We start from the raw sequence: 55,484 nt of genomic DNA, 5'->3' as shown, positions 1-55,484 counted from the left end.
GAGCGCGTCCTGATGAAGGTCGGCGCCACGGCGACGGACGAGATCGAGGACTATTCGGCGCCACGCTTCCTCGCCAAGGCGACCGATCATGCCCATGCCGTCGCCAACATCCAGAAGGAGACCGGCCGCTATCTCCAGGCCGCGCAGCTCTTCCTCGACATCGCTCGCAGCAAGCCGGATGCGCCTGAGAAGAGCGACGAGCACTACGCTGCCATCGACATCCTGAACCGCGATATCCGGGCCTACACCTCCGGCATGTTCACGCCCGAGATGCCCTATGCCCGCGCCGACCTCGTCGCGAGCCTGATCGAGGAAGAGGATTTCACCGCCAGTCTCGGCGAGACCCTCTACCAGATCGCCCGCCGCATCGAGCGCCAGCCCTTCGGCGCGCCCGGCCGCGAGATCGTCGACAGCGTCGTCGACCAGGTCGCCGAGGCAATGCGCGCAATCCTGCCGGCCGGGCCGGATGCTCCGCTCGTTTCCGCCGAGGCCGAGCCGCGCATCGCCGCCCTGACGAGCGTCCGCGAGCGCTGCCTGCGCCTCGGCGCCGAACTGCCCTGGGTCGAGCGCGGCGCGATCCTGGCGCTGCTCGGCTCGGCGGAGCGCGCCTACTTCCTGATCGAGCGCATCGACGCCGAGCGCCGTTCGGTCTCGCGCGTCGTGCCGGTGACGGAGACCAGCCAGCAGAGCCAGGAGGTCGGCGGTTTCGGCGCGGCTGCCGTGCCGGCCTGAGCGATCCGCTCCTCATCTGACCGTGGACAGGCCGCCATCGTGCGGCCTGTTTGCTGTTCCAGCTGAAGTTTTGTCGCGATTGCGGGCGAAGGGAAGCGATCCGCAATGACGGTGCAATGCGCGAATTGTCGCCTGCTCGCCCCAAAAGGCGCGGCGATCGATGGATACGAGGACAGCTATCATGACGTCGAAGGCGATTTTCCTCCTGGCACCCGCTCTGGCGCTCCCGGCCGCCGCCTGGGCCGATGACGGCCTGACCTGGGGGGTCCGGCAGGATGGCGAGGGCATCGTCGTCGCCTATGAGATGCCGCAGACCGACGACCAGCGCCTGTTCTTCTCCTGCGATTTCGCCAGCAAGAGCCTGACCGTGCGGATCCCCTTCTTCAAGGAGGGCATGAAGGACAACGCCGTCACGACCGCCAAATTCTCGTCGAGCGGCGGGCAGGCGGATGTCGGCATGAAGCTGATCAGCGACGAGATGGGCAATCACTTCGAGGCGACGACGACGCTGTCGCCCGCACTCCAGGCGGTGCTGCGCAAGGGCAAGAGCCTCACCCTGCGCATCGAGGGCGAGACACAGAACTTCCCGCTCGCTGCCGGCCAGAAGGGCTTTGCCGTGCTGGCACAGCGCTGCGGCGGGTAAGTCAGTTCCAAGTAAGGCGCGGGATCCCCTCTCCTGAAGGAGAGGGTTCTCCGCGCCTCAGCTTCACGGCCCAGATGGGTTATCTGCTCGCTGCGGCGCGAAAGCCATGGCTCTTCGCGCCCCACGCGACCGCGAATGTCGCGATCAGCAACGCCGCCAGCACCCACGGGAACGGCGCGACGCCAAAGCCGCTCAGCAGCAATCCGCCGACGATGCCGCCGCCGGCAATGGCGAGATTCCACGTGGTCACCAGCATCGACTGGGCGACGTCGGCGGCTTTGCCCGCCGCCCTGGCGGAAGCGGTCTGGAACAGCGTCCCGGCCCCGCCGAAGGCCAGCCCCCAGACGGCGACCGCGCCATAGATCACCGCTGGCACCGTGCCTGCCAATCCGAGCGTCAGGGCGGAGAAGCCGAACAGCGCGACGCTCGCCAGGACCAGCTCGCGCAGCCATCGATCGATCAGGGCGCCGGTGATCCAGATGCCGAGCAAGGAGGCAAGGCCGAAGACCAGCAGCACGACATCGGTCCGATCCTTGAGGCCAGCCGGCTCAAGGAAGGGCGCGATATAGGTATAGAGCGTGTTGTGGGCGAGCACATAGGCGAAGACGACTAACAGGACCGGCCGGACGCCCGGCAGCGTGAAGACCGCCGTCAGCGCGAACTCCTGCCCTCGCTTCTGGCCGGGAAAATCGGGCACCTTGGCCAGAACCCAGAAGACCAGGAGCACCGTCAGCCCGCTCATCACGCCGAAGGTCCAGCGCCAGCCCAGCAGCGTGCCGAGGAAAGTCCCCGTCGGGATGCCGAGCGAAAGCGCCAGTGGCGCTCCGACCATGGCGATCGCGATCGCGCGGCCCTGCAGATGGTCCGGCACCATGCGGGCGGCATAGCCGGCCGCCAGCGCCCAGAGCAGCCCCGCGCTCATGCCGGCGACGAAACGGGCGACCAGCGTGACGGCATAGCTGTCGGAGATGGCCGTCACCGTGTTGACGACGGCAAAGCCGCCGATCGCGATCAGCAGCAGCGTGCGCCGCGGCCAGCTCTGCGTGGCGATCGTCAGGGGAATGGCGGAGACGAGCGAGCCGACCGCATAGGCGGTGACGAGCTGGCCGATCAGTGCCTCGGATCGACCGAGGCTCCCGGCCATTTGCGGGAGCAGGCCCGATGGCAGGATTTCGGTGAGGAGCGTGATGAAGGCCGCCATGGCGAGCGCCAGCAGGCCCCCTAATGGCAGTCTTGCCTCGCTCGTGCCGGCCGAGATCGTGTTCGTCGCTGATGTCATGGCGGTAGCGCCTTCGAAGATGGGGTGGCGCTTGAGGTAGCTGGTTCCCAATGAACGAAAAACAGGACACAACTCATGACACTTTGGACATTCCCGTCATGACTGGGTGACCGCCGCATGGATAGCCTGGGAGCACTCTTCGCCTTTGTGCATGCGGCCGAAGCGGATGGTTTCACCGAGGCCGGCCGCAAGCTCGGCATCTCCGCCTCGGCCGTCAGCAAGGCGGTGGCGCGGCTGGAGGATCGGCTCGGCGCCAGGCTGTTCCACCGCTCGACCCGCAGCGTCACGCTGACGCCGGAAGGCGCGATGTTCCTCGAGCGCTGCCGACGCATCCTCTGCGAATATGAAGCGGCCGAGCTGGAACTCTCTCGCAGCCGGGCGACGCCGCAAGGAAAGCTGCGCGTCAGCCTGCCCTCGATGAGCATGATCCCGATCGCGAAATTCGCCGCCTTCAAGCGGCGCCACCCCGAGATCGAACTCGAGCTCGATGCCACCGACCGGGTGGTCGACGTCATCGGCGAAGGCTTCGATGTCGTGCTCCGCACCGGCGAGCATGCCGATTCCCGATTGATGACCCGCACACTCGGCCATTTCAGCCAGGCGCTGGTCGGCTCACCCGACTATTTCCGCAGGATGGGCACGCCGGAGACGCCGGAAGACCTCGCCCGGCACAGCTGCCTCGTCTACCGCTACGCCAATACGGGCAAGCTCCACCAATGGCCCTTGTCCAGAGGCGGCGAGCTCGCGCAGGTCGAAATCCAGCCCAGCGTGGTGACGAACGCGCTCGAAGCGCAGATCGGCCTCGCCGAAAGCGGGCTCGGCATCGCCTGCGTTCCCGACCTGTCCGTCGCTGGGCACCTGCAGCGCGGCTCGCTCGTCCGCATCCTCGCTGGCTATGTCGAGGCGCGGACCAAGTTCAGCGTGATGTGGCCGGCGAGCCGCTACGCCTCGCCGAAGCTGCGCGCCTTCGTGGACTTCGCGGCCGAGGAATTCCTGGCCGCGTGATCCAGCTGCCTTGCCGGCAGCGGGCCAGCGATCACTCTGCCGCCTCCGCATAGGCGCTCGGCTCATAGTTCAGGATCGGCGCCAGCCAGCGCTCGACCTCTCTGATATCCATGCCCTTGCGGACCGAGTAATCCTCGACCTGGTCGCGCTCGACCTTGGCGACGCCGAAGTAATAGGCGTCAGGATGCGAGAGATAGAGGCCGGAGACCGATGAGCCCGGCCACATCGCATAGCTCTCGGTCAGCTTCACGCCGATGCGCGGCTCGGCCTGGAGCAGCTCGAACAGGGTCGCCTTCTCGGTATGGTCGGGCTGGGCCGGATAGCCCGGCGCCGGCCGGATGCCCTGGTATTCCTCGCGGATCAGGTCCTCGTTCGAGAACGCCTCGTCCGGCGCGTAGGCCCAGAACTCGGTGCGCACGAGCTGGTGCATCCGTTCAGCGAAGGCCTCGGCAAAGCGATCAGCCAGCGCCTTGACCATGATCGAGCGATAGTCGTCATTGTCGCGGGCGAACTTCTCCGAGATGCGCTCCTCCTCCGCCCCGGCCGTCACGACGAAGGCGCCGATATAGTCGGGCCGCTCGATGCCCTCGGGCGCGACGAAGTCGGAGATGCACATGTTCGGCTTGCCGTCGCGCTTGGAGAGCTGCTGGCGCAGGCCGTGGAAGGTCGCAAGCGTCTCCTGCCGGCTCTCGCCGGTATAGAGCCGGATATCGTCGCCGACGGCGTTGGCCGGCCAGAAGCCGATCACCGCCTTCGGATTGAACCAGCGCTCCTCGACGACGCGCTTCAGCATCGACTGCGCATCGTCCCAGAGCGCACGCGCCGCCTCGCCCTGCTTCTCGTCTTCGAGAATTGCCGGGAAACGGCCTTTCAGCTCCCAGGTCTGGAAGAACGGCGTCCAGTCGATCAGCGGCACGAGATCGGCGATGTCATAGGTCCGGAAGACGCGGGTGCCGAGGAAGGTCGGCTTCGGCGGCCGGTAGCCGGCCCAGTCCGGCTTGAAGGCGTTGGCGCGCGCCTTGGCCAGCGGCAGGCGCTGCTTGTCCGCCTCCGAGCGGCGATGGGCGGCGGCAACCTTCTCGTATTCGGCCTGGATGCCCTCGACATAGGCAGGCTTCTGCTCCTGCGAGAGCAGGCTGGAGACGACGCCGACGGCGCGCGAGGCGTCGGTGACGTAGACCGCCTGACCCTGGTTGTAGGCCGGGTGGATCTTCACCGCGGTATGGACGCGGCTGGTCGTCGCCCCGCCGATCAGCAGCGGGATGTCGAAGCCCTCGCGCTCCATCTCGGAAGCGACCGTGACCATCTCGTCGAGCGAGGGCGTGATCAGCCCGGAGAGGCCGATGATGTCGACCTTCTCCTTGCGCGCGGTATCGAGGATCTTCTGCGTCGGCACCATGACGCCGAGATCGATCACCTCGTAATTGTTGCACTGGAGCACGACGCCGACGATGTTCTTGCCGATGTCGTGGACATCGCCCTTCACCGTCGCCATCAGCACCTTGCCGGCAGCCTGGCGCTCGGCGCCGCCGTTGAGGCGCTTCTCCTCTTCCATGTAAGGCATGAGGTAGGCGACGGCCTGCTTCATCACGCGGGCGGACTTCACCACCTGCGGCAGGAACATCTTGCCGGCGCCGAACAGGTCGCCGACGACGTTCATCCCGGCCATCAGCGGGCCTTCGATGACGTGCAGCGGCTTCTCGGCCTGCGCCCTCGCCTCTTCCGTATCGCGGTCGATGAACTCGGTGATGCCGTTGACCAGCGCGTGCTTGAGGCGCTCGTGCACATCGGCTTCGCGCCAGGCGAGGTCCTTGCCCGAGACCGCCGTCGAGCCGTCGCCCTTGAAGCGCGGGGCGGCATCGAGCAGCCGCTCGGTCGCGTCCTTGCGACGGTTGAGGACGACGTCCTCACAGAGCTCGCGCAGTTCGGGATCGAGATCATCGTAGCTGCCGAGCTGGCCGGCATTCACGATGCCCATGTCCATCCCGACCTTGATGCAGTGGTACAGGAAGACCGAATGCATCGCCTCGCGGACCTTCTCGTTGCCGCGGAAGGAGAAGGACAGGTTCGAGACGCCGCCGGAGATATGCGCGTGCGGCAGCGTCTCGCGGATGGTGCGGGTCGCGTTGATGAAGTCGTTGCCGTAGTTGTCGTGCTCCTCGATGCCGGTCGCCACCGCGAAGATGTTCGGATCGAAGATGATGTCCTCGGGCGGGAAGCCCGCGACCTCGGTCAGCAGCTTGTAGGCGCGCGTGCAGATCTCGATCTTGCGCTCATAGGTGTCGGCCTGGCCTTTCTCGTCGAAGGCCATCACGACGACGGCCGCGCCGTATTGCCGGCAGATCCGGGCGTGCTCGAGGAAAGCTTCCTCGCCCTCCTTCATCGAGATCGAGTTGACGATCGGCTTGCCCTGGATCGTCTTCAGGCCGGCCTCGATGACATGGAACTTCGAGGAATCGACCATGATCGGCACCCGGGAGATGTCCGGTTCCGAGGCGATCAGGTTGCAGAACTCGGTCATCGCCTTCTCGGAGTCGAGCAGGCCCTCGTCCATGTTGATATCGATGACCTGGGCGCCATTGGCGACCTGGTCGCGCGCCACATCGAGCGCGGCGGCGTAATCGCCATTAGTGACCAGCTTGCGGAACTTGGCCGAGCCGGTGACGTTGGTGCGCTCGCCGACGTTCACGAAGGGAATCGTCTCGTCGAGCGTGAACGGCTCGAGGCCGGCAAGCCTGAGGTAAGGCTTCGGCTCCGGAATGGGGCGCGGCGCCTTGCCGGCGACGGCTTCGGAGATCGCACGGATATGGCCCGGCGTCGTGCCGCAGCAGCCGCCAACCATGTTGACGAAGCCGGCATCAGCGAACTCGGCCAGCATCTTGGCTGTCGCTTCCGGTCGCTCGTCATAGAGGCCGAACTCGTTGGGCAGGCCGGCATTGGGATAGGCGCAGACCAGCGTTCCGGCGACGCGCGACATGTCCTTGATATGGGCGCGCATCTCGCGGGCACCCAGCGCGCAGTTGAGGCCAACCGTCAGCGGATCGGCATGGCGCACCGCGTTCCAGAACGCCTCGACCGTCTGGCCAGAGAGCGTCCGGCCGGAGAGGTCGGTGATCGTGCCGGAGATCATCACCGGCAGTTTCGAGCCCTTCTCGCGGAAAACCTCCTGGATCGCGACGATCGCGGCCTTGGCGTTGAGGGTGTCGAAGATCGTCTCGATCAGCAGCAGCTCGGAGCCACCATCGATCAGCCCGCGCACCTGCTCGGCGTAGGCATCGCGCACCTGGTCGAAGGTGACGGCGCGGAAACCGGGATTGTTGACGTCGGGCGAGATCGAGAGCGTGCGGTTGGTCGGACCGATCGCGCCGGCGACGAAGCGGCGGCGGCCGTCTTCCTTGCGGGCGATCTCGGCCGCCTCCCGCGCGATCCGGGCGCAGGCGACGTTGAGTTCGTAGACGATCGCCTCCATGCCGTAATCGGCCTGGGCGATCGAGGTGCCGGAGAAGGTGTTGGTCTCGACGATGTCGGCGCCGGCCCGGTAATAGGCCAGGTGGATGTCGCGCAAGGCATCCGGCATCGTCAGCGCGATCAGGTCGTTATTGCCCTTGAGGTCGTGGTTCCAGCCCTTGAAGCGCTCGCCGCGGAAATCCGCTTCGGTTAGCTTCAGGTCCTGGATTTGCGTCCCCATCGCGCCGTCGAGGATGAGGATGCGTTCGGAGGCGGCCTGGCGCAGGGCGCGCTCGACTTCGGTGCCGTCGGCGAGTGTGGGCTTGTAGTCGGACATCAGTCTACTCCGCCGCAACCTGCTGCGCCTGCGCCTTCTCCGGCTTCAGGCCGACGAGATGGCAGATCGCATAGACCAGGTCGGCCTTGTTCATCGTGTAGAAATGCAGGTCGGAGACGCCGCGATCGATCAGGTCGAGCACCTGCTCGGCGCAGACGGCGGCAGCCACCAGCCGGCGCGTCGCCGCATCGTCCTCGAGCCCTTCGAAGCGGTCGGCCAGCCATTGCGGCACGCTCGCCCCTGTCCGGCGGGCAAAGCCGGCGGTCTGCTTGAAGTTCTGCACCGGCACGATGCCGGGCAGGATCGGGATATCGATGCCGCTGGCGCGAACCTTGTCGAGATAGCGGAAATAGACGTCGTTATCGAAGAAGAACTGGGTGATCGCCCGGGTCGCGCCGGCATCGACCTTCTTCTTCAGCGCATCGATGTCGGCATCGAGCGAGGCCGCCTCCGGGTGCTTCTCGGGATAGGCCGAGACAGTGACCTCGAACTCGCCGATCTTGCGGATGCCTTCGACCAGGTCGGAGGTCTGGTGATAACCTTGCGGATGCGGCTCATAGGTCGAGCCGAGCCCGCCGGCCGGGTCGCCGCGCAGCGCCACGATATGGCGCACGCCCGCCGCCCAATAGGAGCGGATGACATCGTCGACCTCGGCGCAGGAGGCGGAGACGCAGGTCAGATGCGCCGCCGGCTTCAGGGCCGTCTCGTCGATCATGCGCTTGACGGTGTTGTGGGTGCGCTCGCGGGTCGAGCCGCCGGCGCCATAGGTCACCGAGACGAAGGCCGGGCCAAGCGGCTCCAGCCGGCGCACGCTGTCCCACAAATTGACCTCCATCTCCTCGTTCTTCGGCGGAAAGAACTCGAAGGAGACGCGCGGACGGCGCGAGCCGTGGCGACTGGGGCGGAAAGCGTTCATCACGCAACCTCACGATCGAACTGACGAATCGGAAAATCACCCTGGAGGCGCCTGTCGCGCCCACGCCAGAGCATCACACCAAGCTGGCCACTCACGCCGTCGGCAGCGGTGACTTCCTCGGCGAGATCGCAATCGAGACCGGCCTCGGCGAACCAGGCTGTGATCTCGTCCTTCTCGAAGCCGAGCCGGCGATGGGCGTGCTCGGTGCGCAGGAACTCCATCTCGTGCGGCGCGAAATCGACCAGGATCAGCCGCCCACCCGGCGAAAGCAGTGCCGCCGCCTCACGCAAGGCGCGGCCGGGATCGTCGAGGAAGTGCAGCACCTGGTGCACGATCACAAGATCAAAGGAACCGCGCGCGAACGGCAGCGCGTAGATATCGCCCTGCCGGAGCTCGACCCGCGACAGGCCGGCCTTTTCGAGGTTGGCGCGGGCCACCGCCAGCATGGCATGGCTGGCATCGACGCCGACCGCGCGGGCCGCCTTCGGCGCGAGGCGCTCAAGCATGCGCCCCGTGCCGGTGCCCAGATCGAGCAGCGCCTGAAATGGCGTTTCGCCGACTGCAGCCTCGACGGCGGCTTCCACGGCGGCGTCAGGCACGTGCAGCGAGCGTAGCTGATCCCATTCCCTGGCGACATTGGCGAAATAGGACTGCGCCGCCGCGGCCCGCGATGCACGCACCGCGGTCAGGCGCTCGCGATCAGCCGCCAGAACCGGGTCGGCAGGATCGAGATCGCGAGCGAGCGTCAGCGCCAATGCGCCGCCGGGCGTCGCGTCGTCGAGCCTGAAGAAGGCGAAGGCCCCTTCCCGCGAGCGACGCAGCAGCCCGGCTTCCGCCATCAGCTTGAGATGGCGCGAGATGCGCGGCTGCGATTGGCCTAGGATGTCGGTGAGATCGGAGACAGAGAGCTCGCCTTCCGCCAGCAGCGCCAGGATCCGCAAACGGGTCTCCTCGCCCGCCGCACGCAGCGAGGCCAGCAAGGTCGGCAGCGAATGGTGGGAGCGGCGGGTCACCAGCGAACACCTCGAAATTCGGTGAAAGATATAAAGATATCTTTATGTCAGATACGAGGAAGATGCAAGCCGCTTGTCCGATATTCCGGTCGCCATCGACGGATCAAACAAACGCGCCGCTGCTCCCGGGTGGAAGAGGGTAAGAGCACCACCCACCGGGAATGCTGGAGCGCCTACCGATGGCCCCTCATCTCAGTCCTTCCGACGCAGACTCGTGCGATGCGGCCGCGCGCATCGCCTCGCGCAGCACGCTGAAGATGCGTGGATCGGCGGCCTGGGCCACGTTGAAGCGCATGAAGTCCCTGGCCGTCCGGGACAGGCTGAAGGCGTTGCCGGGCGCGAGCACGACACCCTCGCCCAGCGCATGCCGCGCGATCTCCCCCGCGTCGTGTCCATCAGGCAGGCGGCACCACAGGAACAGCCCGCCCCGCGGTGTCAGCCAGGGGTCGATGCCGAGCGCCGCGAGCCGGCCGCGCGTCTGCGCCATCGCCTGCGCCAGCCGCTGGCGCAGCGCCTCGACATGGCGGCGATAGCTGCCGTCCTTCAGGATATCGAGTACCAGCTCGGCTGCGAGCCGCCCGCCGCCGAAGGAAAGCGCGACCTTGAGATCGGTCAGCCCTTCGACCCAGTCCGGCCTTGCAGCGATGTAGCCGCAACGCACCGAGGCCGACAGCGTCTTCGAGAAGCTGCCGATCTGGATCACCCGTTCCAGCCCGTCGAGCCCGGCAAGGCGTGGCGCGACATCCGGTTCGAGATCGCCGAAGATATCGTCCTCGACGATGGTCAGCCCTGCCTGCTCGGCGAGCTTGAGCAGGCGATGCGCCGTCGTGCCCGAGAGCGTCGCGCCGGTCGGGTTATGCAGAGCGCTATTGGTGACGTAGAGCCGCGGTCGGTGCTCTGTGAGCGCCTGCGCGAACAGGGCAAGATCGGGGCCCGACGGCGTATAGGGCACACCGACGATCTTCACCCTGTGGACGCGCAACAGCGCATGAAAATTGAAATAGCAGGGATCGTCGACCAGTACCGTGTCGCCGGGCTCGAGCAGGAAGCGGCAGACCAGATCGATCGCCTGCGTGCCGGACTCGGTCAGGACGATCTGGTCCGGCGGCGCCTCGACGCCACGCTCGGCCAGCCGATGCGCGAGCAGATGGCGCAGCCCGGCTAAGCCGAGCGGCGTGCCATATTCGGCCAGCGTCGCTGCATCGGCCCGGCCGAGCTTGCGCAGCGCCTTGCGGATCGAGGCCTCCGGCATCCAGTCCGGCGGCAACCAGCCGCAGCCGGGCCGAAGGCTGTCCGCGCCGGCATCGAGCGACTGCCGCGAGATCCAGAGCGGATCGACCGCCCGGTCGAGCTTCGGCGCGACATCGGCGAGCGACAGCGGCGGCAGGCGCCGGACATAGAAGCCCGAGCCGCGCCGCGCGTGAATCGCGCCTTCGGCGGCCAGCCGCTCATAGGCCTCGACCACCGTCGACTTCGACACGCCCATGCTCTCGGCCAGGCCACGGATCGAGGGCAGCTTCGCGCCCGGCGCCAGTGTCCGCCCGGCGATCCGCTGCCGGATCGTTGCCATCACGCGCCCGACCAGGGTGTCGGCTACTGCCGCAATATCGACTGAATCCTTAATCTGTACGGCTTCCTGCATCAGGACAGTTTGCCTGAACTGTACCGGACTGTCTCTGGAAATCCGCAAGGCTTCGCCGCATGCAGGCCAGCCCCGGAGGGATCATGGACAGAACTGCGAACGGCCTGCTCAACGGCTTCATCGGCGTCGTCATCTTCAGCGGCTCGCTGCCGGCGACCCGCGTCGCCGTCGCCGATTTCGACCCGGTGTTCCTGACCGTCGCCCGCGCCGCCATCGCCGGACTGCTCGGACTAGCCCTCCTGCTCGCGCTCCGGGAAAAGCGACCGGCTCGCGCCGACCTGCTGCCGCTGGCCGTGGTCGCGCTCTGCGTCGTCGTCGGCTTCCCGCTGCTGACCGCGCTGGCGCTGAAGCACGTCACCTCCGCCCATTCGATCGTCTTCATCGGCCTCTTGCCGCTCGCGACCGCGATCTTCGGTGTGCTGCGTGGCGGCGAGCGCCCGCGCCTGGCCTTCTGGCTCTTCGCCATCCTCGGCAGCCTCTGCGTCGTCGGCTTCGCCTGGACGCAAGGCATCGCCGCTTCCCCCGTGGGCGACCTCCTGATGCTCGCCGCCGTCATCGTCTGCGGCCTCGGCTATGCCGAAGGCGCGCGCCTGTCGCGCCATCTCGGCGGCTGGCAGGTGATCTCCTGGGCTCTCGTCATCTCGCTGCCGATCATGGCCGGCCTGACGCTGGCGACGTTGCCGCCCTCCTTCGCACAGGCGGGCGGCCCGGCCTGGCTCGGCCTCGCCTATGTCTCGCTGTTCAGCATGCTGATCGGCTTCGTCTTCTGGTATCGCGGCCTCGCCCAGGGCGGCATCGCCGCGGTCGGGCAACTGCAATTGCTGCAGCCCTTCTTCGGCCTGGCGCTGGCCGGCCTGCTGCTCGGCGAAACTGTCGGCTGGCAGATGATCGCGACCTCGGCCGCCGTAGTCCTCTGCGTCGCCGGAGCGCGGCGCTACGCGCGCTAGACGGGGAACGCAGAGAACGCGACCAGGAAGGCAAAGCAAGACTCGTCATGAACGCGTCGTTGCCTGGCCGGCGGGGCCGGTTCTCACATGAAACGCGAGCCTGCCGGCTTTGGGCGCAGTCATGACAACCGCAGGCCGGTAGCCTTCGTCACGCCTATCAGGCCTTTTGCTGCGTTCAGAGCAGCTTCAGGTCACCCGCCGCGGTCTTGCCGCGTTCGGTCTTCAGGTCGAAGGAGAGCTTCTGTCCCTCGGTCAGGGACATCAGGCCCGCTTCCTTGACGGCAGTGATGTGCACGAACACATCCTTGCCGCCGTCAGCAGGTTGAATGAAGCCGTAGCCCTTCTCGGTATTGAACCATTTGACGGTTCCGGTCGCCATCGCCGCATCCTTCGGAGCATCCGTGGTCGTAACGGAGTCCTCTCGGCAAAGACGTCGAAAAGGCCCCGCGCAGCAAGAATTGACCGAAAACGCAAGCTTGTCGAGATGAAACCGCCGGCAGTTGCCGTTACGTCCGCTTAAGGCTTAGCCAGCTCGAATTGCGTCCTTACCGTGGCGAGTGAAGAGCCCCCAAGATAAACTTCCACGATACCTGGGTCGAGCTGGTAGCGGCCGGCGTCGTCGTGGCCGCCGAGCGCCTTGCCCTCCAGCTTGAAGCGTACCGTCCGCGTTTCGCCGGCCTTGAGCGTTATCTTGTCGAAGCCCTTGAGCAGGCGCAGCGGCCGCGAACGCTCCGCAACGGGCTGGCGGATATAAAGCTGTACCACCTCCTGGCCGTCGCGATCCCCCTGATTGGTCACGTCGACGGCAACCTCGGTCGCCCCGTCGAACGGCACCTTGGCGTTCGTCACCCGCGGATTGGCATAGGCGAAGCGGCTATAGGACAGGCCGAAGCCGAACGGGTAGAGCGCCTCGTTGGCCTCGTCCATGTAGATGGACTCGTAGCGCTGGCGGATCTTCTGCGGCCGCCCCGTCGGCAGCTGGTCGTAATAGACCGGGATCTGCCCGACCGAGCGCGGGAAGCTCATCGGCGTGCGCCCCGCCGGATTGACCTTGCCGGCCAGCACCTCGGCGATCGCGGCGCGCCCCTCCGTGCCGCCATGGAAGGTCTGGACAATCGCGGCGACATGCTTGTCGGCCCAGGTGAGGACCAGCGGCCGGCCCGTCGCCAGCACCAGCACCACCGGCTTACCGGTCGCGACCAGCGCCTCCAGCAGCTCCTGCTGCACGCCCGGCAAGCCGAGATCGGTGCGCGAGGCGCCCTCGCCCATGAACTCGCAGTCTTCGCCGAGCATGGTGACGACGAGGTCGGCGGCAGCCGCGGCCTTGAGCGCGGCATCCTTGTCCTTGAACTCGGTGCCGCAATTTTTGGCGAAGGCCGGCTCGTAGGTCACCGTGACATCGGACGGCAGCTGCTCGCGCAGCGCGTCCGGGAGCGGCTGCACGACGCGGCGCCCGAGCCCTGCCGGATCGGTCCAGACCCGCTCATCCTCCGGCACCGCCATGGCGCCGATCACCGCGACCGACTTCACGGCCGGCGCAATCGGCAGCGTCTGCCTCTCGTTCCTGAGCAGGATCACGCCCTCACGCGCCGCCTGGCGGGCGACCTTGCGGGCTTCCTCGGTCTGCATCAGCGACGGCGCTGCCGCCACATCGACGTGCTGCCGCTCGAACAGGCCGAGATGGTACTTGACCCGGAGCACGCGCCGGACGGCTTCGTCGAGCGCCTTCACCGGCACGCGGCCGGCCTTCACCTCATTGGCGAGGTGCTTGTGGTAGACATCGCCCATCATGTCCATGTCGATGCCGGCGAGCAGCGCCTTGCGCGCCGCTTCCGCGTCGTCCTTGGCGATGCCGTGCAGGCGCAGCTCGGTGATCGAGCCGAAATCCGAGGTGACGAATCCGCGGAAACCCCATTGCCCGCGCAGCAGGTCGGTCAGCATGCCGCGATGGGCGGTGGCCGGCATGCCGTTCAGGGCGTTGAACGCCGCCATCGCCGTCATCGCGCCGGTGTCGAAGGCGGCCTTGAACGGCGGCAGGAAAAGGTCGTGCAGCTGGCTCGTCGGGATCCAGGTCGAGTTGTAGTCGCGCCCGCCCTCGGCCGCGCCATAGCCGACGAAGTGCTTGACGCTCGCCGCCACGCCGCCGCGCTGGTAGCCACGCGTGCGCGCCGCAGCGATGATGCTGGCGAGATAGGCGTCTTCGCCCGCGCCCTCCAGCACCCGCCCCCAGCGCGGATCACGCGAGATGTCGACCATCGGCGCGAAGGTCCAGTTGACGCCGGCGGCACGCGCCTCACGCCCCGTCCAATAGGCCGCCTGCTCGATCAGTTGCGGGTTCCAGCTCGACGCCTGGCCGAGCGGCAGCGGGAAATAGGTCGAGAAGCCATGGACGGCATCGAGCCCGATGATCAGCGGGATCTTGAGGCGCGACTGCCTGACGGCCTCCTGGACCTGCCGGACCTCCTGCGGCACGACGAAGTTCATCACCGCACCCATGCGGCCGGCCTTGACCTGGTTGATGTCGAAGCCCTCGCCGCGCCCGGAGAGGTGGAGCTGGCCGACCTTCTCCTCCAGCGTCATCCTGCCGATCAGCGCCGTGATCTTGCGTTCGATTTGCGCAGCCTCGCGCCCGCTCTTCCAGCCGACCTCCTGCTGAGCGGAGGCGACGGTCGCAAGGCCGCAGAACAGGAATGCAGCGACGAGCCGCAGAAGCATGATGGGATCTCTCGAGAAAATCGGGTACCCGGCCCTACAGGATCGCTAGGCATGGCTCAACCATTGCATCGCCAACGCCGGCTGAACGCAGCCTGAAAGGATCGCCGCCTCATCATGACGCAGGCCACGTTCGCGACTGAGCGCCACCGCTTTTACGAAGATGTCTTCGCCATGCTGCTCGGCACGCTGCTCGTCAGCATCGGCATCGTTCTCTACAGCAAGGCGGGCCTGGTCACGAGCGGCATCGCCGGCCTGGCCTTGTCGCTGCAGATCGCGACCGGCCTGAATTTCGGCGTCGTCTTCTTCGCGCTCAACCTGCCCTTCTACTGGCTGGCCGTTGCTCGCATGGGCTGGCGGTTCGGACTGCGCACCTTCGTCTCGGTGGGCCTCGTCTCGGTCTTCACCTGGGCGACGCCGTTCTGGATCAGAATCGAAGCGGTGGACCCGCTCTATGCAGCGCTGGCCGGCGGCAGCCTGATCGGGCTGGGCCTGCTCGCCTTGTTCCGTCACCGTACCGGGCTCGGCGGCATCAATATCCTTGCGCTGTATCTCCAGGAACGGCATGGCATCCGCGCCGGCTGGTTTCAGCTCGCCGTGGACTTGGCCATCCTCATCGGCGCGCTGTTCCTGCTGCCGCTGGCGAAGGTCGCGATCTCGCTCGCCGGCGCGGCGGTGCTCAATCTTATCCTCGCCGTAAACCACAAGCCCGGCCGCTATCTCGGCGTGACCTAGGCGTTGGTCCGGAATGGTTGCCTCGCAAGGCGTTCCATGCGACCGAGCGAACGGAGAAAACGCGGGATTTGGCGACCATGGCCCAGCTTCTGACCATCGAGGATTTGCGCCTGCTGGCGAAGCGCCGCGTCCCGCGCATGTTCTACGACTATGCCGATTCCGGCGCCTGGACCGAGAGCACCTACCGCGCCAACGAGGCCGACTTCGCCGCTATCAAGCTGCGCCAGCGCGTTGCCGTCGACATGACCAACCGCACGCTGGCCTCGACCATGATCGGCGAGCAGGTCTCGATGCCGGTGGCGCTGGCTCCGACCGGCATCGCCGGCATGCAGCATGCTGACGGCGAAATCCTCGCCGCCAGGGCCGCTGCCCGGGCCGGCGTTCCCTTCACGCTCTCGACCATGAGCGTCTGCTCGATCGAGGACGTCGCGCAGAACACCGACAAGCCGTTCTGGTTCCAGCTCTATGTGATGCGCGACCGCGCCTTCATTGAGCGCCTGATCGACCGCGCCAAGGCGGCCGGCTGCTCGGCGCTGATGCTGACGCTCGACCTGCAGATCCTCGGCCAGCGCCACAAGGACATCCGCAACGGCCTCTCCGCTCCGCCGAAGCCGACCATCGCCAACCTGATCAACCTCGTCTTCAAGCCGCGCTGGTGCATGGGCATGCTCGGCACCAAAAGGCGCAGCTTCGGCAACATCGTCGGCCACGCCACCGGCGTCGGCGACATGACCTCGCTCTCGGCCTGGACCGCCGAACAATTCGACCCGACCCTGAGCTGGGACGACGTCAAATGGATCAAGGATCGCTGGGGCGGCAAGCTGATCCTGAAGGGCATCCTCGACGCCGAGGATGCCGAGCTCGCCGCCCAGAGCGGCGCCGACGCGCTGATCGTCTCCAACCACGGCGGGCGCCAGCTCGACGGCGCCGTCTCCTCGATCGCGGCCCTGCCGGGAATCGTCGAGCAGGTCGGCGGGCGTATGGAAGTCTGGATGGATGGTGGCGTCCGCTCGGGCCAGGACGTGCTGAAGGCAGTGGCGCTCGGCGCCCGCGGCGTGCTGATCGGCCGCCCCTTCCTCTACGGCCTCGGCGCCATGGGCGAGGAAGGCGTCAAGCTCGCCCTCGACATCATCCGCAAGGAGATGGACATCACCATGGCCCTCTGCGGCAAGCGCGACATCCAGGATGTCGACGCCAGCATCCTGGTGAAGGGCAAGGCATAGGGCGCAGCGCCGCCGGGCCTGCGCAACCGGCCCGCCTGCCCTGCCATCATACCGGTCACGGCTTCCAGAGGCTCATCAGGGCATTGACTTTCCGTGCCGCCGGAATAAATGAGCAATCACTCACTCATCTAGATCAAGCGAAGCATGGCCCGCCCCCTCAGCGAAGCGAAGCGCGAAGCGATCCTGGCCGCGGCCTGCAAGCTGGTGGCCGAGCATGGCACCGGCGCGCCGACCGCCAAGATCGCCAGGGAAGCCTGCCTCGCCGAAGGCACGCTTTTTACCTATTTCGCCAGCAAGGACGAGCTGCTCAACCAGCTCTATCTCGAGCTGAAGACCGACTTCGCCAGGCTCACCGTGCCCTCCTATCCGAGCCATGGCAGCGTGTGCGACCGGTTCGAGCACTTCTGGAACGGCTTCATCGATTGGGGCGCGAGATATCCGGCCAAGCGCAAGGCGCTGCGCCAGCTCGCGGTATCCGACCGCATCACCCAGGACACCCGTAGCAAGTCAGCCGTCGCCTTCGCGGAGATCAGCGCCCTGTTCGAGCAGGGACACCGCGACGGCGTGCTGAAGGACCAGCCGCAGAGTTTCATCGGCACGGTCCTCGACGCTTTGGGCACCATGACGCTCGACTTGATCGCGCAAGAGCCAAGCCGGCACGAGCACTACCGGAAGTCCGGCTTTTCGGTCTTCTGGGACGGCATTTCCGCCTGACATCCGCAAAGAGAAAAGCGAACAGGTCCATTCCGCTTATTTAAATGAGCAAGTGCTCACTCACAACTTCGAGAGGACAACTCATGACCAAGACCTGGCTGATCACCGGCGCCGCCCGCGGCCTCGGCCGCAATATCACCGAGGCGGCCCTCGCGGCCGGCGACAATGTCGTCGCAACTGCGCGCGATCCCGGTCGCCTCGCCGATCTCGAGGCCCGATATCCCGAGACGCTGCTCACCTTCGCGCTCGACGTCACCGACATGGCGGCTGCGACCGTGGCCGTCACCGCCACGCTCGACACCTTCGGCCGGCTCGACGTGCTCGTGAACAATGCCGGCTATGGCCATGCCGTCGCCTTCGAGCAGACCAGCGAGGACAGCTTCCGCGCCCAGATCGAGACGAATTTCTACGGGGTCGTGAACCTCACCCGCGCCGCCTTGCCGGTGCTGCGGGCCCAGCGCTCAGGCCACATCATCAACATCTCATCGGTCGGCGGGCGCACCGGCACGCCGGGTCTCAGCGCCTACCAATCGGCGAAATGGGCGGTCGGCGGCTTCAGCGAGGTGATCGCCAGGGAGGTCGCGCCATTCGGCGTCAAGATCGTCTGTGTCGAGCCCGGCGGCATGCGCACCTCGTGGGGCGAGATCGCCCGTGGCAACGCCCCGGCCGTCATGCCGGACTACCAGCCCAGCGTCGGCGCCGTGCTCGATCTGCTCAGGACTTACGTCGGCAACGAGATCGGCGATCCCGAACGGATCGCTGGGATCATCCTCGATCTCAGCCGGCGCGAGACCCTGCCGGCCCATCTCGTCCTCGGCAGCGACGCCCTCTTCGTCCTCGCCCAGGCGGATGCTCAGCGGCAAAGAGAGGCGGCGGAATGGGCGCAGGTCAGCCGCTCCTCGGACTTTGCCGGCACCGACCTCGTGGCACTGCAGAAGCTGCTCGGCGGGGAGGCCAGGGCGTGACGAAGGAAGAGCCGATGGCTGCAAGCGATGCGCGACGTCATTGAACCGTCGGTAGTGTCTCGGTAGCCTGCTAGCGGAATGCGGGCACGGGGGCCTGATATGGGCGGGACGGCACGGCGATCGAGAAAATCGACTTACGTATCAGGAGTCTCGGCGGTCGAGATTGCTCCCGGATTCGTCGAGATCACCATTGAGGCGGCGCGCTACCAGGAAGCCGGAGCTCATTGGAAACGCGTCTTGTCCAAGTCAAATAATGGCGGCTATGGGCGGATTTTCATCCAACGTCATGGCGCCAACTGGCGCCGCTACGTCAATTGCTACGACTGGCGCGGCATGTATCGGGGCGAGCCGGCCAATATCGACGAGTGCCCTGGTGCGATGTTCGTCTGGCAGGCGGACAAGGAGGCTTCGACCGAGCCGGTCTTCGCGCACAACAATCAGGCGCTGGGCCGCGACATGGGGCTGGCTCTGCGCCCCTTTTCCCAGACTGACCCGACGGAGTTGTGGGAGGTCCGCTTCAGGTTCACCTGACGCCGCCATTGCGCAGCGTCAGGCCGTAACGGCGCGCCTCAGCGCGTGAACTTCTTGTACTGGATGCGCTTCGGGATCGTTGAATCAATCCCTAAGCGCCGCTTCTTATCCTCTTCATAATCCTGGAAGTTGCCCTCGAACCACTCGACATGGCTGTCGCCCTCGAAGGCGAGGATGTGGGTGGCGATGCGGTCGAGGAACCAGCGATCGTGGCTGATGATCACGGCGCAGCCGGCATAATCCTCCAGCGCCTCTTCCAGCGCCCGCAGCGTGTCGACGTCGAGGTCGTTGGTCGGCTCGTCGAGCAGCAGGACGTTGGCGCCCGATTTCAGCATCTTGGCGAGGTGGACGCGGTTGCGCTCACCGCCCGAGAGCGAGCCGACCTTCTTCTGCTGGTCGCCGCCCTTGAAGTTGAAGGCCGAGCAATAAGCCCTTGAATTGATTTCTTTCTTGCCGAGATAGATGATGTCGTTGCCGCCCGAGATCTCCTCCCAGACGTTCTTCTTGTCGTCGAGCGAGTCGCGGCTCTGGTCGACATAGCCGAGCTGGACGCTCTCGCCGATCTTGATCGTGCCGGCATCGGGCTTCTCGACCCCGGTGATCATCTTGAACAGCGTGGTCTTGCCGGCGCCGTTGGGGCCGATCACGCCGACGATGCCGCCGGGCGGCAGCTTGAAGGTCAGGCCGTCGATCAGGAGCTTGTCCTGGAAGCCCTTCGACAGGTCCTCGAAATCGACGACGTTGTTGCCGAGCCGCTCAGCGATCGGGATGATGATCTGGGCGGTGTCCGGCCCCTTGTTCGAGGCCTTCTGCACCAGCTCGTCATAGCGCTGGATGCGGGCCTTGCTCTTGGCCTGGCGCGCCTTCGGCGAGGCGGCCATCCACTCGGCCTCGCGCTCCAGCGTCTTCTGGCGCGAGACGTCCTCGCGGCCTTCCTGGGCCAGGCGCTTCTGCTTCTGCACCGACCAGGCCGAGTAGTTACCCTCATAGGGAATGCCCTGGCCGCGATCGAGCTCGAGGATCCAGCTGGTGACGTTGTCGAGGAAGTAGCGATCGTGGGTGACGATCAGGATCGCCCCTGGATAGGTCCGCAGGTGCCCTTCGAGCCAGGCGGTGGTCTCGGCATCCAGATGGTTGGTGGGCTCGTCGAGCAGCAGCAGTTCGGGTTGCTCCAGCAGCAGCTTGCACAGCGCGACGCGGCGGCGCTCGCCGCCCGAGAGCTTGCCGACCGCCCAGTCGTCCGGCGGGCAGCGCAGCGCGTCCATCGCCTGGTCGACCTTGGAATCGAGATCCCACAGGCCCTTGGCCTCGATCTCGTCCTGGAGATTGGTCATCTCGTCGGCGGTCTCGTCCGAATAGTTCATCGCGAGCTCGTTGTAGCGGTCGAGGATCGCCTTCTGCGGGCCAACGCCGAGCATGACGTTCTCGCGGACGGTCAGGTTCTCGTCGAGCTTGGGCTCCTGCGGCAGGTAGCCGACGCGCGCGCCCTCGGCGACCCAGGCCTCGCCGGTCCACTCCTTGTCAAACCCGGCCATGATCTTGAGCAGGGTCGATTTGCCGGCGCCGTTGACGCCGAGCACGCCGATCTTGGCGTCCGGATAGAAGCTGAGGTGGATGTCCTTCAGGACCTGCTTGCCGCCCGGATAGGTCTTCGACAGGCCGCGCATATGGTAGATGAACTGACGAGACATGGGGCGTGCGGGCTCCGCTTGCGGCTGGCGTTCGGGCTTTGGGGAAATCTGGCCGCTAGATAGGCGACGAGACCGCGGAAGGCAACGGTGGGCTGCAAAGGCACGCCTGCAACCCTGACTTGAAACCCGGCCTGCGCCGCGCCAGACTGCCCCAACGTCAGCCGATCACCGGCGCCACGAAGGGCAGCCAGATGGCGAAGTCGAAACGTCCACTTCCCGCCACGCCCGACACCAGCCAGATCACCACGATCTCGGCCTCCGGCGAGATGCGCGAGGCGACGCCGGAGGAGGCGCGGGCCTTCACCGAGCGCACAAGCGCCGCAGCGGCCGAGCGCGAACGGCTCGACGGCACCGACTACGCGGCCGAGCTGGGCGATCCGCGGATGGAGGCCTCACTCGAACCGGAAAAGCTCCACCGCGAGCGAGGGGTGAAGTCGGCGCCGGCTAGACCCACTGGCAGCGCTGCAGCAGCGCAATCGGAGGCGACACCCAGGATGATGTCCGTCCAGATGCCGTGGCGCAATAGCCTGGACTCGATCCTCGCCTCTGAACTGAGCGCAACGGCGCGGGCCGTGATGCAGGTGGCCGGCCTGCTGGCGACGCGATCCGAGGATGATCGCGTATCCGCAATAAATCCCGTCACCTTGCTCCGTGCGTTCGTTTCTGTCGGGCTGGGCCTCCGCTCCTCTACCGTTTCGGCCACGCGCTGGCTGTACGAGTGGGCGCTGCAACAATCGGCCTCCGAAAGGGCCCTCGCTTCTTTTGCCGATCAGCCGAGCGCAGAGCAGTCGGACGATGTATCGAATATCAGGCTCGACGACGATTGCTATGAAGCGATGCTGATGGCGCATGCCTTCGCAAGCCGAGGACAAACCGAGCTGAGCGCACGGCATATGCTGATCGCGCTGCTCGACCTCCGGCGGAGCGAGGCCTCCGCCGAGCTCCGGCGCCAGTTCCGCGACGCGACGAAACTCGAACTGGACGCCTTCCGCCCCGTTCTCATCAACAACGTCCTGGCCGAAGGCCATCCGGAAACAGAATCATCCCTGTGGCGCCAGGCGCGCGACAGGCCGGTTCGCGAGGTCCTGCGTTCACCAAACATAAGCGCGCCGGCCCCACGCATCGCCACCATCTCCGGCTTTCATGCCGACCGCGCTTCCACCGCCGGCTCCGACCCGCTCGGCATCAACGCGGATGTCACCGCCTTCGCCCGCCTGATCTGCCTGGAAGAAGCCCGTCCACCGCTGTCGATCGGCATCTTCGGCGAATGGGGCTCGGGCAAGTCGAGCTTCATGGAGCGGCTCCAGCTCGAGATCGCCGACCTGACCCGCAAGGAACGCGAGGCGCGGGCCAAGGCCGGTCAAGCCACCTCGGCCGGCGACGCTCAGGCCGCTCCTCCCGAAGCAAAGCCGGCGACGGCACCGCGCTTCATCGAGAACGCCGTCCAGATCCGCTTCAACGCCTGGCACTATGCCGACGCCAATCTCTGGGCGAGCCTGACCGCCGAGTTCTTCGATCAGCTCCGGCGCGGCGGCTATGAGGGCCAGCGCTCCAAGGACTATCTCGCACTGATCGGCAAGGTCGCCGAGCGTGTCCGCAGCCTCGAAGCCTCCGCCCAGAAGGCGGAGGACAAGCTCGCCGACGCCGAGCGGGCCGCGCGGCACGCGGACGAGGCCCTCGCCTCGGCGCGCAGGAAGCTGGCGGCGAGCGACCTCGCGCTGGCGTCCGAGCATTTGTCGGAACAGTTCGAGGCAATCCGCACCGACAAGGGCAATCGCGCCAAACTGCAAGAGGTCGGCCGCCGGCTCTATCGCGATGATCTCGCCAAGGAGCTCGACGGCTTCACCGCGACGGTTACGGAAGCTGCGAGCTGGCCGGGCAAACTCGCGCTGGTCGCAAAGGTTATCATCGGCGGCGGCAAAGAGCGCTGGCTGGCCATCGCAGCGATCGTCCTCGTCGCCTTTGCTGGTATAGGTTGGCAGATCGTCGATGAAACCTCCGCGGCGGTCGCAGGTGGCCGCTTGATCGCCTGGGCCGGCGCCGCTTTTGCCGGGTTCCAGGCACTGGCCGGCGCAATGAAGCTCGCCAAGCCGGTGCTCGACGGCGCCTGGGCCTATGCCAAAGCGGTCGAAAAAGCCCGCAAGGACTTGGCAAAGGAGGTCGAGGACAAGGAAGTCGCCGCCCGCGAGGCGGCGCGCGCCCTTACCGAAGCCCAGCAGAAGGCCAAGGAGGCCAAGGCGCCCCTGGCGAAATACGGCGATGGCGCCGCGGCCGGCGCGCCGAGCACGATCCTGCGCTATTTCCTGTTCGAGGACGGCGATGTCCGCGACTATGACAAGCAGGTCGGGCTCGTCAGCCGTGCGCGCCGTTCCTTCGAGCAGCTCGACGCGATCTTCACCGCCAATCGCGACGGGCTCGCCGCCAGGGACAAGCAGGCGCGCGGCGAGCCGCTCACTCCGGCGGAGACAGAAGCCCGGACGCGCTACGAGGCGATGCAGCTCGACAAACAGGGGCTCGTCATCCCCGACCGCATCGTCCTCTACATCGACGATCTCGACCGCTGCACCCATCAGCAGGTCTATGACGTGTTGCAGGCGATCCACCTGCTGCTCGCCTTCGAGCTTTTCGTCGTGGTGGTCGGCGTCGATGTCCGCTGGGTCGAGGAGGCGGTGGCGCGCCAGTTCACCGTTGCAGCCGAAGAGTTGCCGGACAATGCGACGCCGCAACAGCGCGATGCGGCCCGGCACAAGGTCGAGACAGAGCGACGCAAGCGCGCCATCGATTACCTCGAAAAGATCTTCCAGCTGCCGTTCTGGCTGCGGCGACTCTCGACCGAGGGCGACAAGGGCGGCAGCTATGGCGCCTACGTTCAGGAGCTGCTGCAGGCCAATCTCGACGTCCCGGAGAACGTCCCCTCGCCGCTTGCCGGAACGAGCGGCGGTCCGGTCCGCAAATCGTTTGCGCCGGGTGCAAAGCCGGGATCCGAAACGTCTCCGGCCGACGGAATTGCGCTCGAAGGTCTCGCCGATACGGCATCCGCCGCCGAGGATCTCACCTCGGTCGAATTGGCGCTGGCGACCGTGCGGCTGACGAACGAAGAGGTTGCCTTCCTCGCCAGCCCCGAGATCGGCGCCATCGCCCTCAAGAGTCCGCGCTCGGTCAAGCGCATGCTCAACGTCTACCGCATCGTCCGGGCCAGGATGAGCGAGACGGAACTCGATGAGTTCCTGGGGCGGAACGGTAAGCAGGCAAGCTGGCCGCTGGCGGCATTCCTGGCGGCGATGGAGACAGGGCAGAGTGTCGAGATTGCCGACGCCTGGTACACAGGACTGGCCTCCGGACCGGACGCGCAGCTGAATTCCAATAGTCTGGTCGTCAACACCCCGACTGGCAGCGATCCACTTGTCGTCATGCAGGGAGCCAGCGGCTTGCGAAAGCTTGCGCTGGCCAACCTTGCGGCCAACCATCGGCTGTCACGATGTCTGAAAGCGATGAGCGAAACACCGGCCACAGCGCTGCTTTCGTCGCCGCCGACCACCAAGCAGATGCTGGCCATGGCCCGCATCGTTCGCCGCTACTCCTTCAACCGCTATCACTGAGCCGCCCACGAATTCGCGAGCGGGCGCCGCGAGGGCTGGCCCCGCTTTTGCGAGCAGCTAAGCTCCTGCAGGCGCGGCGGAGGAGACGGCGATGGCGAGCTTCGATATCAAGGCGGGCTGGCGGGCTCTTCTGGCCATGCTCGCACTCGCAGCTCCTGCCCTGCTCTCGCCTGTCCCCGCCCTCGCCCAGGCGAACGAGCCCGGCTGCCGGCCGGAAATGGCGAGCTACCGCCTGCCGATCCAGCGCGCCAACCTCGGCAAGGACGAGGTGAGGCTCACCTTTGTCGGCCACGCCACCTTCCTTATCGAGACGCCCGGCGGGGTGAAGGTCGCGACCGATTACAACGACTATGTCCGCCCGCCGGTGACGCCGGACATCGCCACGATGAACAAGGCGCATTCGACGCATTACTCGCGCGCGCCAGATCCCGCCATCAAGCAGGTGCTGCCGGGCTGGGACCCGTCCGGCCGGGGCGCCGCCCGTCACGACGTCACGATGGGCGACGTGCGCGTGCGCAATGTCCCGACCAATATCCGCAGCTATGGCGGCGACACAGACTATGACGGCAATTCGATGTTCGTCTTCGAGATCGGCGAGCTCTGCATCGCCCATCTCGGCCATCTCCACCACCCGCTCGAGCCCGGCCACTTGCGCGCGCTCGGCCGGGTTGACGTCGTGCTCTTCCCGGTCGACGGCAGCTATACGCTCGACCAGGAGGGCATGCTGGAGGTGCTGAAATCCCTCCAGGCCAGGGTGATGATCCCCATGCACTTCTTCGGCGGCGGCACCCTCAACCGCTTCCTTGGCCGCTCGCAGGACCTCTGGCCGGTCGTGCGGCGCGAGCGGCCGGAGATCGTATTGTCGAAGGCGACGCTCCCGGCCAAGCCGACGATCATCGTCCTGCCGGGGCATTGAGCGGAGCGCACCTCGCCGCCCTGGTCTCGTCAGTCAATAACGGTGTCATCCCGGACGGAGCGCAGCGAAGATCCGGGATCCATGCCTGAGCCTTTCCGATTAAGGTTCCGGAATGGGTCCCGGGTCTCCCTCCGGTCGCCCGGGACGACCAACACTCTTCCGATTTACGTGTTCACCCCGCCATCGATCGCGATCCCCGCGCCGGTGATGAACCGCCCCTCCTCGCTCGCGAGATAGGCGATCAGGCCGGCGATATCCTCGGCCTTGCCATAGCGCGGGATCGCCATCCTGGCGCGCTGGTCGTCGGCATGGTCGCCATCGGCCGGGTTCATGTCGGTGTCGGTCGAGCCCGGATGGACGATGTTGACGGTGATGCCGCGCGAGCCGAGATCGCGGGCGAGGCCCTTGGTGAAGCCGATCAGCGCCGCCTTGCTCATCGCATAGAGCGCGATGCCCGGCTCCGTCACCCGCTCGGCCAGGCAGGAGCCGGTGGTGATGATCCGCCCACCCTCGGGCAGGTGCTTCGCCGCGGCCTGCGAAGCGACGATCACCGCCCGGACGTTGACCGCGATCACTTTGTCGATCTCGCCGAGGCTCCAGCTGCCGACCTCGCCATCGTGCCAGATGCCGGCATTGTTCACGAGGATATCGAGCCCGCCGAGCTCGGCCGCGGCCTCGTCGACCGCCGCTGTCAGCGCTGCCGCATCGGAGCTGTCGGCCTGCAGCACCACGACCTTGCGGCCGAGCGCCCGGATCTGGCCCGCGACCGCCTCGGCCTTGTCGCGGGCGCGCTCATAGGTCAGCGCCACATCCGCTCCGTCCTGCGCCAGCCGAAGCGCCGTCGCCGCGCCGATGCCGCGGCTGCCGCCGGTCACGAGGGCCTTCTTGCCTGCCAGTTTCACCATGGGTCACCATATATGTAGTGATTGATACATATATCGATGACTCGCTTGCGCCGGAGCGTCAAGCAATTTATTTATCGCTCACTACAGAAAGGTGACGACCATGGCCGAACGAGGCCGCCCGCGCGCCTTCGACCGGGCAGAAGCCCTGCAGAAGGCCATGCTGCTGTTCTGGGAGAAGGGCTTCCAGGGCACCGCGATGAGCGAGCTCACGGCGGCGATGGGCATCAATGCGCCCAGCCTCTACGCCTGCTTCGGCAGCAAGGAGGGCCTCTATCGCGAGGCGATGGCACTCTACGAGTCAGGCGACGGCGCCGAGCTCGCTGCCGCGATCGCCGCCGCGCCCACGGTGCGCGATGCGATCGAGATCTATCTGATGCGCTCGGCCGCCCTGTTCAGCCGCCCGGGCAAGCCGGCGGGCTGCATGATCGTGCTCTCCGTCGTCCATGCCGCCGGCACGAGCGAAGAAGCTGGCCGCGCTTTGCGCGACGCCCGCACCGAGATGCAGGGCGTGCTGGAAGAGCGCCTGCGTGGCGCGCTCGCCAGCGGCGAACTCTCGGCGGGCGATCCGGCCGCCATCGCCGCCTTCTTCTGCACGGTGCAGCAGGGCATGTCGATCCGCGCCCGCGACGGCGCCAGCCGCGCAGAGCTCAAGGCGGTGGCGCAGGGCGCCATGGCGGCGTGGGATGGCTTGACCAGTTCGCGGCCCTGAGCGCCGCTCAGGCCGCATCCGGCATGACTCCGACCTGCATCGCCCGCCAGCGCCCGGGAGATTGGCCATAGGCCTTGCGGAAATGCCGGGTCATATGGCTCTGGTCGGAAAAACCGCTGGCGGCTGCCGCCTCGGCCAGCGCATCGCCCTGACGGATCAGCAGCCTTGCCCGCTCCAGCCGGCGCATCACCAGATAATGATGCGGGCTGGTGCCGTAGCGGCGGCGGAACTGCCGCGCCAGCGCATAGCGATCGAGCCCGGTGACCGCCTCCAGCATAGTTGAATCGATCGCCTCGTCGCGGCTCTCGCTCAGGAAATCGCGGGCACGTTCGCAGGCCGGCATCGCCGGCGTATCCGCCGCGGTGAGCGAACAGGACGGGTCGAGCTTTAACAACGCCTCGGCCAGTGCCCCGACCGCCGAATCGCGCTCCAGCGGCTCCAGCCCATGCTCGATATCGCCGAGCAGGCCGACCAGCGCCCGCATCAGGCTGCCGTCGCGGCAGACGGCATTGCCGATGAACGGCATCGCGCTGGCGCGCCCGGCGAGCGCCGCCATGATCAGCCCGGGCTCGACATAAGCCATGCGGTAGCGAAAGCCGCTCGCGATCCCGGCCCGGCCGTTGTGCAGCTCGTCCGGGTGCAGCACGATCAGGTCGCCCGGCGTCGAATCCCGCTGCGCGCCGCGATAGTCGAAGCTCTGCACCCCGCTGACCGTATAGCCGATCGCATAGGTGTCGTGCCGATGCGTGTCATAGGCATGGCCAGTGAAGAAGGCCTCGATCCGTTCGATTCCTTCGCCGTCCGGCGCGGTGCGGATCCAGTCGTCCGGCGAGGCGAGCGCGCACGAACGTTCAAGACCGGCCCGCTCGCCACGCTCTATCGCTGTCGTCATGCGCTTCGACACCAAGATTGCCATCATCGTCCATGACGAGCTCGCCGCTTGGCAGAAGCTCAATGTCACCGCCTTCCTCGCCGGCGGGCTGGTCGCCGCCGCGCCGGAACTCGGCGGGGAAGCTTACCGCGACGGCTCCGGCAAGGTCTACGGCCCGCTGGTACGCCAGCCGATCCTGATCTTCACCGCGAGCTCGGCCGACCTCGCCCGCGTGCTGCGGCGGGCCGGCGAAGCGGGCCTGACGCCTTCGCTCTATACGCGGGAGCTGTTCGCGACCGGCCATGACGAGGCCAATCGCGCCGCGGTCGAGGCCGTGGCGACCGACGCCCTCGATCTGGTCGGCATCGCGCTGCATGGCGAGCGCAAGGCCGTCGACAAGGCGATCAAGGGGCTGAAGCTGCATCCTTGAGCCGGGTCACCCCGTCCGCGCCAGCCGCCCTTCGAGCGGATAGGCCGGATCGCTGTAGCCCGGCGTCGAGGGATGACCTGCCGGCACGAGGCTGTCGACCAGCGCCTCGTCCTCGGCGGTGAAATCGGCCGAGAGCGCCGAGAGATAGCCCTGCCATTGCTCCATGGTGCGCGGGCCGGCCACTGCCGCGGTCAGGAGCTTGTTATTCAGCACCCAGCGGACCGCGAACTGGACCGGCGTCAGGCCGCGCGCCGCGGCATGGTCGCGGATCGTCCGGGCGATGATCAGCGATTCCTCGCGCCATTCCGTCTGCATGATCCGCTTGTCGGCGCGGCCGGCGCGGGTGCCTTCCGGCGGAGCCTGGCCGGGCTCGTATTTCGCCGTCAGCACGCCGCGCGCCAAGGGCGAATAGCTGGCGACGCCGAGCCCGTAATAGCCGCAGGCCGGCAGGTGCTCGACCTCGGGCATGCGGTTCATCGCGTTGTAATAGGGCTGGCTGACCACCGGCCGGTCGATGCCGAGCTCGTCGCAGAGCCGGCAGATCTCGGCGACGCGCCAGCCGCGATAATTCGAGACACCGAAATAGCGGATCTTGCCGGCCCGCACGAGGTCGCCGATTGCCCGGATCGTCTCGGCGAGCGGCGTTCCATGGTCTTCCTTGTGCAGATAGTAGATGTCGATGAAATCGGTGCCGAGCCGCTTCAGGCTGGCATCGCACGCTTCGAGCAGCCATTTGCGCGAGAGCCCGCGCTGGTTCGGCCCCTCGCCCATCGCATTCGCCGCCTTGGTCGCCAGCACCCAGTCCTGGCGGTTGCCGGCGATGGCGCGGCCGGTGATCTCCTCCGAGCGCCCCTCGGCGTAGACATCGGCGGTATCGATGAAGTTGATGCCGGCGGCGGCGGCATTGTCGATGATCGCCCGCGCATCGGCTTCGTCCGTCTGCGCCCCGAACATCATCGTGCCCAGGCAGAGCGGCGAGACCTTGAGGCCGGAACGGCCGAGCGCGCGATAATCCATGACGATCTCTCCAGAACGGGTGGGCAACCTGCCGCAGAGCTGGCGCCCGCACCAGCGCAGCTGACGCAACGCTGCCCGGCGCAAGAGAATCCTTAACATTTCGTGCCAGGCTGCCCGAATGGCAGCCATTCCGCCCGATCCGGCGCAACTCGCCGCGCTCATCAAGAGCCAGAATCTCGCGACCCTGCTCGCGACGATGAGCGGCAATGGCGGCCTCGCCGCCGGCAAGATGGTCGAAGCCAAGCTCGTCGCGCTCGACGACGGCGGCAACGCCACCGCCCTGGTCAACGGCGTCAAGGTCGCACTCGTGCTCGCTGGCCCGGAGGCCAGACAGGCGGCGCTGCAGCCGGGAGCCGCGCTGATGCTCAAGCTCGCAGCGCCGGCCGAGCCGGGAGCGCCATTGCAGGCGACGCTGGTCGGTATCCGCCCGGCGCCGGCCAACAGCCCGAACGCTCCGACGGCGCCGACTCATCAGCAGGCGGCCGGCACCGCGCCACCAACTCCGCAGCAGACCCAGGCGCCCACTTCGGCGAGCGCCGCGCCTGCAACCGCTCAGACATCGACCGCCGCGATCCCCTTGCAGGCCGGTCGTACGCCACCCGCCACAACAACCGCCGCAATCGCTTCTCAGACCGCCGCCTCGCCGCGCGCGATCGCCGGCCCCCTGCTCGGCGCGGCGCTCGGGCGGCAGGACAGCCTCGCCCCGCTCTTCGCCAATCTCGGCAGCCTGGCGCAAGGTTCGGTCGCGCTGACCTTGCCGAAGCCATTGATGACGCTGGTCGACCAGATCCTCGCCCAGCGCCTGCCGGCGGCCGAAGCCCGCCCCGTCGCGGCGGAAGCGCTGAAGGCAGCCGTCGTCCGCTCGGGCGTCTTCTTCGAAGCGCGGCAGGCCGCAGGAGAGGCGCCAACGCCTCAGACCGATCTCAAGGCGGCGTTGCAGAGCCTGCGCGACCTGCTCAAGCCAGCCGTCGAAGGCGCACCAGCAGCGAAATTGCCACTGCCCGGCGAAACCGCCAACGAAGCGGCGCCCCAGCCCGGGCGCCCAGCCACCCGGAATACACAAGAGCAGGACGCCGCCGCTGCGACACCATCCAAGGCTCGCCCCGCCCCGCCCCGCGACGGCCTGCTGACGCCGCAGCCGGCTCAAGAGCCGAGCCTGACCAGCGCCGCCCGGCCCGCGACCATCGCCCAGACCCTATTCGGCCAGGCCGAAGCGGCGCTCGACCGTATCGCGCTCGCCCAATACGCCTCGCTGCCGCAGGAGGCCACGCGGCTCGACCAGCCACCGCCGGCGCGCTGGCTGACCGAGATCCCGCTCGCTTTGCCCAATGGCACCGCCGTGCTGCCCCTGGAGATCGAGCGCGACCCGCCGCAATCCGGCTCGGCGACGCCCGACGCACCGCTCTGGCGCGTGCGCTTCGCAATCGATGTCGAACCTCTCGGCGCACTGCAGGGCGTGGTCACACTGCAGGGCCGCGCCATCGGCGTCTCCTTCTGGGCCGAGCGCGAGGATACCAGCCGCCTGCTGCGCCAGGCGACGCCCGATCTCGAAACCTCGTTGCTCAGGTCGCGCTTCGACAGCGCCGAGTTCGAGGTCTTCACCGGCCACCCGCAGCAGGCAAAAGCAGCGGCCGGCCAGTTCCTGGACCGCCGCTCATGAGCCTGTCGCAGCCGCTGCCGCTCGCCGTCGCGCTCGAATATGACGGCCAGGGTGCGCCGCGCGTCACCGCCAAGGGCCATGGCGTCGTCGCCGAAAAGATCATCGAGACCGCCCGCGAGCACGACATCGCCATCGAGCAGAATGCCGCTTTGGCGCAGGCCCTCTCGACCGTCGAGCTCGAAGACAGCATCCCCGAGGAGCTCTATCTCGCCACCGCGCAGGTGATCGCCTTCGTCCTCGGCCTGCGCCGCCGCGGTGGCCCATCGCGCCCATGACCGCTCCGATCGCGGTCCGCCGCCTGCCGGCCGGGACCTATGGCGCCGCTTGCGCCGAAGCATTCGCCGATCTCTGCCGGCGCGCCGAGGCGCCCAATCTGCATATGGCTCCGGCAGCCGTCGCCGCGGCGCTGAGCTTCGGGATCAGTGCCAATGATGTCGTCGTCCTCGCAGCGCAGGAAGAAGGCGATGATCGCCTGCTCGGGCTCTGGGCGCTGCGCCGGACGCGGAACCTCAACAGCGGTTTCGCGCCGGTCCTCGCAGCGCCGCTGGTGTCGCTCTACGAGGTGTCTTCCGCCCCGGTGCTCGATCGCGAGCATGCGCGTGACGCCGCCGCGGCCCTGATCCTGGCCATCGTCGAGGCGCCGGACCTGCCGAAGGTCCTGAAGCTCCCTCTACTACCCATGGCGGGCAGCGTCTTCACCGCATTCGAAGCGGCGCTGGTTGCGACGAGCAGCAGCATCGCGACCTTCGAGCGCTGGCAGCGGCCCATGCTGATTCCCGAGGCCGGCGACGACGCGGAGCGCTATCTGCGCCGCGCCCTCGGCCAGGGCTACAAGAAGCGGATGCAGCAACATCGCCAGCTGGAGAAGGCCGGCACGCTCAGCTATCAACGCCATCGTGGCGCCGGCGCCATCGCCGCGCTGGAAGATTTTCTCGCGCTCGAGGCGGCCGGCTGGAAAGGCCGTGGCGGCACCGCCCTCGCCAGTCTGGCTGATGACGGTGCCTATATCCGTAAGATCGTCGGGAACTTCGCCGCCACAGACGCCATCCGCGTCGACCTGCTCCGTCTGGACGGCCGGCCCATCGCCGGCGGCCTGCTGCTCGACTTCGCCGGCCAGTCGCATTTCCTCAAGATCGCCTATGACGAGGGCCACGCCCGCCTCTCCCCCGGGCGGGCACTCGCGATCGAAATGCTCCGTGCCGATTTCACCGCCGGCCGCCCGTTCCGGCTCGACAGCGGCGCCGGCGACAAGGTCGATCCGTCGGCCTATCCCTGGGGTGAGCGGCAGCAAATGGCAAATGCGATCGTCGCGCTCGCCGACAGCTCCACCGCTCTGCCCCGGCTCGCCGCGGCGGCACGCATGCGGCTGAGAGGCTGGCGCGACCGCAGCCCGCGTTGACCGGGACGGCAAGCTGCTCGATAGACGGTGGACGAAACGCCGCGTCTGGCGCGAGGAGGATCATGCGCGTTCTGGTGACGGGGGCTGCCGGCTTCATCGGCAACGAGACAGCCCGGGTTCTGCTCGAACGCGGCGACGAGGTCGTCGGCACCGACAATCTCAACGACTATTACGATCCTGCCCTGAAACAGGCGAGGCTCGCCCGCCTAGACGGCCACAACCGCTTCAGCTTCGAACAGCTCGATCTCGCCGATCGCGACGGCATGGCCAGGCTCTTTGCCGACGGGCGTTTCGAGCGCGTCGTCCATCTTGGCGCCCAGGCCGGCGTGCGCTTCTCGATCGAAAACCCGCAGGCCTATCTCGATTCCAACCTGACCGGCTTCGGCCATGTCCTCGAGGGCTGCCGCCGCAACGGCGTCGAGCATCTTGTCTACGCCTCGTCCAGCTCGGTCTACGGCGCCAATACCCGTACGCCCTTCCGCGTCGAGGACAATGTCGACCACCCGGTCAGCCTCTATGCCGCGACCAAGAAGGCGAACGAGGGCATGGCCCATTCGTACAGTCATCTCTATGGGCTGCCGACCACGGGCCTGCGCTTCTTCACAGTCTACGGCCCCTGGGGCCGGCCCGACATGGCGCCGATGATCTTCACGCGGAAGATCCTGGCCGGCGAGCCGATCGAGGTCTTCAACGAGGGCAGGCACGAGCGCGATTTCACCTATGTCGACGACATTGTGGAGGGCGTTGTCCGCGTACTCGACAACGTCGCAGCAACCGACCCGGCCTGGTCGAGCGACGAGCCCGGTCCGGCCACCTCCTCGGCACCCTGGCGGCTCTACAATATCGGCAACTCCGATCCGGTGCCGCTGATGCAGTTCATCGCCACGATCGAACAGGCGCTCGGCAGGAGGGCAGTGATGGAGATGAAGCCGCGCCAGCCCGGCGACGTGCTGCGCACCGCCGCCGACGTCTCGGCGCTGGAGGCGGCGGTCGGCTTCCGTCCGCACACGCCGCTCGCCGAGGGCATCGGGCGCATGGTGCACTGGTATCGCGATTTCTACCGGGTTTGAGGAGAGCCATGGCTATTGCGAAGATCGGCATCGTCACCGTCTCCGACCGCGCTTCGGCCGGCGTCTATGCCGACGAGGGCGGCCCGGCCATCCTCGACTATTTCAGCAAGGCATTGGCCAGCCCCTGGCAGGCGGTGACGCGTGTCATCCCCGACGAGCGCGCCGGCATCGCGCAGACGCTGATCGAGCTCGCCGACAAGGAGGGCTGCTGTCTGATCGTCACGACGGGCGGCACCGGCCCGGCCCCGCGCGACGTCACGCCGGAAGCGACAGAGGACGTGATCGACAAGCTGATGCCGGGCTTCGGCGAATTGATGCGCCAGGTCAGCCTCGCCAAGGTGCCGACTGCGATCCTCTCGCGCCAGCTCGCCGGCATTCGCGGCAAGTCGCTGATCGTCAACCTGCCCGGCCGCCCGCGCGCCATCGGCGAATGCCTGGACGCGGTGATGCCGGCAATCCCCTATTGCATCGACCTGATCGAGGGCCCCTATCTCGAAACCGATCCGGCGGTGATCGTCGCGTTCCGGCCCGGGCAGAAGCCGAAAGGGTGAACGATACCTCGACCGATACCACCCGCCTCTCCCTATGAGCGTTTATCGGATGGTAGCTTCGCTGCTGTAGGACTAGACGGACCAGTTCCCGCCGGAAGTTCGATATGACTGCAAAGATCGTTCCCCTAATCATGGCCGGCGGCTCCGGCACCCGACTGTGGCCGCTGTCGCGCGACACCATGCCGAAGCAGTTCATCGCGCTGCTGGATGACGGCCTTTCGACCTTCCAGGCGACGCTGCAGCGCCTCGTCGATCCGGCCTTCGGCGCGCCGATCGTCATCACCAACAATGATTTCCGCTTCATCGTCGCCGAGCAGATGCTGGCGCTCGGCATCAAGGGCGAGATCGTGCTGGAGCCCGAGCGGCGCGATTCCGCCGCCGCCATCGCGGTCGGCACCGTCATGGCCGGCAAACGCGACCCCGAGGCGGTCTGCGTCGCGCTCGCCTCCGACCATGTCGTGAGCGATGCCGAGGCCTTCCGCGAGGATTGCAAGCGCGCCGCACGCCTGGCCGCGACCGGCCTGATCATGACGCTCGGCATCAAGCCGACGCATCCCTCGACGGCCTATGGCTATCTCGCCCCCGGCGAGGCCCTGCCCGAGCCCGGTGCCAATCGCCTCTCCCGCTTCGTCGAGAAGCCGCGGCGCGACATCGCCGAAAAATACGTCGCCGAAGGCTATCTCTGGAACAGCGGCAACTTCCTGTTCTCGGCCAAGACCATGCGCGATGAGCTCTCGCGCCACGCCCCAGCCGTGCTTTCGGCGGCCGAGGCGGCGGTCAACAAGGCGAGCCGCGACCTCGACTTCCTGCGGCTCGATCCCGAGAGCTTCGGCAAGGCCGTCAAGATTTCGATCGACTATGCCGTGATGGAGCGCACCGCCCATGCCGGGATGCTCGCTGCCTCCTTCGACTGGTCGGATGTCGGCTCCTGGGATTCGATTCATGCCATCAAGCCGCAGGATGGCGACGGCAACGTGCTGGAGGGGCCGGCGGTCGCACTCGACACCCGCCGCTCGCTGATCCGCAGCGAGGAGGTGCTGACCACCGTGGTCGGGCTCGACGACGTCGTCGTGGTCTCGACCCGCGATGCCGTGCTGGTCGCCTCGATGGCGGCGGCCGGCAAGGTCAAGACCCTGGTCGAGCAGATGAAGGCGGATGGGCGCCCCGAAGCGAGCGAGCATTTGCGCATCTACCGGCCCTGGGGCTGGTATCAGCGCATCGACATCGGCGCCCGCTTCCAGGTCAAGCACATCCACGTCAAGGAGGGCGGCCAGCTCAGCCTGCAGAAGCATTTCCACCGCGCCGAACACTGGGTCGTGGTCCGCGGCACCGCCGAGGTGACCCTCGACGACACCGTCCGCTTCGTCCACGAGAACGAGTCGGTCTACCTGCCGATCGGCTGCACGCACCGGCTGAAGAATCCGGGCAAGATCGGGCTTGAGCTGATCGAGGTCCAGGTCGGCAGCTATACCGGCGAAGATGACATCGTCCGCATCGAGGACATCTACGCGCGGAGTTGAGGCGCCGCCTTTCCTTCTCCTCTTGCGGGAGAAGAAGCGCTGGATGAGGAGTCGCGTAGCCGTTCGGCGTCATGGTCGGGCTTGTCCCGACCATCCACGTCTTCCCTTCTCTGATCCAATGCAGTGTTCAAGACGTGGATGCTCGCCACAAGGGCGAGCATGACGGAGACGTCGCGAGCTCCCTCTCTTGCAGGTTCGAGAGGGAATGGCGCGGAGCCGTCCCCTGCCCCTCAGTCCTTCGCCAGTTCCTGCCCGATCGCGCGGATCAGCTCCGGCGAGAGCGGGTCCATCCGCGAGCTGAAACTGCCGGCTAGGCTGCCGTCGCGGCCTATCAGGTATTTGTGGAAGTTCCAGGTCGGCAGTTCGCCGGGGCGCTGATTGGCGGCCCAGCGATAGAACGGATGTGCATCCGGGCCGCGCACCACGTTCTTCTGGGTGATCGGATAGTTCGCGCCATGGCTCTGGCGGACCGCTTCCGCGATCGCCGCGCCGTCGAGCGGCTCCTGCCCGCCGAAATCATTGCTGGGCACCGCGATCAGGACGAGGCCGCGCTCGCGATAGCGCTCCCAGAGCTGCTCCAGCCCGGCGAATTGCCCGGCCAGCCCACACTGCGTCGCCGTGTTGACGATCAGGACCGGCTTGCCGCGATAGGCCGAGAGCGGGATGCGCCCGCCTTCCGCCCGGTCGAAGCTGAAGGCGTAGGCGTTGCCTTCCCCCTGCGCGGCGAATGCCGGCGCAAACGGCGCGCTAGCGATGAGAGCGATGATCTGGCGACGGTGGACGCGCATGAGCTGGCTCCAGCGGATGGGCGACGCTATCACGGTCGCGCCGCTTGCGCCAAACCGCCGATCCGCACGATTAGGTGACTTGGGGCTACCGCCGGATGCACCACGCGACGACATCCGGGCTGGCCCGCAGGAAGGTGGCTCAACGCAGCGCGCGCAGCTGGCCGATAAGCCCTCGCTCCTCGGCAGTGGTCCAGCCATCGTCGAGGATTCGGATGAGCGTGTCACGGCAGGCTCGGTTCAGGCGCAGCGCTTCCTGTACGAGCCCGCGGCCGGCGAACACCTTCCGCAGATAGAGAACGGCGACGTCGTCGGCGTCGGTCGTGAAACTCTCGTTCATCGCCATGAACACGTCGTGGACACGATCCAGGTCGATGCCCATCTCGCTGTAAAGCGCGTTCGCGATCGCTGCCTCGTCGGTCGAATAGACGTTCGTGAACCGCTTGAGGAAATGGCCCGCCTTGCGATCGGACGGACCGGCGACCGCGACATACACCTGGTCGCTCATCAAGGCACCGGCCACCCCGCCGACCAGTGCACCGATGGCGACGCCCAGCGGCCCCAGCCAGATGCCGGCGACAGCGCCGGCGGCGACGCTGCCTGCAATACCGCCCCCCATGCCGGCCGCCTCGCGGCCGGTCTGCCAGACCTTGTCCTTCGCATTTGCGATGTTGTAGGCGGCGAGTCCGAGACCGAGCAGGAAGACACCCCGACCCGCAGCCCCTGCCCGCGCTGCGAATTTCGTGGCGCTCGGCCGGGCCCGGCCGGCCGATTCGACGACCTCAAGATAGACCGCCGTCTGCTGCGCATTGTCGAGCTGGCCAAAAGCCTTGCCGTGCAGACGTTTCGACAGCTTCTCCAGGATGTCGTCGAGCGGGAGGCCCTGCGCCTTCAGCTGCTTCGCCATCGCCCGGCCGACCGCGGCGGAGCGCTTGCGCTGCTGCTCCAGGATGACGTTGCGCATCTGGTGAGCGGTTTCGGCGGCGGCCTTCGCCGACAGTTCGCCATGATCGTAGGCGGCGCGCAGCGAGACTGACAGCTCGCGTGTCCTTCGAATGTACTCGGATCGGACACTGGCGATATTGGTAGCCTGGTAGGCGAAGCTGAGGGCTGTCGCTTCAAGCTGCCGGATTGCCGCCTCCAGCGCGGGATCAGGCTGTTTGGTGCTCATTGGGCGCGCTCTGCTGCAGGGACAGATGATGTGCCGAGAACCAGCGGCCCAGGCGCCGCGCTCCCGCGGGCAGGCGCTCCGGCAAATGCGAGGCCTTGTCGCGTACCGCCAGGAGCAGCTCCGTGTCCCCGGAAAAGCGGAAACGGAGCTCCTTCTCCCCGAGAGCGACCTCGCGATAGTCTCCGGTCGCATAGGGCGCGCCAATCACGATATGATCAAGAACATCGGACCCGCGCACCAGTGCAAGATGAAGCTGCTCCTCATAGGGGCAGTCCTCATCAAGAATCAGAACTATATCGCCTGATGGCAGTTGATATTGGGCGATCAGTGTCGCGGCGTCGAAGTTTACTGTCTCGTCGCTATCCTTGCGAACCAGCGTGATTCGCGGCTCGGGCTCGCGCTGACATGACGTTACACCAAAAGTGGCAACGCGCCTCATGGTTGAAACCTATGAGCGCATGTGAATGCTGTCAACGCACCTTGCTTGCGAATTGTCGTTTTCGCGTTTGGTCCGCCGCAGGGTGCTTTCCGGCGGAACGGCGACCGGTGTCGAGAAGACGCGATCGAACGGAGACCCCGCGCCCTTCCAGCAAATGAGACCAACTGCTGCGAGCCGGACGCGACCTCGCATCCGCCTGCTCAGCAGGCCAGCACTTTCTTCACGCGGACCTCGAGATCGCGCAGCTCATAGGGCTTCACGACATAGTGGTCGGCGCCGTTGCTGGTCGCCTCGTCCATCTTGTCGACCGAGCGCTCCGACGTCGCCATGATGATCTTGATCTGGTTGAGCTCCGGCACCGAGCGGATGGCGCGCAGCAGGTCGATTCCGCTCATCCCGTCCATGTTCCAGTCGAGCAGAAGCAGATCATAGCGCTTGGTCTGCATCTTCATCAGGGCCTCGCGGGCGTTCTCCGCCTCGTCGATATCCTGGAACTCGATCTGCTTGAGGAAATAGGTGGCAAGGCCACGCATGCTCTTCTGGTCGTCGACCACGAGGATGCGGTAGTCGCTTCTCGCCTTTGACATGGCACTCTCCCTGGCATCGGACCGAAAAATGGATCCCATTTTTCGGACGAATCCGATGCGATAACGATGTGATAGATCATCGTGACCGCGTCCGTTCGGACGCGCGACGATCTATGCTGTACGCTGCTGCGGGCGCTCGCCCAGCAGTCCCGCGATGGCGCCTCCGATCTGGTCGAGCGGTACGACCCGATCAGCGGCGCCCAACTCGAACGCGGCTTTCGGCATCCCGTTTACCACACAGGTCTCGCCACTTTGGATTAACGTGGCCGCGCCGGCTTTGCGCATGGCTAACAAACCGTCAGCGCCATCGCGGCCCATGCCGGTGAGCAGCGCGCCGATCGCATGGCTGCCGAGCGCGCGGGCGACCGAATGGAACATCACGTCGACCGAGGGGCAATGCCCGCTCACCAGCGGCGCTTCCTTGAGATGGCAGATCAGCTCGCCCCGGCGCTCCTCGATCTCCAGATGCTTCGTGCCGCCCGGCGCGACGACGCCCATGCCCGGCCGCAGGCGATCGCCATCTGCCGCCTCGCGCACGTCGAGCCCGGTCGCAGCCGAAAGCCGCGCCGCGAACTTGGCCGTGTAGCCCGCCGGCATATGCTGGACCACGACGATCGGCAGGCGCAGATGCGCCGCGTCGCGCATCACGGTCTGCACCGCCGGCACGCCGCCGGTCGAGGCGCCGATCGCGATCAGCGAGACCTTGCCGTGGTTGGCGGGCACATGCACGGCCGCTGGTCGTGCCGGCGCGCTCTGGGGCCGCTGCTGCGTGACCATCTCCTTGGCAGCCGCCATCAGGCGCCGGCTGGCCGAGGCGCGCTGCAGCGCCGCGGCGACATGCTTCATGAAGCCTTCGAGCGTATGCGTCGCCCCGTCCGGCTTCTCGATGAAGTCGATCGCACCGAGCTCCAGCGCCTGGATGGTGTTGTCGGCGCCCGGCCCGCCGAAGGCCGAGACGATCAGCACCGGCAGCGGGTCCTGCTTCAGCACACGGGCCAGCAGCTTGAGGCCGTGCCGGCCGGGCAGTTCGAGATCGAGCGTCAGGATGTCGGGCCGCAGATCCTGGATCGCGTCCCAGCCCTCCTCGGCGCTGCCGGCGACGCCGATCACCTGGAAGCCGGGCGTCGAGTTGATGATCTGCGTCATCAACTTCTGCATCAGCACGGAATCGTCGACCACGAGGACTTTGACCGGGCCGCCTGAGGTGAGCATGCTCATCACCAGATCTCCACTTCACCAGCCACCGGCTGGGTCTTGAGGCGGTTGAGATAAGCCATTTCCTGTTCGCGCTCGGGATCGCGCGCGGCCTGCTGGACGTGCTGGACCCAGGCGCGCCCGGTGGCGGGCTGGTAGTGGATGCGGCGCGAACGGGTGCCGCCGACATCCCTGGATACCACCGGAATGCCTTCGCGGGCGAGGAACTCGTTGACGAAGATGATGTTGCCCTCGCCGATCGCCAGCATGGTGGCGCCGGAGAGCACGCGCGCACCGCCGAAGACCTTGGCCTCGAGCTGGCCGCGCCTGGCGCCGCGCTTGAGCAGCCCGTTGATCAGCACTTCCATGGCCGTGTCGCCATAGCGCTCGCCGGCGCTGGCGTCGGTGCCGCCATTGTTCTTCGGCAGCAGGAAATGGTTGAGCCCGCCGACGCCGATCTGCGCGTCGCGCATGCAGACCGAGACGCAGGAGCCGAGCACGGTGGCGACGATTTCGTCCTTGGCCGAGGTGATCTCGTGCTCGCCCGGCGCGACCGTGATGATGGTCGCTTCGAAGCGCGGGTCGAAATAGCGCCGTGAGGATCGGGCAAGGCTCATTGGACGAGTCTCATGGCGTGCGCTCGTAGATGGTGCGGCCGATCAGCCTGAGCTGGGGATGCGGCTGCGGCAGGGATTCGGAATGGCCGAGATAGAGGAAGCCGCCCGGCTGCAGCAGGGCGACATAACGGTCGAGGATTGCCGCCTTGGTCGGCGTATCGAAGTAGATGAAGACATTGCGGCAGAAGATCACGTCGAACGGCCCCTTCATCGGCCAGCGCTCGATCAGGTTGAGCCGCTTGAAGGCGATCAGCCGCTTCAGGTCCTCGGCGATGCGGGCTTCGCCGCGGGAATTCTGGCCTTCCAGTCTGAGCAGCGGGCGCAGGTCCGCCGGCAGCCGGTCGAACTGCTCGGCCGGGTATTGCCCTGCCGCGGCCCGGTCGAGGATGTCGGTGTCGATGTCGGTCGCCAGGATCTTGAAGTCGAGGTCGCTGCGATGGCCGATCACGTCGCGCGAGATCGCGGCGGCGCTGTAGGGCTCCTCGCCCGAGGAGCAGGCCGCCGACCAGATCCGGATGCGCCCGCGCCGCCCTGCCCGCTCCTGGATCAGGCGCGGCAGCACGTCCTTGCGCAGATGGTCGAAATGGTGACGCTCGCGAAAGAAAGCGGTGTGGTTGGTGGTGACCGCGTTGATCAACTCGGGGATCTCGTCGCTCGCCGCCGCCGTGCGCAGATAGGCGCAGTACTCGGCGATCGAGTTGAGGCCGAGCACCTTGACGCGCCGCGCCAGCCGGCCGCGCGCCATCGCCTCCTTGTGCTCGCGGATGACGATGCCGGCGTGCTCGTAGACCAGCTTGGCCACGAGGGCCATGTCGTCGCGGCTGAGCGCGGTATCCGACTGGACGGATTGCGGGGCAAGCATGCTCTGACCTTGGTGACGCGACTTAGGATTCGACCCACTCGTCCATCCGGCCGCCACCGGCGACGCGGCGGCGCGGAGTGGCAGGGCGGGCTTCGGTGGAATGATGATGGTCCTTGCGGGTCGGCCCACGGCGCAGCTCGCTCGCGGCTGGGGCCGGCAGCGACCGGGCATGAGCCAGCGGCCGCTCGAAGCGGAAGACGTCGGCGAGCTCGCGCAGCGCCTGTGTCTGCTCGGCGAGGCTCGCCGCCGCGCCGGCGCTCTGCTCGGCCAGCGCGGCGTTCTGCTGGGTCGCCTCGTCCATCGCCGCGACGGAGCGGCTCATCGCGGCGATGTCGCCGGCCTGGCCGGCGCTCGCCTGCGAGATCTCCGACACCGTCGCCGAAACCTGCTCGACCGCCGCGACGATCTTGCCGAGCGTCTCGCCGGTCCGGCGCACCAGGCGCACGCCTTCGGCGACCTGCGCATTGGAGTTGGCGATCACGCCCTTGATGTCCTTGGCAGCCGTGGCCGAGCGCTGCGCCAAAGTACGCACTTCGGATGCGACGACCGCGAAGCCCTTCCCGGCCTCACCGGCGCGGGCAGCCTCGACGGCGGCGTTCAGCGCCAGAAGGTTGGTCTGGAAGGCGATGCCGTCGATCACGGTGACGATCTCGGCAATCCGCGCCGAGGATTGCTCCATCTGCCCGATCGCCGCGATCGTCTCGGCGACGACCTGCTGGCCGCTGCCGGCCACCGCCATCGCCTCGCCGGCGAGCTCGGTCGCGGCGCGCGAACGCCCGGCGCTCTGCGTGATCGAGGCCGCGAGCTGGCCGGTGGTCTCGGCCGTCTCTTCCAGCCCGGCTGCCGACTGTTCGGTCCGCCCTGCCAGATCGACCGCCCCCGCCTTGATCTCGACCGCTGTCGCCGCGACATGGGCCGCCGCCAGCTGGATACCGGAGACGGTCTGCGTCAGCCGCGCCAAGGTCTGGTTGAGCCCGGCTTTCAGCTCGCCGAGCCGCCCGTCATAGGCGCCGTCGATGCGGCCCGTCAGGTCCCCTTCGCTGAGGCCGGCCAGCACGGCGGCGAACTCGTCGGTAGCGGCCTCGACGATCGCGTTGATCTCGTTGACGCCCGCGGCGATGCGCTGCAGCGCCTCGGGCTTGCCGGCGAGCGGAACGCGCCGGGAGAAATCGCCCTCCGCCGCGGCGGCGACGACAGCCGCGACCTCGTCGGCGGCCCGCAACTCCTCGGTCAGCTCGCGCCACTCGATCGTCGAACCCAGCCTCTGGCCATCGGGCTGCGTCGTAACGGTCAGCGTCAGCCCGACCATGCGCCGGCCCAGCGCGACGCGCATGGCGCGCGCTTCGGGAACGCCGTGCGGGCCGGCGAACAGCTCCAGCACCTTGCCGAGCATGTCCTTGGCCGAAACGCCCGGGAAGGCGGCGCGGAAATCCTCCTGCGCCTCGCTGAAGAACTTCAGCAGCGACTTGTTGACGTAGACGATCCGCCCGTTCGCATCGCAGACCATGATCGCGGTGCGGCAGCCGTCGAGCGCCGCCCGGATCCGCCCGGCCTCGACCGAGCTTTCCTGGACTTGGCGCAGAGCCCGCGAGAGCTGGCCGATCTCGTCGCGGCGGGCGAGCTCCGGCGCGGCGTCTGGCGTGCCTTCCGAGAGCCTCTCCATGCCTTCGCGCATCGCCATCATCGGCCGCGCCAGCGAACGAGCAGCGAGCCAGCCGAGACCGGCGGCAAGGGCGACACCGGCGACGCCGAACGGCAAGGCCGTGCTTGCGAAACCCGACAAGGCCGCCTCGACCTGCTGGCTGGACAGGCCGAGGGCGCCAAGCCGGGCAGCCGCACTCTGCTGAACCGCGAATGCGACGAGCCCGCCCGAAACGGCGGCGCCACCGGCGAACAGCGCCGGCAGCTTGACCGAGAGTTTCGAGAAGGCGCCCAGCTGAGCCATCGGTTCTTTCTTGTCTCTCAGGCGGTCCTGGCCATCAGTCGGCAGTCCGGCTGGGCGCTGCCGGGAGCCATCTGCGGCTCAGGCGACGCGCAGTTGCTTGTCCTGATTGTCGCCGCCGTCGCGGATCACCGCGGCGAGGTCGAGCAGGGCGACGATCTCGGTGTCGAGCAGCACGAGGCCTTCGATCAGCCCGTGCTCGTCGCGCTCCAGATCCGGCGCCGGACGGACCGCGCTGACCGGCACGTCGACGATGTCCGAGACCGAGTCGACCAGCAGGCCGGCGGTCTTGTCCTCGACATCGACGACGACGATCACATGGGTCGCAGTGGCTTCGGTGGAGCCGAGGCCGATCGCGGTGCGCAGATCGTAGACCGCGAGGATCACGCCGCGCAGGTTGAGGACACCGCGCACATGCGGGGCCGCATGCGGCAGCGGCGTCGTCGCCTGCCAGCCCTTGATCTCGCGGACCATGCCGACATCGATGCCGAAGGTGCGGTCGCCGACCCGGAAGGTGACGATCCGGCGCGCGGCCGACTCAGGCTGCGCCGAGGTGAAGTGCTTTTCGCTGAGCTGCAGGGACATGGTTCATCCAGCCAGTTTGAGTTCGGGAACGGGTTGGCGGACACCCGATGCGGCCAGGCGCAACATCGAGTCGACATCGAGAATGAGCGCGACGAGGCCATCGCCCAGAATGGTCGCGGCGGATGCGCCGTTGACCGTGCCGTAATTCGACTCCAGACTCTTCACCACGACCTGCTGCTGCCCGACGATCTCGTCGACGGCGATGCCGACATTGCCGCCGCGCTCGGTCTCCGCGATGATGATGATGTTCTCGTCGCGCGTGCCCGCCGAGCCCATCACGGCCCCGAGCCGGTGGAGCGGCGTGATCTCGCCGCGCCAGCGCAGCACTTCCTGGCCGAAGGTCAGGTGCTCGATCGGCGTGTTGGCGAGGTGCTGCGTCTCGATCACGCTGGCGATCGGGATAACGTAGCGGTCGTCGCCGCAGCGGATCACCATGCCTTCGAGCACGGCGAGCGTCAGCGGCAAAGCGAGCGTGAACTTGCAGCCGCGGCCGGGCTCGGAATCGACGCTGATGCGCCCACCGAGCGATTCGACATTGCGGCGCACCACGTCCATGCCGACGCCGCGGCCGGAGATGTCGCTGACGGCGTCCGCCGTCGACAGGCCGGCGGCGAAGATCAGCTGGTCGATCTCTTCCGGCGCGAGCTTCTCGTCGGCGCCGACGAGGCCGCGCGACTTCGCCTTGGCCAGCAGCCGGTCGCGACCGATGCCACGCCCGTCATCGGTGACCGAGATGACGATGCGGCCGGCGCGGTGCTCGGCGATCAGCTTGATCGTGCCTTCCGGGTTCTTGCCGGCGGCGATGCGCTCCTCCGGCGTCTCGACGCCGTGATCCATCGAGTTGCGGATCATGTGGGTGAGCGGATCGGCCAGTTCCTCGATGATCGTCTTGTCGACCTCGGTGTTCTCGCCTTCGAGGACGAGCTTCACTTCCTTGCCGAGCGTCTGGGCGAGCTCCCGCACCAGGCGCGGCATGCGCTGGAACACCGCCTTCACCGGCTGGGCGCGCACCGCCATGACATGGTCCTGCAGTTCGCGTGTCTGGCGCGAGAGCGTCAGGATGCCTTCGGCGGTCTTGGCATAGACGTCATAGGGCAGCGAGCGCACGCATTCGACCAGCATGGACTGGGTGATGACGATCTCGCCGACGAGGTTCATCAGCCGGTCGATGCGATCGAGATCGACGCGCACGCTGACCGCCTGGCGCTGGCGCGCAGCGGCCTCGTTGGAGACGGGCCGCGCAGCCGCACGTGCTGCCGCCGGAGCGGTTGCGATTGCAGGTGCAGCAGCGACCGGAGCCGCCGCGGGCGCAGCGGCGGGCTGGATATCGGGCTGCGGCGCGGCGTCGGCTGCCGGCCCGAGCCGGGCAAGGATGGCCGACAGGTCGGCGGCGACGTTTTGCGGCACCTCCGACGCGGCGGGTGCCGCCTCGGCAACAAGCTCCGGCCCGGCTTCGGCTTCCGCCAGGACCTCGACCTCGAACTCCTCGTTGGCGAGGGTAAAGTCGAACTTGGAGACGATCTCGTCGGCGCTGAGCTCGGTGCGCATCATCACCGTGAAGCGCATATGGCAGTCGGTGACGTCGAGCGTCTCGAGCGGCGGCACATGGCTGAGGTCGCAGGCGACCGAGACGATCTCGTCGGCCGGCAGGATGCCGATCGCGACCCGCGGTTCGATCACCCGGCGGAACAGGTCGGCTTCAGGCGTGATCTTGATGCGAACGTCGTGGCCGGGCCTGCGAACCGGCGCAGCGGCGACGGGCTCGTCATCGTCCCAGCCGTCATTGGCCGCGGCTGGCGCTGCGGCAGCGGGCGCGCCCATCTTGGCGTCGACCATGGCGAGCAGGTTGCCGAGCGCCGCGATCCCCGGCGGTCCATCGGAGGCCGGGGCCGCGGGAGCAGCCGGAGGCGCGGCGGGAGCAGCGGGCACTGCCGCCTTGGCCTGTCCGACCTGTTCGAGCGCAGCGAGAAGATCGGGGCGAACCGGCGCAACCTCGTCGTTGCGCGCAGCGGCGACCAGATCCGCGACAGCATCCGAGCAGCGCAGGAAGAGGGTGAAGGGCGCATCCGCCAGCGCGACGCGGCCCGAGCGGAGATGATCGAGCGCCGCCTCGAAGACATGGGCGAAGCCGACGAGCTCGGTGCAGCCGAAGGCGCCGGCACCACCCTTGATCGAGTGGATGGCGCGGAAGGCCGCATTGACGTCCTCGGAATCGGTCGAGCCCTCGTCGAGCGCCTGGAGTTTCTGCTCCAGCGCGCCGAGGAGCTCCTCGCACTCCTGGAAGAAGGTCTGCTTGAGTTCCGCCAGGGGATCCATAGGCCGCCTCAGTTCTGGTAGCGCGCGACGAGGCCGAGCAGGGTGTTTGGCTCGAACGGCTTGACCATCCAGGCGCTGGCGCCGGCCCGGCGGCCTTCCGCCTTGATCTCGGCGCCGTTCTCGGTGGTCAGCACGATGATCGGGGTGTTCTGGCCGGCCGGGCGCGCGCGGCAGGCGCGCGTGAACTCGATGCCGTCCATCACCGGCATGTTGAGATCGGTGATGACGAGGTCAGGCCTGAACTGGTCGAAGCGGGCCAGGCCCTCTTCGCCGTTCTCCGCCTCCGCCACCTCGTGGCCGGCATTGCGCAGCGTCATGCTGAGCAGGCTGAGCAGGGTCTTGGTATCGTCGATCGCGAGGATCTTCATCGCAGGATCACTCCAGAACGAGAGCGCTTTGCGCCGGGTCGAACCCGATCGCTTGAAAAGACTGTCGGCACTCGTCCGAGGCCGCCTTGAGCGTGACGCTGAGGCCGCGCGCCTTGGCGCTGCTTGCAGCCGAGTGCAGGAGCTGGATCCACACGCTCGGGAACGGCCCGGCCTCGGCGCATTCGACCGCGATGCTCTCCTTCTGTTCCAGCGCGACGAGGAGCTGGTTACGGAAAGCAGCAGCCTCTGATCGGCCGAGGAAAGGCGGAAGGGAGACGGTGATGACCACGGCGGCGCGCCCTGTGTTTATTGACTGGGAAGCATCTCCGGGATTGGTAAAAATTTCGCTAACCGCCCCGGCTCGCGGCAAGGATTGTGACCGTTCCGCGGCAGCTTCGTTCAACCTCAGAACAGACTGTTGCTGATCGCGCGCGGCACCAGCGAGATGCTGCCGTTCGCTTCCTTGTACTTGCGGGGTATGTTGATGATGCCCGAAAGGTGCAGCCAGAGATTGTTCGGCGAGATCGGCTTGACGATGATCTCGTGCGCTCCGAGCTTGGCGGCCTGCACCACGGCGCGCCGGTCAGGCTTTTCCATCATCACCAGCACCGGCGCCTTGGCGAAGGGCGACGTCTTGAAAGAGCGGATCGAGGCCAGGCACTTCACGCTGTCGCCGTCGGGCAGGTCCCAGTCCAGCATCACGATGTTGGGCTGCTTCTGGATGAAGGTCGTCGCCGCCGTGGCGAGATCGGCCGCCTCGAACACGCGCTGCAGCTGCGCCTGGTAGAGCATGGTGCGTATGATGCGCCGATAGTGCGGGCTGGGATCGATCAGCAGCACCGAGAGATTGGGGAAGGATGGCGCGATATGCATGTCCGCAACTCGAAACCCGTACGCGACTAGGACACTGGCACGCGGCGGTTAAGGCTCCGCCAACTCCCTCAGACGCTGAGCCCGAACCGGACCCCGCCCCAGTGCCGGCCCCTGACGATGATCGGCGCCGACAGGTCCTCCATCACAAGGAAATTGCCGCCGCCCATGTCGCGCCGATAGGTCTGCAGCAGGAACGGTTTCTGGTTGCGTGCCGCGGCAAGGCCGGTGCGATCGTTGAAGATGCGCCGGTTGCGGCAATTGGCGTTGTTCCAGACCGGGTCCGGCCCCTGCGGCTGCGAGTATTTGCGGTTGTGCGTCGGCAGGTACCCATTGCGGTCGACCGCCGCGCAGAAGACGATCCGCTTGCTCGCGGACAGCATCTTCTCCTGCACCGAAGGCAGCAGCCGGTCGGTCAGCTCGGTGAAGCGGGTCATGAATTGCTGGGGATCGCTGCCTGGGATCGGCCTGTAGGCTTCGTCGAACAGATCGGCCTGGCTGGCCTGCCCCGTCGCCAGCGCCTGCTCGAACAGGCCGGCGATCGCCGCCGACGCCTCGAGCGCGATCTCGATCATGTCAGATTGCGGCGTGCGCACGCCCGAATTCGCGATCGCGCCGAGGACCGCCTCGCTGGTCGAGACCAGCGACGCTCCGCGCCGGGCCGCGACCTCGAGATTGCGGCCGGACTGATCGACCCCCGCGACCAGTCCCTTGATCTCGTCGCCCACCTGCGCGAACGCCGCAGCATTCTCGCGCGCCGGCGCCGAAATCGAGTCGATTTCCGAAATCAGCCCGACGACCGAGCGGCCGAAATGATCGAGCTCGCCGATCTGCTGCGAGATGCCCTGGCTCTCGTCGCTGGCGCGCCGCGCCGCCAGCGCGTTCGCCTCGCTCTGCTTCGCCAGCTGGTCGACGGTCGAGACCAGCGCGTCGAGCTGTTTGGCACTGGCGGCCGTCGCGTCGCGCGTCTGCTCGGCGAGCTGCTTCACCGCCGCGGCGATCACCGCAAAGCCACGGCCTGCGGCGCCGCTGCGCGCGGCCTCGACGCCGGCATTGATCGAGAGCAGCTGGATCTCGCGCGTGATCGTCTGGATCGCCTCGCTGGCCTCGCGCGCCTTGTGTGCGCGCCCGACGGCTTCGTTCAGCGCCTGCGAGATCGATTGCGCACCGTCCGACAATTCGGCGATGTCGCTCTGCGCCGCATTCAGACCCTGGCGGACCGCGCCGGTGACGCGCTCCAGCCCGCTCTTGACCACGGAGGCCGCCTGCTGGGCGGTATCGGCCGCCTGCTGGATCGCCTGGTTCGAGCGCGAGACCTGCTCGACCGAGGTGACGACGCGGTGCAGCCCATCCGTCTGCCGGTCGAGCTCGGCATTGACGTCGCCGACGCGCCCGGAAATATCGGTGATCTCGGCGCTGAGCTTGCCGAAGCGTTCCGCGATCTCGCGTACGGCCCGCGCTGCCGCTTCCGCGCCCGGCGCATCCTCATTGGCAGGATCAGGCAGCTTCAGGGCCTGGGCAAGCATCGCTTGGCGCTTCCTTCTTGGAGTTATGCCCGCCGAACCTAAAGGAACAGGGTAAATCCGCGGTTAAGCGGTTCTGGCGGCAATATCTCGATGGTTCCCTCGGCTCGGCACGGCGGCTAGGCTGGCGCCGCACGACAGCCTCGGGGGCGCACGCCGCTTGAACAGCCGACAGCTCGAAACCTTCGCCGCGGTGATGAAGGCCGGCACGATCTCGCGCGCCGCCGAGTTGCTCGGCGTCACCCAGCCCGGCGTCAGCCGCGCCATCGCCGAGCTTGAGAAGTCGCTCGGCTTCCTGCTGTTCGACCGGATCCGCAACCGCATCGTCGCGACGCCCGAGGCCAAGCTGTTCTACGCCCAGGTCCAGGCTTCCTTCCTCGGCATGGACACGCTGCGCGCCACCGCCGCGCGCATCCGCGACCATGGCGCCGGCCAATTGCGCGTCGGCTCGCTCTCGGCGCTGGGCTCGTCGCTGGTCCCGCGGGCGGTCCGCCGCTTCCGCGACCGGCGCCCGGACATCGCGGTGACGCTGATGGTACTGCCCTCGCGCGATGTCCGCGACGGCGTCGCCTCCGGCGCCTTCGACATCGGCCTCGCCGCCGACGAGATCGACGTATCCGGCGTGCTGCACCAGCCCTTCGTCCAGCCGCGCGTGCTCTGCGCCCTGCCGCTAGGCCATCCGCTCTCCGAAAAGGAGCTGATCGGCCCGGCCGATCTGCACGACCTGCCGTTCGTGGCCTATGTGCCGGAGGATCGTGCCCGCCAGCGCCTCGACCGCATCTTCGCGGAAGCCGGCGTCAAGCCGCGCATCGTCGTCGAGACCATCTATGCCGCGACCGTCTGCGCCCTCGTCGCGGAAGGCGTCGGCGTCGGCCTGGTCAGCCCTTATGCGGTCGCCGGTGCCGATCCGACCCGGCTGGTGCTGCGCCCCTTCGAGCCGGAGGTGCAGAGCCGCAGCCTGCTGATCCTGCCGCTCGACCGGCCGAAATCGCAATTGGTGCGCGATTTCATCGATTGCCTGATGGAAGCGCGCTGACCATAACATTTAGGCATCGAGCCATGAGTTTTGCCTGATTGCCGGCAAGGCCCCGCAGAGGGAACCTTTCTCCCACGAAAGGACCTCTTCCCATGCACGACGCGACCCGCAGCGTTCACCACCCCGCCGTCAACGAAGAGGGCTATGCCAGCCTCACCGTGCCGACGCACCGCGCCTCGACCATCGTCTATCCCGACGCGGCCAGCTTCTTCGCCCGCAAGCATCGCGGCTTCGACGGCTATACCTACGGCCTGCACGGCACCCCGACGCACCGCACGCTCGAAGCACAGCTCACCGCGCTGCATGGCGGCGTGCGCACCGTGCTCGTCCCGTCCGGCCAGGCGGCGGTCACCATCGTCCTGCTTTCGGTGCTGCTGCCGGGCGACAAGGTGCTGATCCCCGATCAGGTCTACCAGCCGGTGCGCAGCTTCTGCGAGGACTACCTGCAGCCGCGCGGCATCGACTACGGCGTCTACGATCCGCTGATCGGCGGCGGTATCGCCGGTCTGATCGACGACAAGGTCAAGCTGGTCTGGGTCGAGTCGCCCGGCTCGAACACGATGGAGGTGCAGGATATCCCCGCCATCGTGAAGGCGGCGAAGGCCAAGGGCGTGCTCGTCGGCTGCGACAACACCTGGGCGACGCCGCTGATCTTCAAGCCGCTGGCCCACGGCGTCGACTTCGCCTGCGAAGCGCTGACCAAATATGTCGGCGGCCATTCCGATCTGCTGCTCGGTTCGATCACAGTCGCCGATCTCGGCCTGCGCGAACAGCTGAAGGTGACGCTGCGTGGCCTGGGCGTCGGCGTCTCGCCCGACGAGGTCCAGCTCGCTCTGCGCGGCCTGGAGACCCTGGCGCTGCGCCTTGCCCATATGGGGAAGGTCTCCGAGGACTTCGCCCGGCGCCTGACCCGTTCGCCCGCGGTCGAGACCGTGCTGCACCCGGCCCTGCCCTCCTGCCCCGGCCATGAATTCTGGAAGCGCGACATGGGCCGCTCGTCAGGCGTGTTCAGCGTCGTCCTGAAGCCAGTGCCGCATGCTCGGCTGGAACAGGCGCTCTCGGCGCTGGAGGTCTTCGCCATCGGCGCCTCCTGGGGTGGCACGCGCAGCCTGATCGCGCCGCTGGCGCCCGAGGGGGAGCGCACCGTCGTGCCCTGGCCGCATCAGGGTCCGGCACTGCGCATCAGCATCGGCCTGGAGGATCCGGACGACCTCTGGAACGACCTCGACGCGCTGCTGGTCGCGCTCGAACAGCCAGTGGCCGCCAAGGTCGCCTGAGGTTGAAGGCCTGAGATGACGAACGCGGCGGGGCAGCGTCTCCGCTGCGAGGGGAGAGTTTTGCCTGATAACAACGACAGGGGATCAACGATGAAACGGACCTTGCTACGCCTGACCGCCGCGCTGGCGCTCGCCGCGGGTTTCGCTGCACCCGCCGGCGCCGACACGATCAAGATGATCCGCGACCGCGGCAAGATCATCTGTGGTACCAGCCCCGGCGTCGCCGGCTTCTCGACGCAGGACGCCAACGGCCGCTGGCAGGGTTTCGACATCGACATCTGTCGGGCGCTCGCCGCGGTGATCTTCAACGACACCGAGAAGGCCGGCTTCGTCCCGCTGACCTCGAAGGACCGGTTGATCGCGCTGCAGGCCGGCGAGATCGACGTCCTGCCGCGCACCACCACCTGGACGCTTTCGCGCAATGCCGGCCAGGGCGTCACCTTCACCACCGTCAACTATTATGACGGCCAGGGCTTCATGGTCTCGAAGAAACTCGGCGTCTCCTCCGCCGCCCAGCTCGGCGGCGCCTCGGTCTGCGTCGCACAGGGCACGACCAGCGAGCTCAACCTCGCCGACTATTTCCGCAAGCTCGGGGTGAAATACGAGGCTGCCGCCTTCGGCACTTCGGAAGAAGCGCTGAAGGCCTATGAATCGGGCCGCTGCGACGCCTACACCACCGACATCTCCGCCCTCTCGGCCGTCAGGATGAAGCTGCAGGACGTGGACAGTCACGTCATCCTGCCGGAAGTCGTCTCGAAGGAGCCGCTCGGCCCCTGGGTCCGCACCGGCGACGAGACCTGGTTCAACCTGGTACGCTGGACCGTGCTGGCGCTGATCAACGCCGAGGAGCTCGGCATCACCAAGGCCAATGTCCAGGAGATGCTGAAATCCTCGAATCCCGAGGTAAAGCGCTTCCTCGGTCTCGACGGCAAGATGGGCGAGGCGATGGGCGTCAGCAACGACTGGGTCGTGCGCATCATCTCGGCCGTCGGCAATTACGGCGAGAGCTTCGAGCGCCATCTCGGCAAGAGCTCGCGCCTGCAGCTGGCGCGGGGCCCGAACGAGCTCTGGAGCAGGGGCGGCATCCAATACAGCCCGCCCTTCCGCTAGAGCATTGTCGAGGGAAGTGGACACCGGTTCGCGTGAAGAAATGCGATACGGCAAAGACCTGGAGCAATTCCGCCATTCGGAGAATTGCGGAATTGCTCTAGACAGCGAGGCAGGCACACGGAACCGCCGGGCGCTCCGGCGGTTGTTTACTCCGTTAGATCACCAAGGAGTACTGCTCGTGCCCGCCATCAAATCCCTCTTCGCCGGCGCCGCTGCGCTTGCCCTCGTCACCGGCACGGCCGTGGCCCAGCCGCGAACGCTGGGTCCGCAGACCGGCACGGTCAAGATCGAGCAGATCTCGGTCGCCTTCATCGCCTCGGGCGAACTCGGCGGCGGCACCTTCACCTATCGCGGCCGCTCCTATCCGATCTCGGTCGGCGGCCTCGGCATCGGTGGCATCGGCGCCTCGCGTGTCGTCGCCAGCGGGCGCGTCTACGGCCTGACCGAGCGCAACGACCTCGCCGGCCCCTATGTCCAGCTCAAGGAAGGCTGGGCCGTCGGCCGGGCCGGCCAGGGCCGCATGTGGCTCAAGAACGACAAGGGCGTGACCATCAGCCTCGACACGCGCCGCCAGGGCCTGCAGGCGACGATCGGCGCCGACGGCGTGGTGATCGCGTTCAAGTAGGCGCAGCGCAAGCTGAAGGCACTCAATGGCGGCCGGGTGATGCCCGGCCGCTTTCGTCGTCGCCATGCGCCGCGACGGCTGCGCTGTCGGATGCGTGAGTGTACAACTGCCCTTGCACACCCGACCTAGGCTTTCGGGGCGCGCGGTTCCCCATAGCTGCGAAGACGAGGAGGATGATCGCGATGACGAAGGTTCTGGTTCTCTACTATTCCAGCTACGGCCATATCGAGACGATGGCGCAGGCTGTCGCCGAAGGGGTGCGCGAGGCCGGCGCCGAGGCGGTGATCAAGCGCGTGCCCGAGCTCGTCCCCGAGGAGGTCGCGCGCAAATCCGGCTTCAAGCTCGACCAGGCCGCTCCGATCGCGACCGTAGACGAACTGCCGGACTACGACGCCATCATCCTCGGCGTCCCCACCCGCTTCGGCAATATGCCGGCGCAGATGAAGAACTTCCTCGACCAGACAGGCGGCCTCTGGTTCCAGGGGAAGCTGATCGGCAAGGTCGGCAGCGTTTTCACCTCGACCGCGACCCAGCATGGCGGCCAGGAAAGCACCATCCTTTCGACCCACACCGTGCTGCTGCACCAGGGCATGGTCATCGTCGGCCTGCCCTACAGCTTCCAGGGCCAGATGACGCTGAGCGAGATCACCGGCGGCTCGCCCTATGGCGCCAGCACCATCGCCGCCGGCGACGGCTCGCGCCAGCCGTCCGAGAACGAGCTCGCCGGCGCCCGCTTCCAGGGCAAGCACGTAGCCGGCATCGCCGCCAAGCTGGCCGGCTGACGCCCGGGCGCGCCCCAGCCGACTCCGCGGCCCGGCATCGCCACCGGGCCGCGTTGCCCGGGATCACACCGCGCTGCGTCAGCGGCAGCGAGAGAGGAATGCCCGATGGGTACCGGCGTCGTCGACTGTCCCGACCAGAATCGTTTCGAACTCGACATCGGCGGCGAACTCGCCCTCGCCTATTACAAGCTCGATGGCGACCGCGTCGTGCTGACCCACACCGAGGTGCCGCAGGCCTTGTCCGGCCAGGGCATCGGCTCGCGCCTGGCCAAGGGCGTCTTCGAGCAGATCCGCGCCTCCGGGCGCAAGGCCGTGCCGCGCTGCTCCTTCATGGCCGGCTGGGTCAGCCGGCATCCGGAGTATGACGATATCGTCGTGGGGTAGCTGGCAGGCCCCACGAGCGATGGGACTCAGATGTCGGCGGGAATGGCTCGCAGGTGGCGGAACCACGCGACAACCTTCGCGTTGCCGCCTTGCCAACCTGACGGAGCTCCGATGTCCTCATCTGCGCGTGCCATCGTTCTGGGTGCGAGCTTGATGCTCGCCGCCTGCAATCCGACCCACCCAAGCGGCAATGCGAACGTTCCGCAACCGGCCAAGCCCGTCGAGCTGAGCCGCTATGTCGGCCGCTGGCATGAACAGGCGCGCTATGAAGCGAGCTTCCAGAAGGGCTGCGAAGCGGTCACCGCTGATTATGCGGCAAAGTCCGACGGCTCGATCGCTGTGGTGAACTCCTGCCGCGAAGGCTCCGTCTCGGGACCTCTGCGGAAGGCCGAGGCGACGGCGAAAGTCGTCGACGGCTCGAACAATGCGAAGCTGAAGGTGAGCTTCTTTCCCCCGTTCGAGGGCGATTACTGGGTGCTGGATCGCGCGGCGGATTATTCCTGGTCCATCGTCGGCGAGCCATCCGGCCAATATCTTTGGATACTGACACGGTCGCCGCGGATCACGGACCGCGAATACGCTCGCCTCGTCGCGCGTGCCGCGGCACTCGGCTACGATACGGCGATGCTGAGGCGGACCGCACAATAGCGGCGCGATGGCCGCCGCCTTCTGAGCCTATTTGCCGGAGCCGGTCTCGCTCTCGGCTCCCGAGCCGAAGGCCTCGATGGCAGCGGCAGACAGATCGCCGATCGACCCGGGCCGGTCGAGCATCAGGCGCAGGACGATTGCGCCGAGCCTCGCCTTGGCCTGGTCCTGATCACCGTCCGCTATGACGCCATGCGCACTCAGGGCGGCAAAGGCACGCGCCTGAATCGCCTCGGCGACCAGGAGTTCCTGGGAATTCAAGACGCCTGGGAAGCGGAACGGGAGCATATGCATGGTCGTCATCGAAGGCCGGTTGTCACTGCGTAGATAAGAATGGCGCTCCTGGCGCAATGTTCCCTCGCTTGTCGAAGGCCGTCGACGCGCTACGTATCGGAGCCGACGATCCGCCTCGATACGGCTGCGCAGGCCCGGGCCGAAGGGCAGCCGGGTGTCAGGCTGTCCGGGCGGCCGTCGACGACGAGCGCCGCTCTCGCTCAGGCGGTCTTGCGAATTCCGAAGCAATGACCAGATCAATGATCGCCCTGCATAAAGAGGGCATGTAACCCGGATCCATGTTGCTTTTCGGAGGATATGGCTATGGCAACAAAACCGATCGTCGCCTGCATCACGGAGGGCCACGACCGATGAATACCGATCAGTTCGAACGGCCGGTCGTCATTTTCGCCGGGCTGGGCCATCCGGCGGCGATATCGACCGTCATGGAAGCGTATATGTTCCTGGTCGATTGGCCGCACGGCAAACGCGACCGGGCCCACGACTTTGCGATCAAGGCCTGCGTGGCCGCGTTGCGCGGCGAGGTCGAGGCCGAGACGGTTCGAGGCCTGTTCGCGACGCTCGCCGAGAAATACGACATCCTGGCACCGGATGCCGCCTCCTTTGCCGCAGCGTACAGGGAAGGCCCGCAAGGCAGGGCGTGAAAGCAGCCCGGCGCTGCCCATGGCAGGGCCGGGCCATATGGCGACCCTTGCCTGGGCATCGCCATCGTCGCGGCGCTGCCGACCTGTGACAAATACCGGCAGCTTGGCGCCGGAACAGGGCGGAACTGCCCGAACTTGTCGACGCTAGATGAATTGGTGGGCCGGGCCGAAGTGCCTGAAGTGGCCGTAATCAGATAGTTGGCGCCCAGTGGGAAAGAGTTTTCGCCCACCTCTTTTCAGGGGTTTCGG

Annotated in this window: 54 protein-coding genes (1 of these 54 running past the window's edge); 27 read left to right on the top strand and 27 right to left on the bottom strand. The window is 67.1% G+C overall.

The genetic code is table 11. From position 1 onward, the window contains the following. On the top strand, positions 1–732 hold the end of the coding sequence (locus BMZ21_RS23355; RefSeq protein WP_091840369.1) for a Na/Pi cotransporter family protein. The gene continues 978 nt to the left of window position 1, outside the view; 732 of the gene's 1,710 nt are visible here — the last part of the coding sequence; its start codon lies beyond the left edge, outside the window; it ends in the stop codon at positions 730–732. Positions 733–913: 181 nt separating this feature from the next. Next, positions 914–1,375 (top strand): hypothetical protein, encoded by a 462-nt coding sequence (locus tag BMZ21_RS23350; RefSeq protein WP_091840366.1) that lies wholly within the window; start codon positions 914–916, stop codon positions 1,373–1,375. A gap of 79 nt (positions 1,376–1,454) precedes the next feature. Here BMZ21_RS23350 and BMZ21_RS23345 read toward each other — a convergent pair whose 3' ends face one another. Continuing rightward, entirely contained in the window at positions 1,455–2,654 is a 1,200-nt protein-coding gene (locus BMZ21_RS23345; RefSeq protein WP_091840364.1) for an MFS transporter, read from the bottom strand. Between the two features lie 117 nt (positions 2,655–2,771). Here BMZ21_RS23345 and BMZ21_RS23340 point away from each other — a divergent pair, with 117 nt between their 5' ends. After that, positions 2,772–3,659 (top strand): LysR family transcriptional regulator, encoded by an 888-nt coding sequence (locus BMZ21_RS23340; protein ID WP_091840361.1) that lies wholly within the window; start codon positions 2,772–2,774, stop codon positions 3,657–3,659. Positions 3,660–3,690: 31 nt separating this feature from the next. Here the strand turns inward: BMZ21_RS23340 and metH are convergent, their stop codons facing one another. The 4 genes from metH to BMZ21_RS23320 form a co-directional block, all read right to left on the bottom strand. After that, the gene (metH, locus tag BMZ21_RS23335) at positions 3,691–7,443 is read right to left on the bottom strand and encodes a methionine synthase (RefSeq protein WP_091840359.1); all 3,753 of its coding nucleotides are present in this window, start codon (positions 7,441–7,443) and stop codon (positions 3,691–3,693) included. Between the two features lie 4 nt (positions 7,444–7,447). Further along, positions 7,448–8,359, bottom strand: coding sequence for a methylenetetrahydrofolate reductase [NAD(P)H] (gene metF, locus BMZ21_RS23330; protein ID WP_091840357.1), 912 nt, complete (start codon positions 8,357–8,359; stop codon positions 7,448–7,450). Further along, complete coding sequence (locus tag BMZ21_RS23325) at positions 8,359–9,372, bottom strand: ArsR/SmtB family transcription factor (RefSeq protein WP_208862360.1); 1,014 nt, start codon at positions 9,370–9,372, stop codon at positions 8,359–8,361. The genes metF and BMZ21_RS23325 overlap by 1 nt, the downstream gene beginning before the upstream one ends. 187 nt (positions 9,373–9,559) lie before the next feature. Further along, on the bottom strand, positions 9,560–11,014 hold the full coding sequence (locus tag BMZ21_RS23320) for an aminotransferase-like domain-containing protein (RefSeq protein ID WP_091840353.1): 1,455 nt from the start codon (positions 11,012–11,014) through the stop codon (positions 9,560–9,562). A gap of 83 nt (positions 11,015–11,097) precedes the next feature. Here BMZ21_RS23320 and BMZ21_RS23315 point away from each other — a divergent pair, with 83 nt between their 5' ends. Continuing rightward, positions 11,098–11,961: a DMT family transporter gene (locus BMZ21_RS23315; RefSeq protein ID WP_091840351.1), complete on the top strand. Its 864-nt coding sequence runs from the start codon at positions 11,098–11,100 to the stop codon at positions 11,959–11,961. A 175-nt stretch (positions 11,962–12,136) separates the two neighbouring features. Here BMZ21_RS23315 and BMZ21_RS23310 read toward each other — a convergent pair whose 3' ends face one another. Next, positions 12,137–12,340 (bottom strand): cold-shock protein, encoded by a 204-nt coding sequence (locus BMZ21_RS23310; RefSeq protein ID WP_057190882.1) that lies wholly within the window; start codon positions 12,338–12,340, stop codon positions 12,137–12,139. A 137-nt stretch (positions 12,341–12,477) separates the two neighbouring features. After that, positions 12,478–14,676 carry a glycoside hydrolase family 3 N-terminal domain-containing protein gene (locus BMZ21_RS23305; protein WP_091840348.1) on the bottom strand — a complete coding sequence of 733 codons (2,199 nt, stop codon included), beginning with the start codon at positions 14,674–14,676 and terminating at the stop codon, positions 12,478–12,480. A 114-nt stretch (positions 14,677–14,790) separates the two neighbouring features. On the opposite strand from BMZ21_RS23305, the gene BMZ21_RS23300 reads away from it, so the two are divergent. The 5 genes from BMZ21_RS23300 to BMZ21_RS23280 all read left to right on the top strand — a co-directional run bounded on the left by BMZ21_RS23300 (position 14,791) and on the right by BMZ21_RS23280 (position 18,841). Beyond that, complete coding sequence (locus tag BMZ21_RS23300; protein WP_091840346.1) at positions 14,791–15,408, top strand: DUF6198 family protein; 618 nt, start codon at positions 14,791–14,793, stop codon at positions 15,406–15,408. A 77-nt stretch (positions 15,409–15,485) separates the two neighbouring features. Beyond that, positions 15,486–16,631 (top strand): alpha-hydroxy acid oxidase, encoded by a 1,146-nt coding sequence (locus BMZ21_RS23295; RefSeq protein ID WP_091840344.1) that lies wholly within the window; start codon positions 15,486–15,488, stop codon positions 16,629–16,631. 144 nt (positions 16,632–16,775) lie between these two features. After that, positions 16,776–17,345 (top strand): TetR/AcrR family transcriptional regulator, encoded by a 570-nt coding sequence (locus BMZ21_RS23290; protein ID WP_091840341.1) that lies wholly within the window; start codon positions 16,776–16,778, stop codon positions 17,343–17,345. An 83-nt stretch (positions 17,346–17,428) separates the two neighbouring features. After that, entirely contained in the window at positions 17,429–18,310 is an 882-nt protein-coding gene (locus BMZ21_RS23285) for an SDR family NAD(P)-dependent oxidoreductase (protein WP_091840338.1), read from the top strand. Between the two features lie 99 nt (positions 18,311–18,409). Beyond that, positions 18,410–18,841, top strand: coding sequence for a hypothetical protein (locus BMZ21_RS23280; protein WP_143079778.1), 432 nt, complete (start codon positions 18,410–18,412; stop codon positions 18,839–18,841). Between the two features lie 38 nt (positions 18,842–18,879). On the opposite strand, the gene ettA is transcribed toward BMZ21_RS23280, so the two are convergent. Beyond that, a complete protein-coding gene (ettA, locus tag BMZ21_RS23275; RefSeq protein ID WP_091840332.1) occupies positions 18,880–20,532 on the bottom strand; it encodes an energy-dependent translational throttle protein EttA in 1,653 nt (550 codons plus the stop codon). A gap of 157 nt (positions 20,533–20,689) precedes the next feature. Continuing rightward, complete coding sequence (locus BMZ21_RS30465) at positions 20,690–20,884, bottom strand: hypothetical protein (RefSeq protein ID WP_167561725.1); 195 nt, start codon at positions 20,882–20,884, stop codon at positions 20,690–20,692. 490 nt (positions 20,885–21,374) lie between these two features. On the opposite strand from BMZ21_RS30465, the gene BMZ21_RS23270 reads away from it, so the two are divergent. Then, on the top strand, positions 21,375–24,131 hold the full coding sequence (locus BMZ21_RS23270; protein WP_208862359.1) for a P-loop NTPase fold protein: 2,757 nt from the start codon (positions 21,375–21,377) through the stop codon (positions 24,129–24,131). Positions 24,132–24,222: 91 nt separating this feature from the next. Next, a complete protein-coding gene (locus tag BMZ21_RS23265; RefSeq protein WP_091840325.1) occupies positions 24,223–25,047 on the top strand; it encodes an MBL fold metallo-hydrolase in 825 nt (274 codons plus the stop codon). 164 nt (positions 25,048–25,211) lie between these two features. Here the strand turns inward: BMZ21_RS23265 and BMZ21_RS23260 are convergent, their stop codons facing one another. After that, positions 25,212–25,952 (bottom strand): SDR family NAD(P)-dependent oxidoreductase, encoded by a 741-nt coding sequence (locus tag BMZ21_RS23260; protein WP_091840323.1) that lies wholly within the window; start codon positions 25,950–25,952, stop codon positions 25,212–25,214. Between the two features lie 100 nt (positions 25,953–26,052). Between BMZ21_RS23260 and BMZ21_RS23255 the strand changes: the two genes are divergently transcribed. After that, positions 26,053–26,661, top strand: a complete 609-nt coding sequence (locus BMZ21_RS23255; RefSeq protein ID WP_091840321.1) for a TetR/AcrR family transcriptional regulator — start codon at positions 26,053–26,055, stop codon at positions 26,659–26,661. A gap of 7 nt (positions 26,662–26,668) precedes the next feature. On the opposite strand, the gene BMZ21_RS23250 is transcribed toward BMZ21_RS23255, so the two are convergent. After that, positions 26,669–27,553, bottom strand: coding sequence for an AraC family transcriptional regulator (locus BMZ21_RS23250; protein WP_091840319.1), 885 nt, complete (start codon positions 27,551–27,553; stop codon positions 26,669–26,671). On the opposite strand from BMZ21_RS23250, the gene BMZ21_RS23245 reads away from it, so the two are divergent. Next, positions 27,552–27,962, top strand: coding sequence for a DUF2000 family protein (locus BMZ21_RS23245; RefSeq protein WP_091840316.1), 411 nt, complete (start codon positions 27,552–27,554; stop codon positions 27,960–27,962). The genes BMZ21_RS23250 and BMZ21_RS23245 overlap by 2 nt on opposite strands. A gap of 6 nt (positions 27,963–27,968) precedes the next feature. On the opposite strand, the gene BMZ21_RS23240 is transcribed toward BMZ21_RS23245, so the two are convergent. Further along, positions 27,969–28,979 (bottom strand): aldo/keto reductase, encoded by a 1,011-nt coding sequence (locus tag BMZ21_RS23240; protein WP_091840313.1) that lies wholly within the window; start codon positions 28,977–28,979, stop codon positions 27,969–27,971. 118 nt (positions 28,980–29,097) lie between these two features. On the opposite strand from BMZ21_RS23240, the gene fliK reads away from it, so the two are divergent. From fliK to BMZ21_RS23210, 6 genes are all read left to right on the top strand, one after another. Beyond that, on the top strand, positions 29,098–30,639 hold the full coding sequence (gene fliK / locus BMZ21_RS23235; protein WP_091840310.1) for a flagellar hook-length control protein FliK: 1,542 nt from the start codon (positions 29,098–29,100) through the stop codon (positions 30,637–30,639). Next, positions 30,636–30,914 (top strand): EscU/YscU/HrcU family type III secretion system export apparatus switch protein, encoded by a 279-nt coding sequence (locus BMZ21_RS23230; RefSeq protein WP_091840306.1) that lies wholly within the window; start codon positions 30,636–30,638, stop codon positions 30,912–30,914. The genes fliK and BMZ21_RS23230 overlap by 4 nt, the downstream gene beginning before the upstream one ends. Beyond that, on the top strand, positions 30,911–32,038 hold the full coding sequence (locus BMZ21_RS23225) for a GNAT family N-acetyltransferase (protein WP_091840304.1): 1,128 nt from the start codon (positions 30,911–30,913) through the stop codon (positions 32,036–32,038). Before BMZ21_RS23230 ends, BMZ21_RS23225 begins: the two co-directional genes overlap by 4 nt. 62 nt (positions 32,039–32,100) lie before the next feature. After that, positions 32,101–33,108, top strand: a complete 1,008-nt coding sequence (locus BMZ21_RS23220; protein WP_091840301.1) for an NAD-dependent epimerase — start codon at positions 32,101–32,103, stop codon at positions 33,106–33,108. Positions 33,109–33,116: 8 nt separating this feature from the next. Beyond that, on the top strand, positions 33,117–33,659 hold the full coding sequence (gene mog, locus BMZ21_RS23215) for a molybdopterin adenylyltransferase (RefSeq protein WP_091840299.1): 543 nt from the start codon (positions 33,117–33,119) through the stop codon (positions 33,657–33,659). A gap of 104 nt (positions 33,660–33,763) precedes the next feature. Further along, the gene (locus tag BMZ21_RS23210) at positions 33,764–35,179 is read left to right on the top strand and encodes a mannose-1-phosphate guanylyltransferase/mannose-6-phosphate isomerase (RefSeq protein WP_091840296.1); all 1,416 of its coding nucleotides are present in this window, start codon (positions 33,764–33,766) and stop codon (positions 35,177–35,179) included. A 230-nt stretch (positions 35,180–35,409) separates the two neighbouring features. Here the strand turns inward: BMZ21_RS23210 and BMZ21_RS23205 are convergent, their stop codons facing one another. The 14 genes from BMZ21_RS23205 to BMZ21_RS23140 form a co-directional block, all read right to left on the bottom strand. Then, positions 35,410–35,967 (bottom strand): glutathione peroxidase, encoded by a 558-nt coding sequence (locus BMZ21_RS23205; protein WP_091840293.1) that lies wholly within the window; start codon positions 35,965–35,967, stop codon positions 35,410–35,412. A gap of 139 nt (positions 35,968–36,106) precedes the next feature. Further along, the gene (locus tag BMZ21_RS23200) at positions 36,107–36,928 is read right to left on the bottom strand and encodes a hypothetical protein (RefSeq protein WP_208862358.1); all 822 of its coding nucleotides are present in this window, start codon (positions 36,926–36,928) and stop codon (positions 36,107–36,109) included. A gap of 187 nt (positions 36,929–37,115) precedes the next feature. Continuing rightward, the gene (locus BMZ21_RS30050; protein WP_143079777.1) at positions 37,116–37,574 is read right to left on the bottom strand and encodes a hypothetical protein; all 459 of its coding nucleotides are present in this window, start codon (positions 37,572–37,574) and stop codon (positions 37,116–37,118) included. A 200-nt stretch (positions 37,575–37,774) separates the two neighbouring features. After that, complete coding sequence (locus tag BMZ21_RS23190; protein WP_057190857.1) at positions 37,775–38,161, bottom strand: response regulator; 387 nt, start codon at positions 38,159–38,161, stop codon at positions 37,775–37,777. A gap of 111 nt (positions 38,162–38,272) precedes the next feature. Then, positions 38,273–39,379: a chemotaxis-specific protein-glutamate methyltransferase CheB gene (gene cheB / locus BMZ21_RS23185; RefSeq protein WP_091840282.1), complete on the bottom strand. Its 1,107-nt coding sequence runs from the start codon at positions 39,377–39,379 to the stop codon at positions 38,273–38,275. Continuing rightward, positions 39,379–39,972: a hypothetical protein gene (locus tag BMZ21_RS23180; protein WP_091840279.1), complete on the bottom strand. Its 594-nt coding sequence runs from the start codon at positions 39,970–39,972 to the stop codon at positions 39,379–39,381. The genes cheB and BMZ21_RS23180 overlap by 1 nt, the downstream gene beginning before the upstream one ends. Positions 39,973–39,982: 10 nt before the next feature. After that, positions 39,983–40,834, bottom strand: coding sequence for a CheR family methyltransferase (locus BMZ21_RS23175; RefSeq protein ID WP_244543976.1), 852 nt, complete (start codon positions 40,832–40,834; stop codon positions 39,983–39,985). A gap of 22 nt (positions 40,835–40,856) precedes the next feature. Beyond that, a complete protein-coding gene (locus BMZ21_RS23170; RefSeq protein WP_091840276.1) occupies positions 40,857–42,779 on the bottom strand; it encodes a methyl-accepting chemotaxis protein in 1,923 nt (640 codons plus the stop codon). A 78-nt stretch (positions 42,780–42,857) separates the two neighbouring features. Further along, complete coding sequence (locus BMZ21_RS23165; protein WP_057190852.1) at positions 42,858–43,361, bottom strand: chemotaxis protein CheW; 504 nt, start codon at positions 43,359–43,361, stop codon at positions 42,858–42,860. 3 nt (positions 43,362–43,364) lie between these two features. Continuing rightward, a complete protein-coding gene (locus BMZ21_RS23160; RefSeq protein ID WP_091840273.1) occupies positions 43,365–45,677 on the bottom strand; it encodes a chemotaxis protein CheA in 2,313 nt (770 codons plus the stop codon). Between the two features lie 8 nt (positions 45,678–45,685). Then, on the bottom strand, positions 45,686–46,045 hold the full coding sequence (locus BMZ21_RS23155; protein WP_091840270.1) for a response regulator: 360 nt from the start codon (positions 46,043–46,045) through the stop codon (positions 45,686–45,688). A 7-nt stretch (positions 46,046–46,052) separates the two neighbouring features. Further along, positions 46,053–46,334, bottom strand: coding sequence for an STAS domain-containing protein (locus BMZ21_RS30460; RefSeq protein ID WP_159650080.1), 282 nt, complete (start codon positions 46,332–46,334; stop codon positions 46,053–46,055). Positions 46,335–46,450: 116 nt separating this feature from the next. Beyond that, the gene (locus BMZ21_RS23145; protein WP_091840264.1) at positions 46,451–46,918 is read right to left on the bottom strand and encodes a response regulator; all 468 of its coding nucleotides are present in this window, start codon (positions 46,916–46,918) and stop codon (positions 46,451–46,453) included. A 68-nt stretch (positions 46,919–46,986) separates the two neighbouring features. Next, a complete protein-coding gene (locus BMZ21_RS23140) occupies positions 46,987–48,441 on the bottom strand; it encodes a methyl-accepting chemotaxis protein (protein ID WP_091840262.1) in 1,455 nt (484 codons plus the stop codon). A gap of 157 nt (positions 48,442–48,598) precedes the next feature. On the opposite strand from BMZ21_RS23140, the gene BMZ21_RS23135 reads away from it, so the two are divergent. The 7 genes from BMZ21_RS23135 (at position 48,599) to BMZ21_RS23105 (ending at position 54,300) form a co-directional block, all read left to right on the top strand. Then, a complete protein-coding gene (locus tag BMZ21_RS23135; protein WP_091840260.1) occupies positions 48,599–49,474 on the top strand; it encodes a LysR substrate-binding domain-containing protein in 876 nt (291 codons plus the stop codon). A 92-nt stretch (positions 49,475–49,566) separates the two neighbouring features. Next, positions 49,567–50,751 carry a cystathionine beta-lyase gene (gene metC, locus BMZ21_RS23130; RefSeq protein WP_091840257.1) on the top strand — a complete coding sequence of 395 codons (1,185 nt, stop codon included), beginning with the start codon at positions 49,567–49,569 and terminating at the stop codon, positions 50,749–50,751. Between the two features lie 90 nt (positions 50,752–50,841). Next, positions 50,842–51,861 (top strand): amino acid ABC transporter substrate-binding protein, encoded by a 1,020-nt coding sequence (locus tag BMZ21_RS23125; protein WP_091840255.1) that lies wholly within the window; start codon positions 50,842–50,844, stop codon positions 51,859–51,861. A 178-nt stretch (positions 51,862–52,039) separates the two neighbouring features. Then, positions 52,040–52,486 carry a hypothetical protein gene (locus BMZ21_RS23120; RefSeq protein ID WP_091840252.1) on the top strand — a complete coding sequence of 149 codons (447 nt, stop codon included), beginning with the start codon at positions 52,040–52,042 and terminating at the stop codon, positions 52,484–52,486. A 182-nt stretch (positions 52,487–52,668) separates the two neighbouring features. Beyond that, on the top strand, positions 52,669–53,268 hold the full coding sequence (wrbA, locus tag BMZ21_RS23115) for an NAD(P)H:quinone oxidoreductase (RefSeq protein ID WP_091840740.1): 600 nt from the start codon (positions 52,669–52,671) through the stop codon (positions 53,266–53,268). A 105-nt stretch (positions 53,269–53,373) separates the two neighbouring features. Continuing rightward, positions 53,374–53,652 (top strand): GNAT family N-acetyltransferase, encoded by a 279-nt coding sequence (locus BMZ21_RS23110; protein WP_091840249.1) that lies wholly within the window; start codon positions 53,374–53,376, stop codon positions 53,650–53,652. Between the two features lie 153 nt (positions 53,653–53,805). After that, positions 53,806–54,300 carry a lipocalin family protein gene (locus BMZ21_RS23105; protein WP_208862364.1) on the top strand — a complete coding sequence of 165 codons (495 nt, stop codon included), beginning with the start codon at positions 53,806–53,808 and terminating at the stop codon, positions 54,298–54,300. A gap of 27 nt (positions 54,301–54,327) precedes the next feature. Here the strand turns inward: BMZ21_RS23105 and BMZ21_RS23100 are convergent, their stop codons facing one another. After that, positions 54,328–54,591, bottom strand: coding sequence for a hypothetical protein (locus BMZ21_RS23100; RefSeq protein ID WP_091840244.1), 264 nt, complete (start codon positions 54,589–54,591; stop codon positions 54,328–54,330). A 350-nt stretch (positions 54,592–54,941) separates the two neighbouring features. On the opposite strand from BMZ21_RS23100, the gene BMZ21_RS23095 reads away from it, so the two are divergent. Next, complete coding sequence (locus tag BMZ21_RS23095; protein WP_091840241.1) at positions 54,942–55,235, top strand: DUF982 domain-containing protein; 294 nt, start codon at positions 54,942–54,944, stop codon at positions 55,233–55,235. Positions 55,236–55,484 lie beyond the last annotated feature (249 nt).

Origin of the sequence: Allobosea lupini, from assembly GCF_900109525.1 — a bacterium.
GTDB lineage: Bacteria > Pseudomonadota > Alphaproteobacteria > Rhizobiales > Beijerinckiaceae > Allobosea > Allobosea lupini.
Note: the sequence above shows the minus strand (reverse complement) of the source record. Positions and strands in the feature narration are given on the sequence as shown.

What these genes read in the sequence shown, in the direction of transcription:
- BMZ21_RS23245 (WP_091840316.1), top strand. Translation starts at nt 27,552, where the DNA reads ATGCGCTTCGACACCAAGATTGCCATCATCGTCCATGACGAGCTCGCC.
- BMZ21_RS23170 (WP_091840276.1), bottom strand. Translation starts at nt 42,779, where the DNA reads ATGGCTCAGCTGGGCGCCTTCTCGAAACTCTCGGTCAAGCTGCCGGCG.
- BMZ21_RS23310 (WP_057190882.1), bottom strand. Translation starts at nt 12,340, where the DNA reads ATGGCGACCGGAACCGTCAAATGGTTCAATACCGAGAAGGGCTACGGC.
- BMZ21_RS23350 (WP_091840366.1), top strand. Translation starts at nt 914, where the DNA reads ATGACGTCGAAGGCGATTTTCCTCCTGGCACCCGCTCTGGCGCTCCCG.
- BMZ21_RS23240 (WP_091840313.1), bottom strand. Translation starts at nt 28,979, where the DNA reads ATGGATTATCGCGCGCTCGGCCGTTCCGGCCTCAAGGTCTCGCCGCTC.
- BMZ21_RS23190 (WP_057190857.1), bottom strand. Translation starts at nt 38,161, where the DNA reads ATGTCAAAGGCGAGAAGCGACTACCGCATCCTCGTGGTCGACGACCAG.
- BMZ21_RS23230 (WP_091840306.1), top strand. Translation starts at nt 30,636, where the DNA reads ATGAGCCTGTCGCAGCCGCTGCCGCTCGCCGTCGCGCTCGAATATGAC.
- BMZ21_RS23105 (WP_208862364.1), top strand. Translation starts at nt 53,806, where the DNA reads ATGCTCGCCGCCTGCAATCCGACCCACCCAAGCGGCAATGCGAACGTT.
- BMZ21_RS23180 (WP_091840279.1), bottom strand. Translation starts at nt 39,972, where the DNA reads ATGAGCCTTGCCCGATCCTCACGGCGCTATTTCGACCCGCGCTTCGAA.
- BMZ21_RS23290 (WP_091840341.1), top strand. Translation starts at nt 16,776, where the DNA reads ATGGCCCGCCCCCTCAGCGAAGCGAAGCGCGAAGCGATCCTGGCCGCG.
- BMZ21_RS30050 (WP_143079777.1), bottom strand. Translation starts at nt 37,574, where the DNA reads ATGAGGCGCGTTGCCACTTTTGGTGTAACGTCATGTCAGCGCGAGCCC.
- BMZ21_RS23140 (WP_091840262.1), bottom strand. Translation starts at nt 48,441, where the DNA reads ATGCTTGCCCAGGCCCTGAAGCTGCCTGATCCTGCCAATGAGGATGCG.
- BMZ21_RS23340 (WP_091840361.1), top strand. Translation starts at nt 2,772, where the DNA reads ATGGATAGCCTGGGAGCACTCTTCGCCTTTGTGCATGCGGCCGAAGCG.
- wrbA (WP_091840740.1), top strand. Translation starts at nt 52,669, where the DNA reads ATGACGAAGGTTCTGGTTCTCTACTATTCCAGCTACGGCCATATCGAG.
- BMZ21_RS23280 (WP_143079778.1), top strand. Translation starts at nt 18,410, where the DNA reads ATGGGCGGGACGGCACGGCGATCGAGAAAATCGACTTACGTATCAGGA.
- BMZ21_RS23305 (WP_091840348.1), bottom strand. Translation starts at nt 14,676, where the DNA reads ATGCTTCTGCGGCTCGTCGCTGCATTCCTGTTCTGCGGCCTTGCGACC.
- BMZ21_RS23315 (WP_091840351.1), top strand. Translation starts at nt 11,098, where the DNA reads ATGGACAGAACTGCGAACGGCCTGCTCAACGGCTTCATCGGCGTCGTC.
- BMZ21_RS23145 (WP_091840264.1), bottom strand. Translation starts at nt 46,918, where the DNA reads ATGCATATCGCGCCATCCTTCCCCAATCTCTCGGTGCTGCTGATCGAT.
- BMZ21_RS23210 (WP_091840296.1), top strand. Translation starts at nt 33,764, where the DNA reads ATGACTGCAAAGATCGTTCCCCTAATCATGGCCGGCGGCTCCGGCACC.
- BMZ21_RS23255 (WP_091840321.1), top strand. Translation starts at nt 26,053, where the DNA reads ATGGCCGAACGAGGCCGCCCGCGCGCCTTCGACCGGGCAGAAGCCCTG.
- BMZ21_RS23110 (WP_091840249.1), top strand. Translation starts at nt 53,374, where the DNA reads ATGGGTACCGGCGTCGTCGACTGTCCCGACCAGAATCGTTTCGAACTC.
- BMZ21_RS23095 (WP_091840241.1), top strand. Translation starts at nt 54,942, where the DNA reads ATGAATACCGATCAGTTCGAACGGCCGGTCGTCATTTTCGCCGGGCTG.
- BMZ21_RS23165 (WP_057190852.1), bottom strand. Translation starts at nt 43,361, where the DNA reads ATGTCCCTGCAGCTCAGCGAAAAGCACTTCACCTCGGCGCAGCCTGAG.
- BMZ21_RS23265 (WP_091840325.1), top strand. Translation starts at nt 24,223, where the DNA reads ATGGCGAGCTTCGATATCAAGGCGGGCTGGCGGGCTCTTCTGGCCATG.
- BMZ21_RS23345 (WP_091840364.1), bottom strand. Translation starts at nt 2,654, where the DNA reads ATGACATCAGCGACGAACACGATCTCGGCCGGCACGAGCGAGGCAAGA.
- BMZ21_RS23300 (WP_091840346.1), top strand. Translation starts at nt 14,791, where the DNA reads ATGACGCAGGCCACGTTCGCGACTGAGCGCCACCGCTTTTACGAAGAT.
- metC (WP_091840257.1), top strand. Translation starts at nt 49,567, where the DNA reads ATGCACGACGCGACCCGCAGCGTTCACCACCCCGCCGTCAACGAAGAG.
- cheB (WP_091840282.1), bottom strand. Translation starts at nt 39,379, where the DNA reads ATGAGCATGCTCACCTCAGGCGGCCCGGTCAAAGTCCTCGTGGTCGAC.
- mog (WP_091840299.1), top strand. Translation starts at nt 33,117, where the DNA reads ATGGCTATTGCGAAGATCGGCATCGTCACCGTCTCCGACCGCGCTTCG.
- BMZ21_RS23225 (WP_091840304.1), top strand. Translation starts at nt 30,911, where the DNA reads ATGACCGCTCCGATCGCGGTCCGCCGCCTGCCGGCCGGGACCTATGGC.
- BMZ21_RS23270 (WP_208862359.1), top strand. Translation starts at nt 21,375, where the DNA reads ATGGCGCATGCCTTCGCAAGCCGAGGACAAACCGAGCTGAGCGCACGG.
- fliK (WP_091840310.1), top strand. Translation starts at nt 29,098, where the DNA reads ATGGCAGCCATTCCGCCCGATCCGGCGCAACTCGCCGCGCTCATCAAG.
- BMZ21_RS23260 (WP_091840323.1), bottom strand. Translation starts at nt 25,952, where the DNA reads ATGGTGAAACTGGCAGGCAAGAAGGCCCTCGTGACCGGCGGCAGCCGC.
- BMZ21_RS23220 (WP_091840301.1), top strand. Translation starts at nt 32,101, where the DNA reads ATGCGCGTTCTGGTGACGGGGGCTGCCGGCTTCATCGGCAACGAGACA.
- BMZ21_RS23175 (WP_244543976.1), bottom strand. Translation starts at nt 40,834, where the DNA reads ATGCTTGCCCCGCAATCCGTCCAGTCGGATACCGCGCTCAGCCGCGAC.
- BMZ21_RS23125 (WP_091840255.1), top strand. Translation starts at nt 50,842, where the DNA reads ATGAAACGGACCTTGCTACGCCTGACCGCCGCGCTGGCGCTCGCCGCG.
- BMZ21_RS23320 (WP_091840353.1), bottom strand. Translation starts at nt 11,014, where the DNA reads ATGCAGGAAGCCGTACAGATTAAGGATTCAGTCGATATTGCGGCAGTA.
- BMZ21_RS23200 (WP_208862358.1), bottom strand. Translation starts at nt 36,928, where the DNA reads ATGCGCAACGTCATCCTGGAGCAGCAGCGCAAGCGCTCCGCCGCGGTC.
- BMZ21_RS23205 (WP_091840293.1), bottom strand. Translation starts at nt 35,967, where the DNA reads ATGCGCGTCCACCGTCGCCAGATCATCGCTCTCATCGCTAGCGCGCCG.
- ettA (WP_091840332.1), bottom strand. Translation starts at nt 20,532, where the DNA reads ATGTCTCGTCAGTTCATCTACCATATGCGCGGCCTGTCGAAGACCTAT.
- BMZ21_RS23100 (WP_091840244.1), bottom strand. Translation starts at nt 54,591, where the DNA reads ATGCATATGCTCCCGTTCCGCTTCCCAGGCGTCTTGAATTCCCAGGAA.
- BMZ21_RS23155 (WP_091840270.1), bottom strand. Translation starts at nt 46,045, where the DNA reads ATGAAGATCCTCGCGATCGACGATACCAAGACCCTGCTCAGCCTGCTC.
- BMZ21_RS23160 (WP_091840273.1), bottom strand. Translation starts at nt 45,677, where the DNA reads ATGGATCCCCTGGCGGAACTCAAGCAGACCTTCTTCCAGGAGTGCGAG.
- BMZ21_RS23295 (WP_091840344.1), top strand. Translation starts at nt 15,486, where the DNA reads ATGGCCCAGCTTCTGACCATCGAGGATTTGCGCCTGCTGGCGAAGCGC.
- BMZ21_RS23250 (WP_091840319.1), bottom strand. Translation starts at nt 27,553, where the DNA reads ATGACGACAGCGATAGAGCGTGGCGAGCGGGCCGGTCTTGAACGTTCG.
- metH (WP_091840359.1), bottom strand. Translation starts at nt 7,443, where the DNA reads ATGTCCGACTACAAGCCCACACTCGCCGACGGCACCGAAGTCGAGCGC.
- BMZ21_RS23285 (WP_091840338.1), top strand. Translation starts at nt 17,429, where the DNA reads ATGACCAAGACCTGGCTGATCACCGGCGCCGCCCGCGGCCTCGGCCGC.
- metF (WP_091840357.1), bottom strand. Translation starts at nt 8,359, where the DNA reads ATGAACGCTTTCCGCCCCAGTCGCCACGGCTCGCGCCGTCCGCGCGTC.